The 57,671-nt window shown below is 64.8% G+C and carries 46 protein-coding genes, 1 tRNA gene, 2 pseudogenes and 1 riboswitch (2 of these 50 only partly in view); of the genes and pseudogenes, 31 read left to right on the top strand and 18 right to left on the bottom strand.

Annotated elements, in window-relative coordinates; translation table 11 throughout:
- On the bottom strand, positions 1–534 hold the start of the coding sequence (locus tag JN280_RS01000) for a sugar ABC transporter ATP-binding protein (RefSeq protein WP_202309692.1). The gene continues 972 nt to the left of window position 1, outside the view; only the first 534 of its 1,506 coding nucleotides appear in the window; its start codon is at positions 532–534; its stop codon lies beyond the left edge, outside the window.
- 184 nt (positions 535–718) lie between these two features.
- Between JN280_RS01000 and mtnK the strand changes: the two genes are divergently transcribed.
- From mtnK to JN280_RS00985, 3 genes are all read left to right on the top strand, one after another.
- Positions 719–1,990 (top strand): S-methyl-5-thioribose kinase, encoded by a 1,272-nt coding sequence (gene mtnK / locus JN280_RS00995; RefSeq protein WP_202309691.1) that lies wholly within the window; start codon positions 719–721, stop codon positions 1,988–1,990.
- Complete coding sequence (gene mtnA, locus JN280_RS00990) at positions 1,987–3,087, top strand: S-methyl-5-thioribose-1-phosphate isomerase (protein WP_202309690.1); 1,101 nt, start codon at positions 1,987–1,989, stop codon at positions 3,085–3,087. The genes mtnK and mtnA overlap by 4 nt, the downstream gene beginning before the upstream one ends.
- A gap of 439 nt (positions 3,088–3,526) precedes the next feature.
- Complete coding sequence (locus JN280_RS00985; RefSeq protein ID WP_202309689.1) at positions 3,527–4,462, top strand: 2-dehydro-3-deoxygalactonokinase; 936 nt, start codon at positions 3,527–3,529, stop codon at positions 4,460–4,462.
- A gap of 152 nt (positions 4,463–4,614) precedes the next feature.
- Here JN280_RS00985 and JN280_RS00980 read toward each other — a convergent pair whose 3' ends face one another.
- Positions 4,615–8,229, bottom strand: a complete 3,615-nt coding sequence (locus JN280_RS00980; RefSeq protein WP_244742764.1) for a DEAD/DEAH box helicase — start codon at positions 8,227–8,229, stop codon at positions 4,615–4,617.
- Positions 8,222–9,187, bottom strand: a complete 966-nt coding sequence (locus tag JN280_RS00975; protein WP_202309687.1) for an aminotransferase — start codon at positions 9,185–9,187, stop codon at positions 8,222–8,224. The genes JN280_RS00980 and JN280_RS00975 overlap by 8 nt, the downstream gene beginning before the upstream one ends.
- Positions 9,188–9,799: 612 nt before the next feature.
- Here JN280_RS00975 and JN280_RS00970 point away from each other — a divergent pair.
- Positions 9,800–10,450 carry a glutathione S-transferase family protein gene (locus JN280_RS00970; protein WP_202309686.1) on the top strand — a complete coding sequence of 217 codons (651 nt, stop codon included), beginning with the start codon at positions 9,800–9,802 and terminating at the stop codon, positions 10,448–10,450.
- A gap of 763 nt (positions 10,451–11,213) precedes the next feature.
- Here JN280_RS00970 and JN280_RS00965 read toward each other — a convergent pair.
- Entirely contained in the window at positions 11,214–11,753 is a 540-nt protein-coding gene (locus tag JN280_RS00965; RefSeq protein WP_202309685.1) for a hypothetical protein, read from the bottom strand.
- Between the two features lie 484 nt (positions 11,754–12,237).
- Positions 12,238–12,705: a MarR family winged helix-turn-helix transcriptional regulator gene (locus JN280_RS00960; RefSeq protein ID WP_202309684.1), complete on the bottom strand. Its 468-nt coding sequence runs from the start codon at positions 12,703–12,705 to the stop codon at positions 12,238–12,240.
- Positions 12,706–12,813: 108 nt separating this feature from the next.
- On the opposite strand from JN280_RS00960, the gene JN280_RS00955 reads away from it, so the two are divergent.
- The 3 genes from JN280_RS00955 (at position 12,814) to JN280_RS00945 (ending at position 15,147) form a co-directional block, all read left to right on the top strand.
- Complete coding sequence (locus JN280_RS00955; protein WP_202309683.1) at positions 12,814–13,209, top strand: VOC family protein; 396 nt, start codon at positions 12,814–12,816, stop codon at positions 13,207–13,209.
- Between the two features lie 58 nt (positions 13,210–13,267).
- A complete protein-coding gene (locus tag JN280_RS00950; protein WP_202309682.1) occupies positions 13,268–13,714 on the top strand; it encodes a VOC family protein in 447 nt (148 codons plus the stop codon).
- 620 nt (positions 13,715–14,334) lie between these two features.
- Positions 14,335–15,147, top strand: a complete 813-nt coding sequence (locus JN280_RS00945; protein ID WP_202309681.1) for a protein-L-isoaspartate(D-aspartate) O-methyltransferase — start codon at positions 14,335–14,337, stop codon at positions 15,145–15,147.
- Positions 15,148–15,395: 248 nt separating this feature from the next.
- On the opposite strand, the gene JN280_RS00940 is transcribed toward JN280_RS00945, so the two are convergent.
- From JN280_RS00940 to JN280_RS00920, 5 genes are all read right to left on the bottom strand, one after another.
- Positions 15,396–16,073 (bottom strand): RraA family protein, encoded by a 678-nt coding sequence (locus tag JN280_RS00940; RefSeq protein WP_202309680.1) that lies wholly within the window; start codon positions 16,071–16,073, stop codon positions 15,396–15,398.
- Between the two features lie 227 nt (positions 16,074–16,300).
- On the bottom strand, positions 16,301–17,119 hold the full coding sequence (locus tag JN280_RS00935) for an SDR family oxidoreductase (protein WP_202309679.1): 819 nt from the start codon (positions 17,117–17,119) through the stop codon (positions 16,301–16,303).
- A 34-nt stretch (positions 17,120–17,153) separates the two neighbouring features.
- A complete protein-coding gene (locus JN280_RS00930; RefSeq protein WP_202309678.1) occupies positions 17,154–18,674 on the bottom strand; it encodes a tripartite tricarboxylate transporter permease in 1,521 nt (506 codons plus the stop codon).
- A 3-nt stretch (positions 18,675–18,677) separates the two neighbouring features.
- Positions 18,678–19,145: a tripartite tricarboxylate transporter TctB family protein gene (locus JN280_RS00925; RefSeq protein ID WP_202309677.1), complete on the bottom strand. Its 468-nt coding sequence runs from the start codon at positions 19,143–19,145 to the stop codon at positions 18,678–18,680.
- Positions 19,146–19,163: 18 nt separating this feature from the next.
- Positions 19,164–20,141 (bottom strand): tripartite tricarboxylate transporter substrate binding protein, encoded by a 978-nt coding sequence (locus tag JN280_RS00920; RefSeq protein ID WP_202309676.1) that lies wholly within the window; start codon positions 20,139–20,141, stop codon positions 19,164–19,166.
- 186 nt (positions 20,142–20,327) lie between these two features.
- Here JN280_RS00920 and JN280_RS00915 point away from each other — a divergent pair, with 186 nt between their 5' ends.
- From JN280_RS00915 to JN280_RS00865, 11 genes are all read left to right on the top strand, one after another.
- Positions 20,328–21,116 (top strand): FadR/GntR family transcriptional regulator, encoded by a 789-nt coding sequence (locus JN280_RS00915; protein WP_202309675.1) that lies wholly within the window; start codon positions 20,328–20,330, stop codon positions 21,114–21,116.
- A gap of 237 nt (positions 21,117–21,353) precedes the next feature.
- A riboswitch (cobalamin riboswitch) is annotated at positions 21,354–21,564 on the top strand.
- 193 nt (positions 21,565–21,757) lie between these two features.
- Positions 21,758–23,701 (top strand): TonB-dependent receptor plug domain-containing protein, encoded by a 1,944-nt coding sequence (locus tag JN280_RS00910; RefSeq protein WP_202309674.1) that lies wholly within the window; start codon positions 21,758–21,760, stop codon positions 23,699–23,701.
- 23 nt (positions 23,702–23,724) lie between these two features.
- A complete protein-coding gene (locus JN280_RS00905) occupies positions 23,725–24,579 on the top strand; it encodes an ABC transporter substrate-binding protein (RefSeq protein ID WP_202309673.1) in 855 nt (284 codons plus the stop codon).
- The gene (locus JN280_RS00900) at positions 24,576–25,577 is read left to right on the top strand and encodes a FecCD family ABC transporter permease (RefSeq protein WP_202309672.1); all 1,002 of its coding nucleotides are present in this window, start codon (positions 24,576–24,578) and stop codon (positions 25,575–25,577) included. Before JN280_RS00905 ends, JN280_RS00900 begins: the two co-directional genes overlap by 4 nt.
- Entirely contained in the window at positions 25,574–26,371 is a 798-nt protein-coding gene (locus JN280_RS00895) for an ABC transporter ATP-binding protein (RefSeq protein ID WP_202309671.1), read from the top strand. The genes JN280_RS00900 and JN280_RS00895 overlap by 4 nt, the downstream gene beginning before the upstream one ends.
- Positions 26,368–27,402: a DUF6925 family protein gene (locus JN280_RS00890; RefSeq protein ID WP_202309670.1), complete on the top strand. Its 1,035-nt coding sequence runs from the start codon at positions 26,368–26,370 to the stop codon at positions 27,400–27,402. The genes JN280_RS00895 and JN280_RS00890 overlap by 4 nt, the downstream gene beginning before the upstream one ends.
- Positions 27,403–27,790: 388 nt before the next feature.
- Positions 27,791–28,921 carry a calcium-binding protein gene (locus JN280_RS39905; RefSeq protein ID WP_202309669.1) on the top strand — a complete coding sequence of 377 codons (1,131 nt, stop codon included), beginning with the start codon at positions 27,791–27,793 and terminating at the stop codon, positions 28,919–28,921.
- A gap of 129 nt (positions 28,922–29,050) precedes the next feature.
- Positions 29,051–34,150: a cadherin domain-containing protein gene (locus JN280_RS00880; RefSeq protein WP_202309668.1), complete on the top strand. Its 5,100-nt coding sequence runs from the start codon at positions 29,051–29,053 to the stop codon at positions 34,148–34,150.
- A gap of 60 nt (positions 34,151–34,210) precedes the next feature.
- The gene (locus JN280_RS00875) at positions 34,211–36,355 is read left to right on the top strand and encodes a TonB-dependent hemoglobin/transferrin/lactoferrin family receptor (protein WP_202309667.1); all 2,145 of its coding nucleotides are present in this window, start codon (positions 34,211–34,213) and stop codon (positions 36,353–36,355) included.
- Positions 36,356–36,385: 30 nt separating this feature from the next.
- Entirely contained in the window at positions 36,386–38,809 is a 2,424-nt protein-coding gene (locus JN280_RS00870; RefSeq protein ID WP_202309666.1) for a calcium-binding protein, read from the top strand.
- A 248-nt stretch (positions 38,810–39,057) separates the two neighbouring features.
- Positions 39,058–39,147: transfer RNA gene (locus tag JN280_RS00865), tRNA-Ser, on the top strand.
- 89 nt (positions 39,148–39,236) lie between these two features.
- On the opposite strand, the gene JN280_RS00860 is transcribed toward JN280_RS00865, so the two are convergent.
- Positions 39,237–40,166, bottom strand: coding sequence for a LysR family transcriptional regulator (locus JN280_RS00860; protein ID WP_202309665.1), 930 nt, complete (start codon positions 40,164–40,166; stop codon positions 39,237–39,239).
- A gap of 106 nt (positions 40,167–40,272) precedes the next feature.
- On the opposite strand from JN280_RS00860, the gene JN280_RS00855 reads away from it, so the two are divergent.
- Positions 40,273–41,025, top strand: coding sequence for a 3-oxoacyl-ACP reductase family protein (locus JN280_RS00855; protein ID WP_244742760.1), 753 nt, complete (start codon positions 40,273–40,275; stop codon positions 41,023–41,025).
- A 34-nt stretch (positions 41,026–41,059) separates the two neighbouring features.
- Positions 41,060–41,662, top strand: a complete 603-nt coding sequence (locus tag JN280_RS00850) for an NADPH-dependent F420 reductase (protein ID WP_202309663.1) — start codon at positions 41,060–41,062, stop codon at positions 41,660–41,662.
- Positions 41,663–41,823: 161 nt separating this feature from the next.
- Here JN280_RS00850 and JN280_RS00845 read toward each other — a convergent pair whose 3' ends face one another.
- Complete coding sequence (locus tag JN280_RS00845) at positions 41,824–43,017, bottom strand: MFS transporter (RefSeq protein ID WP_202309662.1); 1,194 nt, start codon at positions 43,015–43,017, stop codon at positions 41,824–41,826.
- Between the two features lie 90 nt (positions 43,018–43,107).
- On the opposite strand from JN280_RS00845, the gene JN280_RS00840 reads away from it, so the two are divergent.
- From JN280_RS00840 to JN280_RS39900, 8 genes and pseudogenes are all read left to right on the top strand, one after another.
- Positions 43,108–43,725, top strand: a complete 618-nt coding sequence (locus JN280_RS00840) for a TetR/AcrR family transcriptional regulator (protein ID WP_202309661.1) — start codon at positions 43,108–43,110, stop codon at positions 43,723–43,725.
- 444 nt (positions 43,726–44,169) lie between these two features.
- Entirely contained in the window at positions 44,170–44,988 is an 819-nt protein-coding gene (locus tag JN280_RS00835) for a transporter substrate-binding domain-containing protein (RefSeq protein ID WP_202309660.1), read from the top strand.
- 57 nt (positions 44,989–45,045) lie between these two features.
- On the top strand, positions 45,046–45,693 hold the full coding sequence (locus tag JN280_RS00830) for an amino acid ABC transporter permease (RefSeq protein ID WP_202309659.1): 648 nt from the start codon (positions 45,046–45,048) through the stop codon (positions 45,691–45,693).
- Positions 45,693–46,355: an amino acid ABC transporter permease gene (locus JN280_RS00825; protein WP_202309658.1), complete on the top strand. Its 663-nt coding sequence runs from the start codon at positions 45,693–45,695 to the stop codon at positions 46,353–46,355. Before JN280_RS00830 ends, JN280_RS00825 begins: the two co-directional genes overlap by 1 nt.
- Position 46,356: 1 nt before the next feature.
- Positions 46,357–47,130, top strand: coding sequence for an amino acid ABC transporter ATP-binding protein (locus JN280_RS00820; RefSeq protein ID WP_202309657.1), 774 nt, complete (start codon positions 46,357–46,359; stop codon positions 47,128–47,130).
- Positions 47,131–47,608: 478 nt separating this feature from the next.
- Positions 47,609–48,817, top strand: a complete 1,209-nt coding sequence (locus tag JN280_RS00815) for a TIGR03862 family flavoprotein (protein WP_202314427.1) — start codon at positions 47,609–47,611, stop codon at positions 48,815–48,817.
- A gap of 215 nt (positions 48,818–49,032) precedes the next feature.
- Positions 49,033–49,272 (top strand): annotated as a pseudogene (locus JN280_RS39195) (efflux RND transporter permease subunit); the annotation flags it as partial.
- A gap of 1 nt (position 49,273) precedes the next feature.
- Positions 49,274–49,453, top strand: a pseudogene (locus tag JN280_RS39900) (efflux RND transporter permease subunit); the annotation flags it as partial.
- 508 nt (positions 49,454–49,961) lie between these two features.
- Here the strand turns inward: JN280_RS39900 and bktB are convergent.
- Genes bktB through JN280_RS00780 form a run of 6 tightly spaced genes read right to left on the bottom strand, consistent with a single transcriptional unit; the run spans position 49,962 to position 55,477 of the window.
- Positions 49,962–51,143 carry a beta-ketothiolase BktB gene (gene bktB, locus JN280_RS00805; RefSeq protein WP_202309655.1) on the bottom strand — a complete coding sequence of 394 codons (1,182 nt, stop codon included), beginning with the start codon at positions 51,141–51,143 and terminating at the stop codon, positions 49,962–49,964.
- Positions 51,144–51,179: 36 nt separating this feature from the next.
- Entirely contained in the window at positions 51,180–51,848 is a 669-nt protein-coding gene (locus JN280_RS00800; RefSeq protein ID WP_202309654.1) for a transglutaminase domain-containing protein, read from the bottom strand.
- Positions 51,845–52,315 carry a PaaI family thioesterase gene (locus JN280_RS00795; RefSeq protein WP_202309653.1) on the bottom strand — a complete coding sequence of 157 codons (471 nt, stop codon included), beginning with the start codon at positions 52,313–52,315 and terminating at the stop codon, positions 51,845–51,847. The genes JN280_RS00800 and JN280_RS00795 overlap by 4 nt, the downstream gene beginning before the upstream one ends.
- The gene (locus tag JN280_RS00790) at positions 52,312–53,874 is read right to left on the bottom strand and encodes a class I adenylate-forming enzyme family protein (protein ID WP_202309652.1); all 1,563 of its coding nucleotides are present in this window, start codon (positions 53,872–53,874) and stop codon (positions 52,312–52,314) included. Before JN280_RS00790 ends, JN280_RS00795 begins: the two co-directional genes overlap by 4 nt.
- Entirely contained in the window at positions 53,874–54,635 is a 762-nt protein-coding gene (locus tag JN280_RS00785; protein WP_202309651.1) for a TetR/AcrR family transcriptional regulator, read from the bottom strand. Before JN280_RS00785 ends, JN280_RS00790 begins: the two co-directional genes overlap by 1 nt.
- A complete protein-coding gene (locus JN280_RS00780) occupies positions 54,632–55,477 on the bottom strand; it encodes an enoyl-CoA hydratase/isomerase family protein (protein WP_202309650.1) in 846 nt (281 codons plus the stop codon). The genes JN280_RS00785 and JN280_RS00780 overlap by 4 nt, the downstream gene beginning before the upstream one ends.
- A gap of 311 nt (positions 55,478–55,788) precedes the next feature.
- On the opposite strand from JN280_RS00780, the gene JN280_RS00775 reads away from it, so the two are divergent.
- The 3 genes in view from JN280_RS00775 to JN280_RS00765 are tightly spaced (each overlapping or abutting the next) and all read left to right on the top strand, a layout consistent with a single transcriptional unit that may run on beyond the window.
- Positions 55,789–56,577, top strand: coding sequence for an ABC transporter ATP-binding protein (locus JN280_RS00775; protein ID WP_244742757.1), 789 nt, complete (start codon positions 55,789–55,791; stop codon positions 56,575–56,577).
- Positions 56,574–57,347, top strand: coding sequence for an ABC transporter ATP-binding protein (locus JN280_RS00770; protein ID WP_202309648.1), 774 nt, complete (start codon positions 56,574–56,576; stop codon positions 57,345–57,347). Before JN280_RS00775 ends, JN280_RS00770 begins: the two co-directional genes overlap by 4 nt.
- Positions 57,344–57,671: the 5' end (the start) of an AMP-dependent synthetase/ligase gene (locus JN280_RS00765; RefSeq protein ID WP_202309647.1), read on the top strand. 1,514 nt of this gene lie beyond the right edge of the window; 328 of the gene's 1,842 nt are visible here — the first part of the coding sequence; its start codon is at positions 57,344–57,346; the stop codon falls past the right edge of the window. Before JN280_RS00770 ends, JN280_RS00765 begins: the two co-directional genes overlap by 4 nt.

The following is a 57,671-nucleotide window of genomic DNA, read 5'->3' as shown; positions in this document are numbered from 1 at the left end:
GGAGAGCGACGACGTCGGCTCGTCGAGGATCAGCACTTTCGGCTCATGCGCCATCGCGCGGGCGATCGCCACCATCTGGCGGTCGGCGAGCGAAAGGTCGGGGATGGCGGCGTCGAGATCGATGTCGAGCCCCATGCGTTCCGCCACCGCGCGGGCTTCGCGGCGCACCTTGCGCGGGTTGAAGAACAGCGAAGCGCCGGCGCAGCTCAGCCTGTCGAGCGTGAGATTGGTGGCGACGTCGAGGGCTGCGACCACGCCGTCATTGATGTTCTGGTGGACCGTGACGACGCCTGCGCGGATCGCCTCGGCCGGGGTGGCCGGCGCGAAATCGCGGCCATCGAGCGTCATCGAGCCGGCGTTGCGGGAATAGACGCCGCTGACGATCTTGACGAGGGTCGACTTGCCGGCGCCGTTGGCGCCCATGAGCACGGTGACTTCGCCCGCGCGAAGCTCGAGGCCGACGCCCCCGAGGACCTGGTTCGGACCAAAGGATTTCCTCAGCCCCGCTACGCGGAACACACCATCCCCCACCATTCGATCCTCCCTTGATCTCAAGGCTAGGAGGCGTTTCGGCAATTGTCAACACGATTGACAATTGCCAGACCCGTCTCTAGCCTCACTTCACAATCGCCGCTTGGCATGGTGTCGTGATACCGAACCGCCCGGGGTTTCCCGAACGGAACACCAAAGCGATCAAGCGCGTATCGGGAGGCCACAGATGATGGAAGCTGCTTCGTTCGAAGCATTGACGGTAGAGAGCCTGCCTCTCCGCCTGGGGAGCATCGAGGCGCTGGCCCTGCGCATCGGCAGGGACATCTCCTCCTGGAGGGTGCGCGAGGTCGGCGACGGCAACCTCAATCTCGTCTTCATCGTCGAAGGCAGCAACGGGGCGGCGGTCGTCAAGCAGGCGCTGCCTTATGTCAGGCTGGTCGGCGACAGCTGGCCGCTGCCCCTCAAGCGCTCCTTCTTCGAATATCATGCGCTGATCCGCCAGGAGGCGCGGGCGCCGGGCAGCGTGCCCGAGATCTTCCATTTCGACGAGGGCCAGGCGCTGATCGTCATGGAATATCTGACGCCGCACATCATCCTCAGGAAGGCGCTGATCGCCGGCCGCGAACTGCCCCGCATCGCCGAGGATCTCGGGCTGTTCACGGCGCGCACGCTGTTTCGCGGCTCCGACTTCCACATGGCGACACGCGAGCGCAAGGCCGACCTGGCGCTCTTCGCCGACAATGTCGAGCTCTGCGGCATCACCGAGGACCTGGTCTTCACCGATCCCTATTTCGAGGCGCCGCTGAACCGCCATACCTCGCCGCAGCTCGACGGCCTCGTGGCCGAGTTGCGCGCCGACCGCGACCTGAAGGTCGAAGCGCAGCGCCTGAAGCATCTTTTCGCCGCCAAGGCCGAGACGCTTCTGCATGGCGATCTCCACACCGGTTCGATCATGGTGACGGACGAGGAGACGCGGGTCATCGACCCGGAATTCGCCTTCTATGGGCCGATCGCCTTCGACGTCGGCATGCTGCTCGCCAATTTCTGGATGTCGTTCTTTTCCCAGCGCGGCCACGAGCAGGAGGAATCGCGCCATTCGATGCGCGACTATCTGCTGCGCACGGCAGCCGAGACCTGGAGCGTCTTCCGCACCGAGTTCTCGCGGCTCTGGCGAACCGAACGCACCGGCATGCTCTATCACAGGAGCCTGTTCGAGGATCGCGGCGACGCGCTCGGCGCCGAGCAGGCGCTCGACCAGTTGCTGCACGACATCTGGCGGGACCTGCTCGGTTTTGCCGGCGTCGAGGTGCACCGGCGCATTCTCGGCCTGGCGCACAATGCCGATTTCGAGACGATCGAGGATGTCGACCTGCGTGCGTCCTGCGAGGCGGCAGCGCTGAAATTCGGCCGTCATCTGGTGGTAAACTCCCGTCGAATCCACAGCATCGACGAGGTCAACGCCCTGGCCGCCCTGATCGAGAAGGAGAGCCGTCCGTGAAAGTCGCAGACCGTCACTACCGCACCATCTGGCCAGCAGCGGACGGCCGTTCCGTCGAGATCATCGACCAGCGCTGGCTGCCCCATGATTTCCGCATCGAGCGGCTCGACACGGTCGACGAGGTTGCGGTCGCCATCCGCGACATGTGGGTGCGCGGCGCGCCGCTGATCGGCGTGACGGCCGCCTACGGCATCGCCATCCGGATGCGCGACGACCCCTCGGACGCCGCGCTCGACGCTGCCTGGGAGACGCTGCACGCCACGCGCCCGACCGCGATCAATTTGCGCTGGGCGCTGAACGAGATGCGCAACATGCTGCGCCCCATTGCGCCCGCCGAGCGCGCCGCGGTCGCCTTCAAGCGCGCCGCCGAGATCGCCGACGAGGACATCGAGCTCAATCGCGGCATCGGCCGCAACGGCCTCGAAATCATCCGCGCCATCGCTGCGAAGAAGAAGCCGGGCGAGCCGGTCAACATCCTCACCCACTGCAATGCCGGCTGGCTGGCGACGGTCGACTACGGCACCGCGACGGCGCCGATCTACCTCGCCGTCGAGGCGGGCATTCCCGTTCACGTCTATGTCGACGAGACGCGGCCGCGCAACCAGGGCGCCCAGCTCACCGCCTGGGAGATGGCCGGCCACGGCGTGCCGCACACGCTGATCGTCGACAATGCCGGCGGGCATCTGATGCAGCACGGCCAGGTCGACATGGTGATCGTCGGCACCGACCGCACCACGGCCCATGGCGACGTCTGCAACAAGATCGGCACCTATTTGAAGGCGCTCGCCGCGCAGGACAACAACGTGCCCTTCTATGTCGCCCTGCCGTCGCCGACCATCGACTGGACGGTGGCCGACGGGGTGAGGGAGATCCCGATCGAGGAACGCTCGTCCGACGAAGTCTCCTATGTCTGGGGCAAGACCGCGTCGGGCGAGATCGCGCGGGTGCGCATCTCTCCGGAGGCATCGCCCGCCGGCAATCCGGCCTTCGACGTGACGCCGGCGCGCCTCATCACCGGCCTCATCACCGAGCGCGGCGTCGCCGAGGCTTCGGCCGAAGGCCTGCGCGCCCTGTTCCCGGAGCGCAAGGCCGCCTGACCGCCCTTCGAGGTTCGCCTTCGCTCGCGCCTCAGGATGAGGAGGGTTGGCGCCGGGCATTCACACGAATTCGGGCTGGGCCCTCTGGATGCGGGCAACTGGCGCCGAGCCTCCTCATCCTGAGGTGCGAGCGCAGCGAGCCTCGAAGGACGCACCAAAGGTCCAAGCCAGCCCGTCATCCCTCTGTGCAGAGACTAGCTCGGATTCGTCTGGCGCCAGCCTCCCTCATCCTGAGGTGCTCGCGAAGCGAGCCTCGAAGGACGCACCAAAGGTCCAAGCCAGCCCGTCATCCCTCTGTGCAGAGACTAGCTCGGATTCGTCTGGCGCCAGCCTCCCTCATCCTGAGGTGCTCGCGAAGCGAGCCTCGAAGGACTCGCAAGGTCACCATCTCCGTGCAAGAAGATGGCCTCGGAGACCACCAGCGCGGCAGGAGCGACGGATGAACGGCAGGACGGAGTGGATCGCGGTCGACTGGGGCACGTCGAATCTGCGTGTCTGGGGCATCGACGCCGCCGGCGCCGTGACCTTCGCCAATTCGTCCGACAAGGGCATGGGCAAGCTCGAGCGCGCCGCGTTTCCAGCGGCCCTCACGGAAGTGCTCGCCGGCCATGTCGAACCCGGGGCCGATCCCTATGACGTATTGATCTCAGGCATGGCCGGCGCGCGCCAGGGTTGGATCGAAGCGCCCTATATCGAGGCGCCGGCCGATCTCGATGCCCTGCTTGCGAGCGCCGTGCGGCCCGAAATGCCAGACCCGCATCTCACCCCGCGCATCCTGCCCGGCGTCTGCCAGCGACGCGAGGGGGCCGAGGACGTCATGCGCGGCGAGGAGACCCAGCTGCTCGGACTTTCGGCGCTGCTGGAAGGGTTTTCCGGCACCGTCGTCATGCCGGGTACGCATTCCAAATGGGTCGAGCTCGACGGCAGGACAGTGCGCCGCTTCGCCACCGCCATGACCGGCGAGCTGTTCGAGGTGCTGAAGACCCATTCGGTCCTGCGCCACTCCGTCGGCGGCGATCCCGCCGATCCCGAGCGTAACGAGGGTTTCGATGCCGGCCTCGACACCGGCCTCGACCGGCCCGAGAAGCTCGTCTCGGACCTCTTCCGCGTCCGGTCGGGTTCGCTTCTGTCGGGCAGGAGCCAGCCATGGGGCGCGGGTTACCTCTCTGGCCTGCTCATCGGCGCCGAGATCGGCGGGCAGAGGGAACTGGCATCGGGCGGCGGGGAGATTCCACTGATCGGCAGCGCCGCGCTGTCGGCCCTCTATGCGCGCGGCTTTAGGCGGATCGGGGTGGCCACGCGAGTGATCGACGCCACCGACGCGACCCTGGCCGGGCTGAAGGCGGCGCGGAGTCTATCCGCCATTCAGGGATGATGGATTCATGTCATTTGCATGGACGGCGGGCTGCACAAGTCCCTGACCTTGTTGCAACCATATCGAAGGTCGCGAATGGGGCCGTGAGCTGACCGGCAGCTTTCGGTTGGGCTGGCGACCATAGCTGCCATTCGCATCGATGGAACAGTGACTTAGAAGATCCGCACCACTGAGACCTCACCGTTCTCGATTAGAAGATCGTAGTCGTTAGGCTGCCGAAATCCGGTCGGGAAGTCCTCGGGAATCGCCGAGACCGCGAGGCGAAATCCTGAAGCGTCAAGCCAGCGGATACGTCTTTGGGAACGCACAGGAATGACGGCATACTGTCCGGCCCTGCCGTCCGTTCCGGTGAGGTCCGCAGCGATCGGCATGCGTCTTGGGGCAGCAGCTTCGTGGGCCCTCAGCGTTCTCGACCATGCTAGGAGATTGCTCGGGTCGATCTGATCTTCGCTGCTCCAATCTTCTATCTCATCGTCCAGCCATGCGAGATATTGCTCGCTCATGCCTTCGGCTTCAGGGCGGGATTTCGCGATGCCGAGAGAAAGCGCAAAGGCCACAAACGGATCGAGCGTACCCCAGCGCAACAGCTCTTTTGCCCAGAAGGCAAACCATGGAAGCCCCGTGGTATCCTTCCAGGTGTCGATTGTTGGGGTATCGAGCGGATCAGTGGTGCCTTGTGACCATGCCCTCGCGACGACTGCACCTATGGCGACGCCCAGTCGAAACTCGAAATTGTCGGAGGTGAATATCTGCCAAGCGCGAAGGTCTCGCGGCGCTGGCCCGGCTGCCCCCGGTACCCCCATCCACCAGCTCAGCACTCCACGCCAGTTGGCGTATAGGGTGCGGCCCATCTCGGTGTCGCGAATGGAAAACCCGTACCCGCCGTCGTCGGCAACGGCTTCTCCGAGCGCGACGAAGACCGCAAGGCGCGCATCGGGCTGCATCGTGCCGTAGCCTTCGGTTTCCTGCAGGCGCTCAAGAATAGTTTGTGCGACCGGCTCGAAGCGTCTGCCTACATGAGGCGCGTACCCGTAATCGTAGAGCCGCTTTCGCTCGCCGGCATCAGGGTAGATCATCTCGACCATCCCCCGCCCGCGCTTAATGAAGGCTTGCTCCATCCAGTCTTCTGTCGCTTGCGCAACTTGCGTGAAAGTGCGCCGCCACAGTTGCGCAAGCATCGCCTCGGCATTGGCGGGCGTTGTCGCTATTGCGCTGATGGCAGCAGTCTCCTCTATGGCCGCTAGGATCATAGTGTCGAGTTCATCGAGCCGGTCGGCCAGGCGAGCCGCTGGTGTCGCGTGCGCTTGTCCCGCTTCGGCGGACACTGCCTCAGGCGCGGTCACCTCCAGCCACTGCAGAAAGTCGTCGTCGTCGCGGATGCCCGGCAGGCGCATCGCCTGCCGTTTGATGGCGCGAAGCAAGACGGAGAGCGGGCTCGTTGCGTTTCCATCGCCTACGGCGTCCGCCCTTAGCCTTCTTAGAAGGCCGTCGTATTCATCACGCCGATCCCTCGCCTGCCTTCGCTGCGTGGCAAGCTGCCCGCCAGCTGTCGTAGACGGCGCGACGGGCAGGGCGACCAGTGTAAGACCCTCCATCCCCTTGGCGGCACCCGGCCTGCCGGCGCGGCCGGAGAGATTGCGGAACTCTGCCGCCGACATCGGATATTCTTCAGGGGTTTGCGTCGCTACGTTAAAAATCGTGCGCTTTAGAAGGGGCAAGAAGATCATGTCGAAGGGAAGATTGACTCCTTCAGTGAGGGTCGCTGTCGCCACCGTGATCGGACAGACGGACCGATCGATCAGCGCAACCATCAACCGCCGGAGGCGCTGCGGCATCTGGCCGTGGTTGGTCGCGATCCCGCGATCGAGGAGACGAAGCTCGTGGGAATTCTCGCCGCAATAGTCGATACAGACAGTGCGCGCTTCCGCAAACAACGCTGCGTCCTCGCCCTCGGCTGGTGGCTCGAAGGCGGGGATGTCTTCCCAGCCCGCGAGGTCGAACGCCTCGGCGTACCAGCCCATGGTTTGTTCGGGACGCTGGGAGATCGAGATGAGAATGCGGCGGTCGTCGCCTACTAGATGCAGCGCCGTCCAGAGGATGCTGTTCTGCGTGAAATGATTGAGGCTGTTGCGGATGCCCGAATGCGGTTCAGGCATCGGATCGATCTTGAGCGGGATGTAAACGTCCCCGCGACCTCGCACGCCGAGCGGATGGTCGTTAACTCGGTGCAGTTCGATGCGGGGCGATCCTTTGCTTACCTCGAGTACCCCGATCGCTTGCCTGGTGCTGCGATAGTTCGAACCGACCGGCTGGGCGTCAGGGTTGGATTCTACCCACCGGGCGACTGGCGGCGCCGCGCCCCCGGCAACGGCCGTTAGCGCGATGCGAACGATGTCCGGCTTCCGCAGCAGCAGGCGCGAGATGAAGCTTTCGAGGCGGATTGCCCGGTTCATGTGATCGGCGAGCGAATTGCGCTCGCGCTCATTGTCTTCGAGCACGACTTGGTGGGCCTCGTCGACGATGAGCAGCTTGAGGCGAGCCAACAGCATCGGCCCCAGATAGCGCATGAGGGCATCTGCCTTCTCGACCGTCGCGATAAGAACGGTTGGCGAGTCAGAGGTCAGCCAAGCATCGGTTATGCCCCAGTCGGAACCGCCATAAAGCCCCGTAACCACGAAGTCGCGGCTAAGCTCGCCTGTAAGTTTCGCTTCGACTTCGCCTGCAAGGGCGCGCGACGGAACGATGTAGAGAGCCAACGGGGCAAGACCGTCCTGGGCCTCCCTAAGGATCAAGAGCTCTTTCAGGATGGCGAGATTGGCGACAAGCGTTTTGCCCGATCCCGTCGGCGTACAGAGGGCGAACGAAGAATTATTGAGGAGCCGCTCGATACCCTGCTTTTGCGATTGCCACAGAATGCCGCGGCCGCGCGCATACTGCCTTCTGGCAAACTGGTTAACGTGCCGCAGTCTTTCCGGATTTAGCAGGCCGAGCTGCCGTAGCGGTTCATAGATCGTCGAATTGCCGAAGCGCTCGCAGGCCGAGCGCAGGAAGAAGGCAAGAAGCGCGACGTCATCGGGCGAGGTTCGAACAAGAAGGCGCTCGACATCGCGGAAGCGTTCTAGCGCAACGGAAAATCTGGCCGTATCGCCGCGCCTCAAGGTCTGCGCAGCAAGGCCAATGCAGCGAACAAGCTCGATGGTGCCAAACCACGTGACGCTGTCCTCGGTGCCTTCACCGAAGAACCTTTGTTCGACACCTCGTCGTGTCAGGTCGAGGTTGTCCGCCCAAAAGCCTGCCGCCCGGCGAAGCACGGCATCAAAATCGGCTTTCAGGAAATCGGCAAAGAGCCGCGATCCCCTGTCGCTAGGCACGACCTGGCGCAGCAACCCCGAGGCCATCGCCGGGAGGCCACCGAGCTGATAGCATCCGGCCGCGAACAAGGCGGTAGGGATTTCTTCGCCGACTTTGTCTTGCGCCCTTGAGAGCCATTCCAGAAGCTCTCCGGCCCTCCGAAATGCGAGAGTCGCCTCCTCGGGACTTCCCTCGCCCACTGTGGAGAGCACCCTGCCGGCGCGTATTAGGAAGCGCGCCTGGTGGAGGATCGTATCGGAGTCACTATCGCTCCACTGGATGGTTTCGACATCCCAGTCCGTTTGTAGGCACCGCACGAAGGACCGCGCCTGCAAGGCGCTTAGCGTCCTCTCTTGCGCAAGGTCGTTTTGGATGGCGCGGGCAAGGTTGAGACGTTCCTGATCGAACTCAGGCAAGGGCGTACTCCTTTGCCCAGAGGCCCGCATAGATCGCGTCGATCAAATCGTCGCCATCCGCGATGAGCAGTTCAACGATCTGTAGATCGCGGCCCGCCTTGTATTCCTCCGGCACGTTCTCCCAAGGGATGAGCGAATGAGCGGGTTTACGTGTGGCTGGAGAGCCGCCCACCAGGAGGATCAGGTCGGTGCGTTCCACTGGATCGGGATTCCGCCGCGCGAGGATGCGGTCGAGCGAAGCAATAACCTTTGCGAACTTGTCCGGCTCGCATTCTTCGAGAATCGCGTGCAGCTGCTCCAGCCCAAGCGGTACAGGAAGCGCGCGATTGACTTCGTACCAAACGCCCTTGCCACTGTGGATTCGCTTCGTGCTGTCGTCCGGATCGGCGATTTTCTCACCGAGCATCACGGTGTCCACGACAGATGGCGTCCAGCTACCGCGCCACTTCGCCTCGCCTGCGATGAAGCGGGTGACCTTGCCTTCTTCATCGACCACGATCGCAATGAAGTCGTCGCCTTTGCGTCCAAGCACCTCACGTGTGCGGGTCGGATCACGGCTCAGCGTGTAGATGTATTGTCCGGCATCCTCATGATTGCGGAAGAGGAAGACGGGAATCAGGTACTCATGTCTGCCAACGAAATCATAGCTCTCCGACATCATGCCCGACATCACCTCACCAAAGAGGCCTTTTCGAGCTTTCAGTGGTAGCGAGCCGGGATAATGGGCGTCACACCCTGCATCGCCTTCGTCCGGATGGAGGCTGATGCGGGCAAGTTGATGGAAACAGCGTCTCGCGTCGAGGTGGGCGGACTCAAAATAGGGAATGAGGTCTTTCGGAATATTGGCGTCGGTTTCTTGTTTCTCCTCAAGGAGCAAGTGGCCATAGTTCCCAACTTCGCTCGGGTATGCCTCTAGCCAAGCTTTTAGTGCCTTCTTTGGAGGGCGTGCGGTATGCATTGGTTCTTTTTCAAATGACGCTGATCGCAGCTCTAGCCAAAAAGTCAAAATTGCGCCACCGGATCATTGCTCCGTTCCGTACAAAGAGCTGGATAATTGCGGCACGGGCGTCTCTCATCGAAGGTGCCAAATGTACCACAGCGGCGTCCGCTTTCTGGGGAACGTCAACACCAATACGAACGTCCAACATGCGGCGCAAAGCCGACCTTTCTGATCGGCGGGCGAACTCTGCTTTGGGTCATGTACGGCGCGTTGAAGCGTCGTTCCCATATCAGAATCAGAGATCGGTTGCTCGGACGTTGCGAGGGCGTCATCGATTTCGATCCCGGCCAGCGAACGATACGCAAGCTGGGTGTGACTCGCTGGAGTCGAACAGATAGGATGCCGCGCCGTTCTTGAGGGCTTCGCCGACCAAGAGACTTCTTTAGCCCGCGACGGCCACACGCAGAAGGTCCGGCCCACGAAATCCCATCGCCAAAGAAATCAAGCTAAGGTGTCGGGAACCATACCGGTCGTCCGTCCTCTGATGCAAAGCGCAAGAACCGGATACCGCACCATGAGAACAATTGTCGCCCAAGCCACTCCCGACAGCATCTCACCCGGAGCCTTCCAATGATCCCCACCATCACAGCCTTCGAACGCTCGCCCGACCGCGGCCAGGGACAGGCGCGTGACATGCGTGTTCGCTGGGCGCTCGAAGAGGTGGGCCAGCCTTACGACGTCCGTCTTGTTTCGTTCAGCGAGATGAAGGAACCCGCGCATCGTGCGCTTCAACCGTTCGGGCAGATCCCGACCTATGAAGAAGGCGATCTCGCTCTGTTCGACTCTGGTGCGATCGTGCTTCACATCGCGGAGTGCCATCGTGGCCTGCTGCCGGACGATGCGAATGCCCGGGCGCGCGCGATCACATGGATGTTTGCCGCGGTCAGTACACTGGAGCCGCCGATCGTCGATCGGGAAATCGCAAGGTACCTGGAGCGAGACGAGACCTGGTACGAGCAGCGCCTGGCTAAGGTCGAGGGTCGCATCCGCGACCGGCTCGGCGAACTTTCCGCGCGCCTTGGCGATGCCGACTGGCTCGACGGTGCGTTCAACGCCGGTGACCTTCTGATGGTGATGGTGCTGCGCAGGTTGAACGGATCGGGAATGCTCGACGAATATCCGAACCTTTCCGCCTATGTCACCCGCGGCGAAGCGCGGCCGGCCTTCAGGCGTGCTTTCGATGCTCAACTGGCGGTCTTCACCGCCGCATCGACCGGCTGACGCGGAAGCTCCAGGTTGTTCGACGGACCCTTGCCGATCCAGAAAGGCGGCGGCACATGGGCTTCGACGAAGCCCTGATGGTCGAAGGCGTCCGGCCTCCCTGGTCATGGCGTGGATGTTGTTGCCGTCCACGGCACTCGACAGTGGTCGCGGCCGCATGGCGAGATGAGAATATCGAAGGTCGAGAATTTTCGAGATCGCCACATCACGGCGCCTTCGACCACTCCGTCGTCTGCGATGACCGGTAGCGCATGATGTGCCGGCTGGCCGGAAGCAGCCTATACCGCCGCCCCATCCTCGTCATTCTCGGGCCCGGAGGCGAGCGCAGCGAGCAGCAGGCGACCCGGGAATCCGTTCCGTGAGATCGCGGACGACTGCTTCGGTGCGGAATATGTGCGGGTCTGGGCGGTGGATCGGGGATCCCTCTTCCTCGACCGCCGGCGGTCTCCGGAGCTGTCACGGCATGGATCCACGGGTCGTCGCGCTCTCCGCTTCGCTGCGTGCGCTCGCCCGTGGATGACGAAGGGGGAGATGTCGCCGCTGATCACCCGCCACTGCTCTGTCGTGCTCTGTGGTTGCCGTCGTCGAGCGCGATGAAGGTTCTGGCGCATGTCTTTGTCCCGAAACCGGTTCCCGCCTTCGGGAGACATGCTCTAAGCAGATTCCGGAAAAGTGTCCCACGGTTTTCCGACAAGAATCTGCGACAAAACAAAGGCCTAAGCAGACCATTCGACCATTCGTTGGCTCGCCAAGGAATGTCTGCTTAGCGGTCCAAGGCGCGCTGCCATCCGAGGTAGGGGTCAGCGGTCTGGCGTCTGTACGGTGCTGGTGAGTATCTGTCGCGGTAGCCCGAGTATCTGCCGCCGTTCAGGTACCTGTCTTCGTAGAAGTAGTCACCATAGTAGCTGCTGTTGGCGATGGCGCTTCCGATCAAAGCTCCGAGCAACAGCGCTCCTCCGGCGACCCAGGCGTCATCGTCATAATAGCCGCCGTAGCCGTTGTACCAGCCGTAATAACCACCCCCGCGAAAGCCGCTCCCGTGCCAGTTCCGACCACGCCAATTGCCTCCATGCCGCCAGCCGCCTCCTCGGTAACCGTTCCCGCGCCACCTCATTCCATCGCGGACCTGGATGACTTCCAGCGGGTGGGCAGTCGGGTGGGCAGTCTGGGGCCTTGGCAAGAGATTTGGCGCGCCGGTCGCTGGAACCACGCTCGCAACGGCAAAGATGGCTGCCACGCCCGCGGCGTTCAGCCAGGAGACCAGGTTTTTCATGATCGAGTCCTCGCTGATGAGCAGGCTCACTGCTGATCCAGCAGGAACGGCCTTCATTGGCGATGGTACATCTTAACAGAAAGCCGAAAGATTTCCAAACTTCCGGATGAGGCCGATCGCTGATCTTCCTTTTGCACCGAGATGAGTCCAGGTCACATCTCGCTATCAAGATCGCCCTCCGCCGACAGATCAAACGGCGGTGCGGAAACGCTGTCTCAGCGCGCGGTTTGTCAGTCGCGCACGCCGACAAGCGGAGCGGCGGCACCGATTTTGCCGGTGCCGCCGCGCTATCTGTTTCTGTCGCCATCGAATCCGAATTCGACGCCAACCCTGGGTCCGGTGCCTCGGCGGCATCGGCAGCTTCAGGTCCTTGTCGATTGCGACCTCGTAGCGGGCACAGGTGGCGATGTCAGCCGAGACGCGCTCCGGCCTGCCCGGCGGCAGCAGCACGGCGACGGCCCTTGAAGGTCGCAGCCGAAAGCCGGAACGGCGTCTCCGTGTCGGGCTTCCGGCCCTACCCAGCACCATCCTGACTGTCGGATCCCGAAAGAAGGTTCAGTTCGGAGCGCAGATGATCGGGGTCAGACAGCGTCGTTTCGATCGCCGCATGAAGATGCCGCCAGATCGGCACCGCTTCGGCCAGAACCGCCCGGCCGGCCGGCGTCAGCCGCAGCAGCCGGGTGCGCCTGTCCGTCGGATCGGTTGTCGTCTCGACGAGGCGGCGGCGCTCCAGCGGCTTGAGATTGGCGGTCAGGGTCGTCCTGTCCATCGCCAGCAGCGCCGCCACGCTGCCGAGGTTCGGCGGCTCCGGCCGATTGAGCGACATGAGGAGGGAGAACTGCCCGCTGGTGATGCCGGCGGGTTTCAGCGCGACATCGAAACGGCGCGCAAGCGCACGCGCCGCCCGCTGCGCGTGCAGGCACAGGCAGGTGTCGCGCACCAGAAGCGTGGTTTCGAAGGCAGCTTTGTCAGGAGCGTGCATCTGATGAGGTTGACATCCATAACGCATTTACGTTGATATCAACATATGTGAGGAAGCGTCAATCGGCGACCGCTTTCCCAAGGAATCCGAAGCGAAGGGGAAGCGGCGATGTCCACGATGCAACCGTTCCTCATGTTCCAGGGCGGCCATGCCGAAGAGGCGATGAACCTTTATGTCTCGCTGTTCGACGACGGCGAGATTCTCGATGTCACGCGCTGGCGGAAGGGTGAGCAGGGCGCGGAGGGCAGCATCAAGCTGGCCCGCTTCAGGGCCGCAGGGCAGAGCGTGCTGGCGAGCGACAGCCCGGTAACACACGCATTCGACTTCACGCCGTCCTGGTCCTTCTTCGTCGACTGCGCATTGGACGAGGAGCAGGAGCGGCTCTTCGCCGAATTGTCGGATGGCGGCGAGGTGCTGATGCCGCTGGACGGTTACGGCTTCAGCCAGCGCTTCGGCTGGGTCGCCGACCGTTTCGGCGTGTCCTGGCAGCTCAATCTCGCCTGACGCGCCCCCAAAACCCCGATCAGAGCCCCGAAAACCCCGATCAGATAAGGAGACGACCATGAAAATCGTGACCAGCCTCAGCTTCCAGGGCCAGTGCCGCGAAGCGTTCGAGTTCTACGCCAAGGTTCTGGGCGGAAAGATCACTGCCGCCATGCCCTACGCCGACGCGCCTCCGGACATGCCGATCACCGACGAGAAATACAAGAGCTGGCTGATGCATTGCTGGCTGGAGGTCGGCGACCAGGCGCTGATGGGCGCCGACATGGATGTCGGTTGGGCACCCAGCATCGACAAACCCAAGAACGGCTTCGACGTCACCCTGCACACCGACGACAAGGCTGAGGGACAGCGCTGGTTCGACCAGCTGTCCGAAGGGGGCAAAGCGGTCATGCCGTTCGGCGAGACCTTCTGGTCGCCCGGCTTCGGCTCCCTGGTCGACAGGTTCGGCGTCCCATGGATGATCAATGTCGTACCCGCGGCCGATTGGAAGCCGTCGCAGGGCTGATCCTGTGGCCGGGAAACACCGGTCGAAGAACACAACCGGATGTCGGCGCCGGCGGAGTTGATGCGTCCTTTGGGCGTCAACGCACTGTACACGACAGTGGTCGGGGCGGCATGACGTGCTGAAAAACATCGAAGGTCAGGAATCTTCGAACTCACCACATCATGGCGCCCTCGGCCATCCGACGGCTGGTATTTGATGTCCCGAGGATACGTTGGCCGGAAACAGCGCCGCCCTATCATTCTCGGGCCCGAGCCTACGCGAAGCGTGGGCGCCCGAGAATCCATGCCGTGAAATCGCGGACGACTGCTTCGGTGCAGAGCGGGCTTGGGCGGGTGGATCGGGGCCTCTTCCTCGACCGTCTGCGGCCTTCGGATCGGTCACGGCATGGATCCACGGATCGGTGCGCCCTCCGCTTCGCTGCGTGCGCTCGTCCGTGGATGACGAAGCGGATATGTTGCCGCTGATAACCCGCGATCGCCGCGTCGTGTACTGTGTCGCCACCGACGCGCTGTAGGTTCTTGATTTAGCGCATGCCTCTTTCCCGAAACCGCTGCACACCTTCGGGAGACATGCTTTGAACGACGCCGGGGGCGGTGCGCGGAACGCCCCCGCAGAATGCCATGAACCATTTCTATCGCCGGGTGATCGGCGCGGCCTGCCGGGCTGCGCGCGGACGACGATCGCGCTATAATAGGTCTAGATCATTCGAGCGGATCGGACCCGTCGTGACCGACTTCGCACAAGCCCGCGAGACCATGGTCGAGCGCCAGATCGCCGGGCGCGGCATCCGTGACGCCAATGTGCTCAGCGCCATGCGGACGGTGCCGCGCGAGGAGTTCGTGCCGGAGAAGCTGCACCGCTACGCCTATGACGACGGGCCGCTTCCGATCGGCGAGGGCCAGACCATCTCGCAGCCCTATGTCGTCGCTCTGATGATCGAGGCGGCCGCGCTCCGTCCAGGCGAGCGTGCGCTCGAGATCGGCACGGGGTCGGGTTATGCGGCGGCGCTGATGGGGCAGATCGCGTCCGATGTCTTCACCGTGGAACGGCACGGCGTGCTCGCCGACAGGGCTCGCTCGTGCCTGGCGCGGCTCGGCTACGCCAATGTCCATGTGCATACGGGCGACGGCACGCTCGGCCTGCCCGGCGAGGCGCCGTTCGACGTGATCATCGCCTCGGCCGGGGGGCCCGATGTGCCCGCTGCGTGGAAGGAACAACTTGCCGCCGGGGGCCGCATCGTCATGCCGGTAGGCCGTCATGGCTACCAGGATCTCGTCAAGCTGGTGCGCGGTAGCGATGGCGGCTTTACCAAAGAACTGCTGGGCGGCGTCCGCTTCGTGCCTCTGATCGGGGCGCAAGGCTGGCCGGACAAGGCCGGCTGGGTTCGCGATCTTTTGACCTGGGGTGGTGACGATCCCAACGGTGCCGGATGACCTCCGCCGGGCCGACACGACGGCCGGATACCGACTGATTTGCCGCCCCTTTGCGAAACAAACGGTCGGCATCAAGACACTGCGTTCCCATGCCAACGGCACTGGAGGTTGACTCATCCAGGGCAGGGATGCTCACGCATCGACCTGAGCTCAATCGCCGGCGCAACCCCTTGTGGCCGGCTTCCGCGCCAACGGGTGCGGGCGACGCGGTCGCGCGCTGCAACGGTCGATATCGTCGACCGCCGGTATCATGCCGGGCCTGAACTGCCCGCAGGCCAGACGCTTTGCAGTTTCTCGCCCGCGAGGATCCTTTCCCTGCAACGGGCTTCGCCGGCGCCGTTCTGATCCGCCGCGTCGGCTATGGTTGCGACCATCTCGCGCGGGATCACCACCACGCCGCTTATGTCGGCGAAGATGACGTCGCCGGGGCGAACCCGAATCCCGTCGATGTCGAGATCGACATGGGCCTGCGCAGGCTCCATGCGGCCTGATACGCCGACCGGGCTCGCGCCGCGGGCAAACAGGGGGTAGCCCAGGCGGCGCACCTCGGCCAGATCCCGGACCGTGCCATGCACGACGGTTGCCGCAGCGCCGGCGACCTTGGCGCCGGTGGACATCAATTCACCCGTGCCCGAGCCTTCGGCACAGGAGGCGTCGACCATCAATATGCCGCCCTCGACCACCGAATCGATCGCGCCGTGATAGACGTCCTGAGGCTGGCCGATGCGCGTGGAGGGCTCGTAGAGCACCGTGACCGCGGGGCCGCACACGATCTGCCCGGGCGTCAGGGTGCCGAAAAGCGAGATGCCCTTGAGATGTCCATAGACGCCATGCTTGTCCATGACGTCGTGGATGTCGCCCGAATACCAATTGGCCAGGCGCCGGATGGATGCCCAGTCGGTCGAGGCGTAGTCGTAGGTGGTCATTTGCGAAGGTCTCCGGAGAAGGTGGCGTAGGTTTGCCCGACCGTGGTCGGGCTATGTGCGGCAAAGGTGGACGGTGGCGCCGGGTTCTGCCGCCAGCGCCGTTCTTGAGCGGCGCGCGCGGAGCCGGGCTCCCGCGCTGTCGAACCGCTCGGCCCGCGCGTTGCCCGTTCCCGCATCGATGCCAAATGAAATGCCTCATGTACCGACGTCGCGCCCGCGTTCGGGCCCTACCAGGCGGTGAACCCGCCATCGACCACGACGTTGGAGCCGGTCATGTAGGACGAGGCATCGGAGGCAAGGAACCGGATCACGCCGTTGTATTCGTCGATTTCCGCCTGGCGCCCCAGGGGCACGCGCTCGAGGAAGGCGTCGATGAACTCCTTGTCGAAGGTAGCGGTCTTCACACCGCCGAAGGAAACGAGATTGACGCGCACTTTCCTGGGGGCCCAATAGGTCGCAAGATAGCGCGTCAGATTGATCAGGCCGGACTTCGACGCCGCATAGGAGACCGCCTTCACGAAGGGTACGCCGTCACGCTTTTCCCGATAGGCATAGAGTGCCTGATTGGGGGAGACCATGCCGTAGATCGAACCGACATTGATGATCGAGCCACGCTGTTCCGCCGCCATGCGGCTTCCCACCACCTGGCTGGTGAGCATGACCCCGGTGAGGTTGGTTTCGATGATCTCGTCCCAGTATTTCTGCGGATATGCCTCGAAGGGCGCGTTCTGTTCGGCCGAGCCGTCCGGCTTGGAATCGATGCCGGCATTGTTGACGAGAATGTGCGGGACGCCCCAGTCGGCGACCAGTTTCCCGGTCGTGGCTTCAAGCGCCGATTTGTCGGTGACGCTTGCTTCGTAGACGCGGATGTTGTCCTCCAGGCCGGGAAACTTCGCGGCCAGTTGTTCCTGTCCGAACGGCCGGCGGCTGAAGATGGCGACTCTGGCGCCGGCTTCGGCCAGGGACGTGGCAAACTGTGTGCCCAATTGTCCGAGGCCGCCGGTCACTACCGCCACGCGGCCTTCCACGGAAAACGTATCGCGCATTTTTGTTGGTCTCCTTGAATGCGTAGGATTCTGATCAGGCTGCCCGCGCGTCCGCCGCGCGCTTGCGCGTGCGCCGCAGGATGCCCCTGAGCAGCGGCATGAGGACGATGCCGCACACGACGACCCCCAGCACGGCGGCAAGGGGGCGGCCGAAGAAGCCAAGGAGGCTGCCGTCGGCGATCTGCATCGACATGATGAAGTTGCGTTCCAGGATTGGCCCGAGCACGAGCCCGAGAATGACGGGCGCGATGGGAAACCGGTTCGATTCCATGAGATAGGCCACAAGGCCCGCGGCCAGCATTGTGCCGACATCGAACGCGGTGTTGTTGATTGCAAACGAGCCGACGACACAAAAGACAAGGATCGAAGGCACGACCAGTCCGCGCGGGACGGAAAGCACGTAATGGGCTCCCTTGATGGCAAAATAGCCGATCGGGACAAGGAGGAGATTGGCCACCGCGAAAGTCAGGATGACGGCCGCGAGCATTGTCGGGTTGTCGACGAAAAGCTGCGGGCCCGGGTTCAGCCCCTTCATGAACAGCACCCCGATGGCGATGGCCGTGACTGCATCCCCCGGGATGCCGAACACGAGTGCGGGAACCCAGGCGCTTGAAAGCCCGGCATTGTTGGACGAGCTGGCCTCGATCAGCCCCTCTTCATGGCCGGTCCCGAACTTCTCCGGTGTCTTCGAGAAGCGCTTGCTCATGCCGTATGCGATCCAGGCGGCCAGATCTCCTCCCACGCCCGGAAGCGCGCCGATCGAGGCACCAAGGGCCGAGCCGCGGAAGAAGCTCAAAGGGTAGGACTTGAACGCCCGCCAGACGCCGGCGAATGGATTGCTCCAGAACGTCTGCCGCTCCGGCACGGGCGGGACCTTCCCGGCGGCCGACAGGCCGCGCAGCAGCTCGGCAAAGGCGAACATGCCGATCATGGTGGGGATGAAGCTGACGCCGCCATAGAGCTCGATGACCCCGAAGGTGAAGCGCGGCTGCCCGGACGTCACATCGAGCCCCACGGTGCTGATCAACAGGCCCAGGCACAGGGAAAAGAGCCCTCGCGCCGGCGAATCCGTGCTTACGAGAGCGGATGTAAGCAGGCCCAGAAGGGCGAGCCAGAAGAACTCGAAGCTTGAAAAGCTCAATGCGGCACGGGCAAGAAGCGGGGCGCTGACCAGAAGCACGATTGCGCCAAACAGACCGCCCGCGGCCGAAAAGACGATGCCGATCCCCATGGCCAGTTGCGCCTTGCCCTTCAGGTTGAGCGCGTAGGCCTCCTCGACATAGGCGGCCGAAGCGGGCGTACCCGGGATGCGCAGCAGGACGCCCGGAAGGTCTCCGGCCGTAATGGCCATCGCGGTGGTGGCCACGATCGCGGCGATGGCCGACACCGGATCCATGTAAAAAGTGAGCGGAATGAGCAGCGCGGTCGCCATGGTGGCGCTCAGCCCGGGAATGGCCCCGACAAACAGACCATAGACGGCCGACAGCAGGATGATGCCGAGCACATGCGGCTGCAAGACGATCGCCAGCCCGTCGAGGAGGATATCGCTGCTCATCCGCTACCCCAGAAATGTCACCGGACCGGCCGGAAGCGGCACATGGAAGAGATGCTTGAAGAGAAGGTAGCACCCGACCACCAGGACCAGCGCGACAGGCACTGCGGCAAGCGGCCGGGCTCCCATGAGCAGCATGAGCGGCAAGGCATAGAGCAATCCGAACAGGGGAAATCCGAGCCATGGCAGAAAGGCGATGCCAAGCATCACGCCGCCGATCGCCCATGCCGCGCACAGCAGGCCCCTGCGCTGCCCCTTCCACACCGAAACGTCCATCAGGGGGCCGCCGGCAGATCGCAGACCGCCAAGGAGTATCGCGATCCCGCATCCCGCCATCACGATGCCGACAAGGGTCGGCATGAGCGAGGGCCCGAATGACGCGCCGGGCACCGCCGGTATCTGCCGCGCGCCCCAGATCACGCATAGGGCAAGGAGCGTCAGGCCTATGCCGACAATCCTGTCGTCGATCCGCATGACGCTTCCCCGGCCGGTCTACTGCTTCGCCAGGCCGACCGCCTGCATGGCCTTGACCAGCGCGTCGCGCGAGCGCTTCACCGTGTCGGTGAAGGTACCGGTATCCTGATACGCCACCGAGAAACCGCGCGACTGCATCATGGCGATGAAGTCCTCGTCCCGGGTGATCTCGGCCAGGGCATCCGACATCTTGCCCACGACCTCGTCGGGCAAGCCGGCCGGGCCGGCCATGCCGCGGAAAGGCAGCGGCGACCATTCGACCCCGAGCGCCTCCCTGGCGGTCGGAAGCTCGGGATGGAGGGAACTGCGTTCGTCGGCGAGGACGACCAGCGTCCTGGCCTCGCCGGCATCGACGAGCGACCGGGCCTCCGCCGGCGAGGTCGACACTATGTCGATCGCGTCGGCGGCGAGCTGCTGCATCGCCGGCGCCGAACCGTCGGAAGCGACCCAGGGGCTTGCTTCCGGATCGATGCCCATCGTGTTCAGCAGGCCCGCCCAGGCGAGGTGGGAAAGCCCGCCGCGATTGGCGCCGGATGCCTTGAGATCGCCCGGATTGGCCTTGACCGCCTCGATGAGATCCCGGGGCGTTTCGTAAGGAGCGTCGGCGCGCACGTTCAAAGCGATGGGATCGGCGTTGTAGCGCCCCAGAAGCGTGAATTGCTCGGGCGCGGCGCCGGGCAGGCCCTGCGCTTCGAACATCGTGGTCTCGATTGTGATCACGCCGAGCGTATAGCCGTCGGGAGCCGAATTGGCGATGGTGATGTGGCCCACGAGACCGCCGCCGCCAGTGCGGTTGACGACGTTGAAGGGCTGGCCGAAGCGCTCTTCGAGCTCCTGGGCCAGAGCGCGGGCCGTCGCGTCGGTGCCCCCGCCTGCGGACCAGGGAACGATTATCGTGACCGGGCGCTCGGGCCAATCGGCCAGCGCGGGAGCGGTGAAGGCCACCGCCCCGCCCATGAAGACGGTGGCCGCCAGGGCGGCTGTGAAAAATCTCATGTCTGCATCCTCCCAACATAAAGAGCCGGCGTTGCGCCGCAAATGCGCATTGGCGTGGCCAGCGGATGGCATCTCATGTCATAAGTCATATGTCAAGACTTGACGAGCTTACTTGACACCACTTATGACACCAGTAGCTTCGCGAGGCCCGCCGCGACGGAACGGGCACGGCAGGAAGGCCGGGAGATGACTGCGTCGACAGGGACGGCACGACACAGGGACAAGCTCCATTCGACGGTTGCCGCGGCCGTCGAGGGGCGCATTCTGGCGGGTGAACTATCGGTCGGCGAGAAGTTGCCTTCCGAGAGCGATCTGGCGCGGGAATTCGGCGTTTCGACCCGCTCGGTCCGCGAGGCGATGCAGATACTCGAGACGAAGGGCCTTGTGCGGCGACGGCATGGCGAGCGCACCACTGTGGCTCGCGACGACGTGGGCGAGTTTCTCGGGACGCTGGCCGCGACCGTGCGCCAATTGCTGTCGACGAACGCGCGTCATCTTACCGAACTGATGGTCGTGCGCCGCATGATCGAGATAAACGTTCTCGAACTGCTCATGTCCGGCGGGCCGACAGAACTCGACGATGTCGAAAAGGCCTTGGCCGATATGCGGGAGGCGGGCAGGAACAAGGACTTCTCCGGCTTTACCGCCGCGGACGCGGCCTTTCACAGGGCGCTGGTGCGGGCCGCCGGCAACACGATCCTCACCGTCTTCTATGACAATCTCTATGGGCTCGTGACCGAAGTCATTCGCGTGACGAGCAGCGTTCCGACCAAATCCTACGAGGCGGCCTACGCCGAGCATGCCGAAATATATGACAGGATAAGAGCGTGCGACATCGAGCACGCGAAGTCGCTGATGCGCGCGCATATCGACAACAGCGCGGAGTATTTGCGGCTTGCGATAGAACGCTCCGAACAGAAGAACGGTGCGCGCAGCCTGGCGGCAAACGAACGCCACCCCCTCTCCTCGAGCTAATAGCAGCCTCCCTCGGGATTGAGAAGCGGGCGGCGCGTTCCCGGTAGCGCAATGCGCAACGGACTTGCCTTCGCCGTACACTTGGCAGTTGCCTCTCCTCCACGCCAGCGTGGGGGATATCGTGTCCGCGCTTGCGCACTATATCGGGCTGAAAAGCACACTCCGGCAAGCCGGAGCGGCCTCTTCCCCGGTGGAAAGAATGCCAACCGGAGGTTGACGCCGGCCGGGCCCGTCGATAGCTTGCCGGCCGGAACTGGTTCCGCCCGCAAGGCGGATGAAAAGGGAACACGGTGAGGCCGGCACGCTTGGCCGAATCCGCGACTGCCCCCGCAACTGTAACCGTTGAGCCATCTTCCACTAGGCCACTGGCCGCGTCCGCGCGGCCGGGAAGGCGGAAGACCGGCGAGGACACGGAAGTCAGGAGACCTGCCTTTTCCGGTCACCCATGCCTGGACACGGGGTGTGTTCCGGCGCGGTCGTCCGTGGCGGTGACATTTGAGAAAGTGTTGCCGCATGCCGGAGACGGCCGGGGATGAAGATGCACGTGCCTGCCATTGAGACCATCGCCGATTCTCGCCTGCGGTTCATCGCAAACCACGGGGCGGCTCCACTCGCCCTGCCAGATGATTTCGGGGGCGGAAATGAGAAGGACCATGATCGCGGCGGGCACGCTGGTGCTGGCGCTCGCAGGCAATGCCGAGGGGCAGGAGGCCGCGGCCGAGACGGATGAGGTCGGCCAGCTCGACGAGATCCTCGTCACGGACGGGCTGACGCCGATCGAACAGGAGAAGTCGGGCAGGGCTTTCACGGTCATCACCGGCAAGCAGCTCGAGCAGAACCAGATCCGCTATGTCGCCGACGCGCTGCGTCTGGTGCCGGGCTTTTCCATCTCGCGCAGCGGGTCCTTCGGCGGCTTCACCCAGGTGCGCGTGCGCGGCGCCGAGGCCAACCAGCTGCTGGTCATGGTCGACGGCGTCGACGTCGGCGAGACGTCGAGCGGCGAGTTCGACTTCGGCAGCCTGGTCGCCGACGACATCGACCGCATCGAGATACTGCGCGGTCCCCAGAGTACGTTCTGGGGCGCCAACGCGCTGGCGGGCGTGGTCAACATCATCACGAAGCGCGGCGAGCGCAACGACTTCCAGGGCAGCGCACGCAGCGAGGTCGGCACGGACGGCACCTGGCTGGGCGGGGTGTCGCTGAGCGGCGGCGGCGAGAATTTCGACGCCGCCTTCGCCGGGGTCTTCCGCAACACCGGCGGCTTCAACATTTCCGACTACGGCACGGAGAAGGACGGCGACCGCAACGCCACGCTGAACGGCCGCTTCGCGGCCGACGTGTCGCCGGCGCTCACCGTCGACGGCACGCTGCGCTATGTCGATCGCAAGAGCGACGTCGACCCGCAGGACTACAGCTGGGGCAGCCCGACCTATGGCGAGGTGGTCGACGGTCCGGACAGCACCGCGACGCAGGAATTCTTCGGCTCGCTCGGCGCGACCCATGTGTCCTTCGATGGCGCCCTCACCCAGAAGATGCGCTTTGCCGGAAGCGACGCTCATCGCGAGGATTTTTCCGGCGGCCTGACCACCTGGAACGACGGCAACCGCTACAACGGGACCTACCAGGCCTCCTATTCCTTCGACACATCAGCGATGCTCGACGCCAAGCATCAGCTGACCGGCGGCTATGAATGGCAGCAGGAGACGTTTACGCCCAGCCATCTCAGCGAGACCTTCGAGCGCAACACCAACTCCTTCGTCGGCGAGTATCGCGGCGAGTTCCTCGATCGCTTCTATGTCAACGCCGGCGTCCGGTACGACATCAACGACCGCTTCGGAGATGCGACGACCTACAGCCTGAGCGGCGCCTGGCGGATCACGCCGGCAACCCGGCTGCACAGCTCCGTCGGCACCGGCGTGACCAGTCCGACCTTCTTCGAGCAGTTCGGCTATGTGCCCGACAATTTCGTCGGCAACCCTGATCTCGTTCCGGAGGAGAGCCTGGGCTGGGATGTCGGCATCGAGCAGGGCTTCTTCGGCGGGGCGCTGGTCACCGACGTGACCTATTTCAACCAGGACCTCAGCAACGAGATCGCGCTGGTCTATGGCGGGCCGCCGACCTACCCGTCGACCCCGATCAATCGCAGCGGGAAGAGCAAGCGGGAGGGCGTGGAAGTGGCGGCCACCGTCAATCTCTTCGACGGTTTCACGGCGGCGGCGACCTATACCTACACATCGTCCAGCGAGCAGACCGACGCGGGCGGACCGCGCCTGAAAGAGGTGCGCCGCCCTGAACACTCCGCTTCGCTTACGGCGGCCTATGTGTTCCACGAGAAGCGCGCCCGTGTGTTCGGCGAACTGGTGTACAACGGGACGATGGAGGATTTCGACTTCCGCGGTCCCTTGCCCGCGCGGATCGCGATGCCGGCCTACACGGTGGTCAATTTCGGCGGCAGCTTCAGGTTCAACGATCATTTCGAGGCCTACGGGCGCGTCGATAATCTGTTCGACGAGGATTACGAGGAGGTGTTCGGCTACAACACGCAGGGACGCACCGCCTTCTTCGGACTGAGAGGGACATTCTAGCGTTCGCCGGGAGTTGCAGCAGGATGAGACATCTCGAACTCATGGTAAGGGTGGCGGCATGCGCCGCCGCCTTCTTCGCCGTTTCGCCTGCCGTGGCGGGTGAGGGGCCGAAACGCGTCGTGTCGATGAATGTCTGTACCGACCAGTTGGCGATGCTCGTCGCCGGCGAGGGGCAACTCCTGTCGGTGTCCTATCTGGCGAGCGATCCCTCGACGTCGGTGCTGGCCGAAGAAGCGGGACGCTACAGGGTGAACCACGGCCTCGCCGAAGAGATCTTCCTGTTGCATCCGGACCTGGTGATCGCCGGGACCTACACGACAAGGACCACGGTCGAGCTCCTGCGCCGCCTCGGGATCCGGGTGGAGGAGTTCGCGCCGGAAAGTTCGATCGATGATATCAGAGCGAGCCTGACGCGCATGGGTGACCTGCTCGGCCGGCCAGGGCGCGCAGCCGGACTGGTCGCCGAGCTCGACCGCGGCCTTGCCGCGCTTGCGGCCGATCGCCCGCCGGAACGGAGCGTCGCGCTCTACTACGCCAACAGCTACACGTCCGGCGCGGGGACGCTGGTCGATGCGGTCGTGGACGCGGCCGGCCTCGTCAACATCGCCGACAGGCTGGGCATCGTCGGAACCGTCGAACTGCCGCTCGAACTGCTCGTTCTGGCCGCCCCCGATATGGTTGTCGGCGACGAGGGGCGCTATGCGAAACCCGCGCTCGCCCAGGAGATCTTCATGCATCCCGCCTTCAAGGCGCTGCTTTCGAAGGCCCGCCCCGTCGTCGTGCCGAGTGCCTATACGATCTGCGGCGCGCCCTTCACGCTGGAGGCTGCCCGTATCCTCCAAGGTGCAGCGCGGGAGCCGGCGGGGGCGCTGCGATGAGCGACGTCTTCCGCTACAGGCTGGTGCTCGTGGTGTTGGCCGCGACCACGGCGGTGCTCTTCCTGCTGTCGCTGACCGTCGGGCCGGCGGCGATCGGCTTTCGCGACAGCATCGCGGCGCTGTTCTCGGACCAGCGCGACGCCATTGCGTTGATCATGCGCGAGATCCGGCTGCCGCGCGCCCTGCTGGGCCTGACGATCGGCGCGACGCTCGGCCTTTGCGGCGCGGCCCTTCAGGGGTATCTGCGCAATCCGCTTGCCGAGCCCGCCCTCATCGGGGTCAGCGCCTCGGCCTCGCTCGGGGCCGTTCTCGCGATCTACACGGGGTTCAGCGCGCTCTTCCCGCTCGGTCTGCCGCTCGCCGCCCTGGCCGGCGCGGTCGCCGCGGTTATCGTCGTGCAGGCGCTCGCCGGCGGCCGGGGCGGCGCCTTGACCATCATCCTCGCCGGGGTGGCCGTGTCGAGCTTTGCCGGCGCAATGACGTCGCTCGCGCTCAACCTCTCGTCCAATCCCTATGCCGCGCTGGAGATCGTGTTCTGGATGCTGGGCTCGCTCGCCGACCGCTCGATGACCCATGTGTGGCTGGCCGCTCCCTTCATGCTGGCCAGCTGGATCATGCTCGGGCTTCTCGGACGCGCCCTCGACCTGCTCACGCTGGGCGGCGACGCCGCGCAGACGATGGGCGTCGACATGCGCCGCGTTCAACTCATGGCCGTGCTGGGCACGGCCGCATCGGTGGGAGCCGCGACCGCCGTGGCCGGCGCCATCGGCTTCGTCGGGCTGGTCGTGCCCCATATCCTGCGGCCGCTGGTCGGCGCGCGGCCGTCGCGCCTGCTGGCCGCCAGCGCGCTCGGCGGCGCCTCGATGCTGCTTGCCGCCGACATCCTCGTGCGCGTGATCGCACCTGGCAGGGATCTGAAGCTCGGCGTTGTGACGGCGATCGTCGGTGCGCCGTTCTTCCTGTGGCTGGTCTGGCGCACGCGGAGGAAGCTGGCATGACGCTGCTCGCTGTTTCGCGACTCGGCGCCGCGCTTGGCGGAAAGCCCGTTCTCCGGGACGTCTCCTTCGCCATCGGCGCCGGCGAGTTCGTCGGGCTGATCGGGCCCAACGGTGCGGGAAAATCCACGCTGCTTCGTTCGATCCTGGGGCTCGTCGATGCCGAGGGCGAGGTGAAGCTGACCGGGCAGGACGTGCGGGCGCTGCGCGCGGCGGAACGCGCCCGCCGCGTCGCCTATCTTCCGCAGGAACGCGAGGTGGCTTGGGCAGTGCCGGCCGAGGTGGTGGTTTCGCTCGGCCGTGCGCCGCACCGTCCGGCCTTTGCCGGTTTCACGCCGGCTGACCGGGCGGCGGTCGAGCAGGCGATGCGGCGCATGGAGGTCGATCGGTTGCGCGGACGCCCGGCCACGGAACTGTCGGGCGGCGAGAAGGCGCGGGTGCTGATCGCGCGCGCGCTCGCGCAGGAAGCGCCGCTGCTTCTGGCCGACGAGCCGACAGCAGGTCTCGATCCGTCGCACCAGATCGCGCTGATGCGGATTTTCGCGTCGCTGGCGGGCGAGGGGCGGAGCGTCGTCGCCTCTATGCATGATCTCAGCCTCGCCGCACGCTGGTGCTCGCGGCTCGTCCTGCTCGACCGGGGCGCGATCGTCGCCGACGGCCGGCCGGAAGAGGTGCTGACGGTTGACCGGCTGCGGAAAGTCTATGGGGTGGAAGCTCATTTCGGCGAAGCGGCCGGAAAGATGATCGTCCTGCCGCTCGATGCCGCGGAAGAGAACGGCGCAGGAGATGATCGATGAGCGAACTGGAACACCTTGCCCGGCAGCACCTCGCGGATTGGCGAACAGGCTGGAGCATGGGCAGCGTGGGGGCGATCGCCGAATTCCACCAGGACGAGGGAGAGACCGCGGTCATCGACGACGGCTTCTCTTTCGCCCGCGCCACGAGGCGTGGTGGTATCCGCCTCGACCGCAAGCGGATCGGCAGCATAATTCCTGTCGCCTATGAGACGCTCAGCCCGAAAAGGCATCGCTGGAGCCATGCGGTGGCGCTCTGCCTGCCCGAGCAGGACGCACGTCGCGATGCCCGTTCGGTCCTCACCGAGATCGGCCCGGACGACAACGCCATCCGCGGCATTGATCGCACCGGCATCCTGTTCGACATGGGTCTTTCGCTGCCGCAATGCGATTTCTGCATTCGTACCAGTGAGCCGAAGCTGCTCGCAGTGCTGCGCGCCGGCTTGGGACGGTCGCTGTTCGAACACGACAATCCCGTCATGGGCGCCATCCTGGCGGCGCATCCGCATCGGGTAGCGCTCACCAATATCGGCAGGGTCGAGGTCTATCAGAAGATCGGCGGGCCGGACACGGGCGGCGTCTCTCCGCCCGGGCCGCACACCCATGTCCTGCCGAAGCTCCTGCGCGGCGGCCGCACCCATTCCGCCAACACCCCCATCCCCGAGTTACTGATGCCGCTCGGCGCCATGCATCCGGGCAATCCGGCAATCGGGCCGCTGGGCGAAGACCTGCCCTTCGACGTCGGACGGCATAGGGCTTTCCAGGGACTGCTCGCCTCCTTCGGCCGGCCTGACATCGTCGAGGCCAAGCAACGCGTGCTGCGTGGGATCGAGGACGGCCTCGCCCCCCGGGACTTCGTCATGCCGGGCGATCGGTTTGCCCGGTCGGCGGTCCGGCTTGCGCTGCGCCAGCAGGCGCGGCTCGCCGAAGAGGCCGGCGATGCTGCGCTTGCGCGCCTGGTGGATGCCTGGCGACGCCAATTCGATCCCGACACGCGGTCGGACGACGAAGACGACGATGCGCCCGGCCATTGATCGCTCGAGCGGAGTAAGCCGACCAATCATCCGTAATAGCTCGATTCTAATTCTTGACTCCAAATATCACCTTTAATATCAGCAGTTCAGCCAACCGCTGCTCGGAACTCCCGCACCGGTCCAGCCAGAGATACGGCCGTCCCACGCCAATGCGCGTGGCTATGCACGGGGATAAGGGCATGCGGGCGGGTGTTGGTAATTACTTGACACATTTAATCAAGTTATCTAGCGTGAGTTGTGGGGCGGATTAAACCGGTTGCGCCGTTGAGGCGCTCAGGGGCAGCTTCCCTCACGACATAGCCAGCCATTTTGCAAGCGATCTCGACCCGGCAGCGCCCGCGCTATCGGAGCGCGCAGCGTTTTGCCTTGCATCTGGAGAAATTGGAAAATGGCCGTCACCATCACGGTCGGCACTACCGCCGGCCTCAACTATGACGAGTATCTCGGGACTTCGACCGCATCATTCCTCTATGGACATGCGGCCGACCCGGCCTATGGCGAATTCTACGGCACCGGCCACACAATCTTCGGCGGCCCGCAGCATCTGGTCTCCGGCTCGGCCGTCGACGGTACGGTGACGCCGACCGAGAAGGCGGTCCTCGCCACCGGCGACTTCGACTATACCTTTTCTACCCACACGCTCGACGGGACGCTGAACAAGGTCGAGTTCGGCTATGGCCCCAAGGTCAACCCGGCCGGCCTGCTCGGGGCCGACAGCTATGTCACGCTCGACACGGCGACGGAACTCACCATAGACGGGCTGAACCTGACGACGTCGGGCAGCGGCGCCGATACGGTGCATTCGATCCTCTACGGCTTCCTCAGCGATACGGCCGCACCGCTGACCGGCTATCTCGCGACGCTGACATCGGGTGTCGAGTTCCTTGGCAATGCCGGCGCCGACACCTTCACCGGCTATGGCTACAACGACGTCATCTCAGGCGGAGGCGGCGCCGACACGCTGAACGGCGCGGGCGGCGACGACACGATCGACGGCGGCCTGGGCAATGACGCCATCGACGGCGGCACCGGCGCCGACACGGTGACCTATGCCGGTGCGGGCAGTGCGGTCACGATCAATCTCGGTGCCGGAACCTCGAGCGGCGGCCTCGGTGCCGACACGCTGGCCAATATCGAGAATGCCATCGGGTCCGCCTCCAACGATACGCTGTTCGGCGGCGCGGCGACGAACCGCCTCACGGGCGGAGCGGGCAACGACAGCTTCAATTTTGCCTCCGGCACCAATGCCTCGGCCGACACGATCGCCGATTTCAACGGAATCTCGCTGGCCGGCGGCGATGTCGACGTGATCAACCTGCGCGCCGTCGCCGGCCTCACCGCCTGGGGCGGTACGACGGCGGGCGCCAACAGCGTCTGGTACGCCACGGGTTCGACCGACACGGTCGTCTATGGCGACACAAGCGGCGACGGTGTCGCCGATTTCTCATTCACGCTCGCCGGCTATGTCGGCGGGCTGAGCGGTGCGACCTCCGGCAGCGCCTTCGACATTCTCGTCTGACCTTCGAGGGAAGGCCGGCTCGCCCCGGCCTTTCCTTTCCATATGGGTTCGTCCCGGGGCGGGCGGACCAGGTTTCAATCGACGGCTTCCGCATGGGCGCGGGAGCCAAGTTCCAAGGGGTGGCTCGTTATGGCTCCAATCACGATCGCGGAAAACACACAGCCCGGCACTCTGGTGACGACCATTGCGGCGCCGATCCATCCCGACGACGGCTCGGTGGGTGTGCTGGGAATGATCAACGGGGTCGATTCCAGCACCTATTTCGATTTCCAGTTCGAGGCGGACGGCTCCATCTCCGTCTATTCGACCGCAACGGCCTTCGATTTCGAGAACCCGCCCACTGTCGACCATTTTTATCTCCAGGTCTTCGTCTATGCGGACGGCAGCACCTATGACGTGCCCGTCACGCTGACCGTGACCGACGATGCTGCGCCTGCCGGGCTCGCCCTGACCGGAAACACGGTGGCCGAGGATGCCGCGCCCGGCACGGTGGTCGGGACGCTGTCGGCGACCGACGCGGAAGGGCAGCCCCTCACCTACACGCTGACCGACGATGCCGGCGGCAAGTTCGAGGTCGTCGTCAACGAATTGCGCGTCAAGGCCGGGCTCGATCACGAACTCGCAGCCGAGCACGCAGTGACCGTCCAGGTCTCGGACGGCGAGAACCAGGTTTCCCAGACATTCACGATAGGAGTTACGGACGTGGCCGAGCCGCTTGGCACAATCACAATCGACGCTTCCGGCGCGGACGGAATGGACCTCGAGGCCTTTCTGCGCGGCGGCTTCGTCGCCGGCGAGACGGGCGGTGGGTTTCCTTCCTTCGACAACAGCGGCAACTTTTCCGGTGAGGAGATGTTCATCGGTTACGGCACCGACGCCGCGTCGAAATATGTCCTGGCGCACGGCCAGCTTGCCTACGGCTTCGGCACGCATACGATCCACGGAACGATCGACACGCTGGAGTACGGGACGCGCGGCACCGGCAGCTTCGATGCCGACGGCTATTTCGTCGGCGGCGCCGCGCAGCTCAGGATCACAGGGCTCGACTTCAAGAACGCCCTGCCGGCAAATGCGACCGAAGAGGCGGAGATCGAGGCCAACGGTCTCGTGCATCTGTTCGGCATCGCTCACATGTATGGCGACGCCACCGGCACGCCGAATGAGCAGCGGGTCCTCGACGCGCTCGCCAAGATCGCCGATGCGCTTGACCTCTATGCCCAGAATTTCATCGGCTCGACGGGAGCCGATCTCTATGTCGGCACCCAGTTCGGCGATACGATCAGAGGCCAGGCCGGCAACGACATCCTGTCCGGAGGCGGCGGCGTCGATACCGCGATCTTCGGCGGGAACTTCGCCGACTACACAATCACCAAGAACGCCGACGGGACGATCACGATCGTCGACAATGTGACTGGCGATGGCGACGACGGGACCGACCGGCTGCTCGGCATCGAGAAGCTGCAGTTCGCCGACGGCGTTCAGGATGCGCCGGCAAACGAAGCGCCGACCAACTTTGCGTTTTCGACGTCGCCGCAGCCGGAGGACACGCCGGTCGACACCGTCGTCGGCACATTCTCCGCGACCGATCCTGAAGGCGGCGCGTTGACCTATGCGCTCGTGACCGACGCCGGCGGCCTGTTCGAGCTCGTCGGCAATGAACTGCGTCTGAAGAGCGGGCTGGACTATGAAACAAATGCGTCGCCCGAGGTGACGGTGAAGGTGACCGACCTCGCCGGAAACGAGGTCAGCCAGACCTTCACGGTGACGGTCACCGATTTGGACGAGGCTCCTGTGAATCTGGAGCTGTCCTCGACCTCGGTTCTGGAAAGCGCGGCGATCGGCACCGTGGTGGGCACCTTCTCGGCCACCGATCCCGAAGGCGGGGCGATCACCTATGTCCTGACGGCCGATGCCGGCGACAAGTTCGAAATCGTCGGCAACGAACTGCGGCTGAAGGCCGGAGTGAACTTCGAGGCCGCGACGTCGCATGCCGTCACCGTCACGGCGACCGACGCGAATGACAATGTGACGACGCGCAGCTTCACGATCAACGTGGGGAATGTCGACGAGGCACCGACTGCGCCGACCTTGTCCGCAACGGCTGTCGCCGAGAATTCGGCCGCCGGCACCGTGGTCGGAACGCTCGCTTCGACCGATCCCGAAGGAGGCGCCGTCTCCTATGTGCTGACGAACGATGCCGACGGCCTGTTCGTGGTGGACGGCAACCAGATCAAGCTGGCGAAGCCGCTCGGCGACTACGAGACCGCGGCCAGCAAGACCTACGATATCACCGTCGAGGCGAAAGATGCCGCCGGCAACACCACGGCCAGGACGTTCACGATCCGGCACGCGGACGCGTTCGACGCCCCGGAAGGAACGCTCACCATCGATGCCAGCGGCCTCGGCTCGACCGGCGTCAATTTCAGCTCATTCATCACGAACTACTTCGCCGGCCTCGCCGGCCCGAGCTACAACTTCTACGGCGGAACGCCCGACGCCAACCCCTATGGGCCGGGCAACGTCTATGTGAACGGCGATCAGATCGCGTTCAGATACAAGCGGGGAGGCGTCGATACGGCGGACCGTGTGGTGCTCGGCGGCGAAGGCCTCGCCTATGACTATATCCACCACGGCGCCCAGTACGGCCATGGCATTTCCGGCTCGCTCGACACGCTGACGTTCGGCCAGTGGGTCGACGGCGTGACGACGGGGACCGAGGGAACCGGCAGCGCCGGTCTGCTCCAGGGCCTACTCGAGCAGGTCAGGATCAGCGGCTTCGATCTCGACGCCGTCCGGGGCACGGGCAGCAACGCGTCCCTCAATCTCGTCCATGCGCTCTACAACGCCGTGCAGAGCCGCAACGCCGCAGCCATCTACGACGTTCTTTCCAATTACGCTCAGAACTTCACCGGCACTACCGGGAACGACGTCTTCTTCGGCTCCGGATTCGGCGACACGATCGACGGCAATGGCGGCATGGACGTGCTGGTCGGCGGCGACGGAAACGACGTCTATATCGTCGACGGCAGCACGGACGTCGTTGTCGAAAACTTCGGCGAAGGGATCGACACGATCAGGTCAACCGCGAGCTACAGGCTCTCGGCCCATGTCGAGAATCTCCAGCTTCTGGGATCGGCGGATCTCGACGGCACCGGCAACGAACTCGCCAACACGATCATAGGCAATTCGGGCAACAACAAGCTCGATGGCGGGGCGGGAGCGGACAGCCTCAGCGGCGCCGCGGGCGACGACATCTATGTCGTCGACAATGCCGGCGACAGGGTCACGGAGGCGGCCGGCGCCGGCACGGACAGTGTCGAGGCTTCCGTCAGCTTCGCCCTGTCTGCGAATGTCGAGAATCTGACGCTCACCGGTTCGGCGATTATCAACGGCACGGGCAACACGCTCAACAACGTCATCGCCGGCAACGGCGCGAACAATGTGCTGAACGGCGGCGGCGGAGCGGACCGCCTGGTCGGCGGCGCCGGCAACGACACCTATGTCACCGACGGCGGCGACACGATCGTCGAGACCGCCAATGCCGGCACCGACATGGTGCAGTCGTCGGTCAACTACATCCTGGGCTCCAATCTCGAGAATCTGACGCTGACGGGCTCTGCGGTTTGGGGTACGGGCAACACGCTCAACAATGTCATCACCGGCAACGGCGCGAACAATGTGCTGAACGGCGGCGGCGGAGCGGATCGCCTGGTCGGCGGCGCCGGCAACGACACCTATATCACCGACGGCGGCGACACGATCGTCGAGGCGGCCGGCGCCGGCACCGACACGGTGCGGTCGTCGGTCAACTACACGCTGGGCGCCAATCTGGAAAACCTGACGCTGACGGGCTCCGCGGTTTGGGGCACGGGCAACACGCTCAACAACGTCATCACCGGCAACGGCGCGAACAATGTGCTGAACGGCGGCGGCGGAGCGGATCGCCTGGTCGGCGGCGCCGGCAACGACACCTATCTCACCGACGGCAGCGATGTGATCGTCGAGGCGGCCGGTGCCGGCACCGACACGGTGCAGTCGGCGGCGAACCATACGCTGGCGGCCAATCTGGAGAACCTGACGCTCACCGGCGCGGCGCTGGTCGGAACGGGCAACGCGCTCAACAACGTCATCACGGGTAATGCGCTTGCCAACGCGCTGAATGGCGGCGGCGGCGTGGATCGCCTCGTCGGCGGGGCTGGCAACGACACCTATGTCACCGACGGCGGCGACACGATCGTCGAGGCGGCCAATGCCGGCACCGACACGGTGCGGTCGTCGGTCAACTACACGCTGGGCGCCAATCTGGAAAACCTGACGCTGACGGGCTCTGCGGTTTGGGGCACGGGCAACACGCTCAACAATGTGATCGCAGGCAATGCGCTCGCCAACACGCTGAATGGCGGGGCAGGGGCGGATCGTCTGGTCGGCGGAGCGGGCAACGACACCTACTATGTCGACAATGCCGGCGATGTCGTTGTCGAGGCTGCCGGTCAAGGCACCGATCGGGTGTTCTCGTCGGTGAATCACTCGCTCGCCGCCAATGTAGAGAACCTGACGCTCACCGGATCGGCGCTGGTCGGCGTGGGCAATGGGCTCGGCAATGTCATCACAGGCAATGCGCTGGCCAACACGTTGAACGGTGGCGCGGGGGCGGATCGCCTGGTTGGCGGCGCCGGCAACGACACCTATCATGTCGACAACGCCAGGGACGTCGTCGTCGAGGTTGCAGGCCAGGGCACCGACCGCGTGATCTCGTCGGTGAGCCACACGCTTGCCGCTCATGTCGAGAACCTGACCCTGTCTGGCTCGGCCGTGTCGGGCACGGGCAACACGCTCAACAACGTCATCGTGGGCACAACCGGCAACAATGTGCTCGCCGGCGGCTGGGGCAACGACACGCTGACCGGCGGTACGGGCTCCGACACCTTCCTGTTCAATACTTCGCTCAACCGGACGAGCAATGTCGACCGCATCACCGACTTCAACGTCGCGGCCGACACGATCCGGCTGGACAATGCGGCGTTCAAGGGACTGGCAGAGGGCTGGCTGGCGGCTGGTGCCTTCCATACCGGCGCGGCGGCGGCCGATGCGCAGGACCGCATCATCTACAACAAGGCGACGGGCGCGATCTCCTTCGATGCCGACGGCTCCGGTTCCGGCGCCGCCATCCACTTCGCCACGGTCTCCGCGGGCCTCGCGCTGACCAATGCGGACTTCTTCGTCATCTGACCGCAAGCATCAGGCAACCGGGGCGGCAGTGCCGCTCCGGCAACCCAAAGGGCAAATGGAATGAGAGTTATGGACAAGGGCCGCGGGTCGCGCCGCCCCATTCTGTTCGGATGGCTGGCGCCGGGGCTCGACGAGGCCGAAGGCAGTCTGGCGCGTCGACGCGCATCCGCGAGCGTTTTGGCGCTGGCCGCTGCAATCGTCGGAGCCGGTCCGGCGCGCGCCCAGCAGGCGGAAGATCAACCGACACAGGCCGCGACCGCCGGTACCGAGGCCCAGCAGGGCGAGGATGCCGGCGTCACCATGCTCGGCCCGCTCGTCGTGACGGCGACGCGCACGGCGCGCGACGTTTACGAAAGCCTCTCCGCGTCGAGCGGATTGTCTCGGGAGCGCCTGGAACTCGAGGTCCAGGGCGGATCGGTCTCTGATATCATGCGCCTGATCCCCGGTGTCACCACGCAGACCGAGGCGGACGACCCCGGTACCGCGATCAACATACGCGGCATGCAGGATTTCGGCCGCGTCAACGTGCTCATCGACGGAGCCCGTCAGAACTTCCAGAAAAACGGCCACGGGGCCAACGGCACCTTCTATCTCGATACCGAGATGCTGAAGGCGGTCGACGTCACGCGCGGGCCGGTGTCTTCGGTCTATGGCAGCGGCGCGATCGGCGGTGTCGTGAGCTTCACCACCATCGACGCCGACGACGTGCTCGACGAGGGCGAGACCATAGGTGCGCGGCTGAAAACGGGCGCCCAATATAACGGTCTCGGCGGTCTCCTGCATGGCGAGGCCGCCGCGCGCTTCACAGACGCGTTCGACCTGGCCGGTGCCGCCACGTGGCAGAAGTTCGACGACTACAGTTCCGGCGACGGGACAAAGGTCCAATCGGGGCAGGATTTGCTGTCGGGCCTGCTCAAGGCGCGGATCCGTCCCGACGAAGCGCAGGAGATCACGCTCTCCGGCATGCGTTACCACAACGATTTCGACAACGTCTCAGGCCCCACGCGCAGCACCACGGCAATCGCCGACACTCTCACCGCCGGTTACCGCTACACGCCCGACAACCCCTGGTGGGACTTCAGCGCCAAGGTCTATTACACCGGCACCACCTTCGATCAGGTCAATGCAACAGGAACCGACATAGGCGCCGAGAAGTCCTACGCGGTCGTGACCCCCGGCTTCGACGTCTTCAACACCTCGCGCCTCGACACCGGTCCTGTCAGCCATGAACTGACCTATGGCGGCGACCTCTTCCGCGACAAGGTCAATACCGAGGACCCACTGAGCACGAGCGACGACCTGACGCCTTCGGGCCGGAGGCTGGCCTATGGCGCTTTCGTGCAGGATCGGGTGACCTATGACGGCTGGCTCGAGGTGATCGGGGCGGTGCGCTACGACGCCTACAGCCTGTCGAACGAGACGATCTCCAATGGCGGCAACCGCATTTCGCCGAAGCTGACGGTCGGTCTCACGCCTTGGAACCCGGTGACCTTCTACGCCACCTATGCCGAAGGTTATCGCGCGCCGGCAATCACCGAGACGCTGATCGAAGGTTTCCATCCGGCGCCGGTGAACGGCCGTTTCTTCCCCAATCCCAACCTTCGCCCCGAGATTTCCCGGTCGATCGAGGCTGGCGTCAATCTCAGGCTCGACGACGTCTTCATGGGCGGCGACCGGCTGCGGATGAAGGCCGGCGTGTTCCGAAACAATGTCGAGGATTACATCGACCAGGTCTTCATCATGTTCCCGATCCCCGGCGGTTACCAGTATCAGAACGTCGCCGAGGCCCGGATCGAGGGTTTCGAGATCGAGGGCAGCTACGACACCGGCGACTACTTCGCCGAACTGTCCGGACAGGTGATGAACGGCGTCAACCTGGCCACGGGCGGTCAGCTCCAGAAGGTGCCGCCCAATCGCGTGGTCACCACGCTTGGCTTCCGCGCCTTCGAACAGGCGCTGACAGCGGGCGCGCGCCTGACCGTCGTGGGCGCCAAGAGCGACGCCGGCTCTACCGGCTTCGTCGGCGAGGCCTATCAACTCGTCGACCTCTTCGCCCGCTGGAAGATCAACGAGCAGGCGAGCGCCGACCTCGCGCTGAACAACATCTTCAACCGCCAATACACGCAATATCTCGATGCCGACCCCAGCCCGGGCTTCAACGCCAAGCTGTCGCTGACGGTGAAGTTCGGCAGCGACCAGCTCTGAACTGGCCCGGAATACGAAAGGAGAAAGACGATGACGCTCACGATTACGCTGAACACGACCTCCGATTCGCCGTCCGGCGTCAATTTCGATACCTATTTCGCGAGCTACTTCGCTACGCTTGTGCCTACCGGCTGGCCTTACATCCTCGGCGGAGCGAGCACTTTCGAGGGCAGCCAGATCGTCCTTCTGGACAAGGTCGCGACGAATCCGGCCGATACAAAGGCGATCGTCGTCGACGGCAGCGACATCAAATATTACTTCAACGGCCATACGCTGAGCGGAACGCTGACCACCGTCCGCCTCTCGACGCTCGGAGGCTCCTACAACTCCGACGGCTCGTTCGATCTCGACGCCAGCGGGCGCATCACCGGCGTGTCGACCGCGATCGAAATCAGCGGCCTCTCCATCTCCAACGCCTATGGCGTGCGCGGTCCGATGCATGACACGGTCAACGGCCTGATGGGTGGCGGACATGACGGCGGCCGGTCTGATCCGACCTTGCTCAAGGATTACATCTGGGCGGAGGCCCACAATGTCGTGGGGTCGGCCGGCAACGACGTCTATAACGGCACGCGCTTCAACGACACAGTTCGCGGCAATGCCGGCAATGACGTCCTCGGCGGCGGCCTCGGCAACGACCTGATCGAGGGCGGCGTCGGCAACGACACGCTGAACGGCGGTGCCGGCAACGATCGTCTGGTCGGAGGGCTGGGCAACGACATCTACTATGTCGACAGTACCGGGGACGTCGTGGTGGAGGTTGCTGGCCAGGGCGCGGATCTTGTGATCTCGTCGGTGAGCTACACGCTGGGCTCCAATCTGGAGAACCTGACCCTGAGCGGTTCGGCGCTGGCCGGCGTGGGCAACACGCTCAACAACGTCATCACGGGTAATGCGCTGGCCAACACGCTGAATGGCGGCACAGGGGCGGATCGCCTGGTTGGTGGCGCCGGCAACGATACCTATGTCACCGACGGCGGCGACACGATCGTCGAGTCGGCCAATGCCGGCACCGACACCGTGCGGTCTTCGGTCAACTACACGCTGGGCGCCAATCTGGAGAACCTGACCCTCATCGGCTCGGCGCTGGTGGGCGTGGGCAACACACTCAACAACGTGATCACGGGCAATGCGCTGGCCAACACGCTGAACGGCGGCACGGGGGCCGATCGCCTGGTCGGCGGTGCCGGCAACGACACCTATGGCACCGATGGCGGCGACACGATCGTCGAGGCGGCCAATGCCGGCACCGACACGGTGCGGTCTTCGGTCAACTACACGCTGGGCGCCAATCTGGAGAACCTGACCCTCATCGGCTCGGCGCTGGTGGGCGTGGGCAACACGCTCAACAACGTGATCACGGGCAATGCGCTGGCCAACACGCTGAACGGCGGCACGGGGGCGGATCGCCTGGTCGGCGGTGCGGGCAATGACACCTATGTCACCGATGGCGGCGACACGATCGTCGAGTCGGCCAGTGCCGGCACCGACACGGTGCGGTCTTCGGTCAACTACACGCTGGGCGCCAATCTGGAGAACCTGACCCTCATCGGCTCGGCGCTGGTGGGCGTGGGCAACACGCTCAACAACGTGATCACGGGCAATGCGCTGGCCAACACGCTGAATGGCGGCACAGGGGCGGATCGCCTGGTCGGCGGTGCGGGCAATGACACCTATGTCACCGACGGCGGCGACACGATCGTCGAGTCGGCCAGTGCCGGCACCGACACGGTTCGGTCTTCGGTCAACTACTCGCTGGGCGCCAATCTGGAGAACCTGACCCTTACCGGTTCGGCGCTGGTCGGCGTGGGCAACACGCTGAACAACGTGATCACGGGCAATGCGCTCGCCAACACGCTGAACGGCGGCACGGGGGCGGATCGCCTGGTCGGCGGTGCCGGCAATGACACCTATTATGTCGACAACGCCAGGGATGTCGTCGTCGAGGTTGCGGGCCAGGGCACCGACCGCGTGATCTCGTCGGTGAACCATACGCTGGCCACCTATGTCGAAAACCTGACGCTCACCGGCTCCGCGGTTTGGGGCACGGGCAACACGCTCAACAATGTCGTCGTCGGCACTGCGGGCAACAATGTGCTGTCCGGTGGCTGGGGCAACGACACGCTGACCGGCGGCGCCGGCTCCGACACCTTCCTGTTCAACACTTCGCTCAACCGGACGACCAATGTCGACCGCATCACCGACTTCAACGTCGCGGCCGACACGATCCGGCTGGACAATGCGGCGTTCAAGGGACTGGCCGAGGGCTGGCTGGCGGCTGGTGCCTTCCATACCGGCGCGGCGGCGGCCCACGCGCAGGATCGCATCATCTACAACAAGGCGACGGGCGCGATCTCCTTCGATGCCGACGGCTCCGGTTCCGGCGCCGCCATCCACTTCGCCACGGTCTCCGCAGGCCTCGCGCTGACCAGCGGCGACTTCTTCGTGATCTGACCGCAAGACAACAGAACCGGTCGGCGCGCGGGGGCGATCGAGCCGTGGGAGCGCGTCGGGCGGGGCGCGTCCGGTATCCCGCGCCATCGGTTCCGACCGAGCGATGGGCCGGTGCCGCCGTGTCCCCACGGTACCGGGAATGGTTCTGCGGCGGCTTTGCCAAAAGATGCACGGGATGGCTTGGCAATTCGCCAACTATCGACTAGATCAGCCCCGCGCCGCTTCGCTTGTCAGCCGGCGGCGCATGCGGAGAGGTGGCCGAGTGGTTGAAGGCGCACGCCTGGAACGCGTGTATACGGGAAACCGTATCAAGGGTTCGAATCCCTTTCTCTCCGCCAGCCCCGCCGATAGCGTCCCTGGCGCAATGTCCCGCAAGATGGCCAGGCAAGACGCCGCCGTTTGCCCCCGATCAGTGGCCTGGCGTCTGTCATCCGAGGCTGCCGGCGAACCGCTCGGCCAGCCGGTCTCGTTTGAACACCTCCGCCACGAGATCGACGAACGCCCTCGTCTTGGCCGGCAGCAGGGTGCGTGAGGCGTAGTAGAGGGAAATTGCGCCCGCATCGGCATACCACTGCGGGAGAAGGCGGATGAGGCTGCCGTTCTCTAACTCCTGAAGGACATCGGGCACCGCGAGCATCGTCACGCCGAGACCGAGCCTTGCGGCCTTACGCATCGCGGCCGGGTCGTTGACGACGACGGTTTCGGGCAGCATCGCCATCATCTGCGTTCTCGCCGCGTCACGCATGGACCAATGACGGATCCGGCCGGTTCTGAGGGACCGCATGACGATGCCGTCGAACTGCGAGAGCCCTGCCGGATCCGTCGGCGGTGTGCGTTCCGCCATATAGGCCGGTGAAGCGACGGCGATGATATGCGCTGGCGCCAGAGTGCGGGCCACAATGCCTGGCGCCAGATCGAAGCCTCCGCCGATCGCCGCGTCATAACCCTCGGCGACGAGATCGACCGGCCGGTTCTCGAAATGCCATTCCGGCCGGATGAGCGGGTATCTGCTGAGCAGTTCCGGCAACAGAGGCAGGATATGGGTGACGCCGAAGGTGGGACTGAGGCTGACCTTCAGTACGCCCATCGGCTCCGAGGCTCCGGACGAGGCGTCGGCGATCGCCTCCTGCAAGGCTTCGAGGCTGTCGCCGATCGACTGGAGGAACCGTTCGCCCGCTTCGGTCAGGACGAGCTTGCGGGTGGAGCGCTGGAACAGCCGCACCCCCAGATTCCGCTCCAGCATGGCCACGTTCCGGCTGACTGCGGCTGGCGTCAGCGACATGCGCCGAGCGGCGCCCGAGAAGCTGGAGGCCTCGGCGCTTCTGACGAAACTTTCGAGATTGGCAAGCGTCTCCATGTTACCTTCAATGATCACTTGAAATTAGCTCAAGCCATTACCCGCTAATCGCATGGAAATAAACAGGCCATCTTCTCTCCGTCGAAACCCGAACGGAGTGAAGTCCATGACCCAGCATGCCCGTCCCCTGGCCGGCAAGGCCGCCCTCGTCACCGGTGGTTCGCGCTCGATCGGCGCGGCCATAGCAAAAAAACTTGCTGCGGATGGCGCGGCGGTCGCCATCACCTACAGCGCGTCGCCCGACAAGGCTCGCCAGGTCGTCGCCGACATCGAGGCGGCGGGCGGCAAGGCCTTCGCCATCGAGGCCGATGCCGGCAATCCCGATGCGGTCCGGGCCTCTGTGGCGAAGACTGTCTCGGCGTTCGGCGGCCTCGACATTCTCGTCAACAATGCCGGCCTCGGACTCGGCGGCTCGATCGAGGATGTCACCTTCGAGGCCTATGAGCGGATGATAGCCGTCAATGTCACGGGCGTGTTCGTTGCGACCCAGGAAGCGGTTCGCCATATGAAGCCGGGAGGGCGCATCATTCAGATCGGCTCGTCGATGACGCGCTATGCCGCCTTTCCGACCGCCTCCCTCTACACCTTGACCAAGGGGGCGATCACCGGCTTCAACCGCAGCCTCGTGCGCGATCTTGGCCCGAAGGGCATCACCGTCAACACGGTTCATCCCGGCCCGACCGATACCGACATGAACCCGGCGGACGGTCCGGTCGCCAAGATGGTCGGCCCGGGCATGGCGATCGGCCGCTACGGCCAGCCCGCCGAGATAGCCAGCGTCGTCGCCTTCCTGGCAAGTCCTGACGCGGCCTTCGTCACCGGCGCGGACATCGTCGCCGACGGTGGCCTCACCGCCTGATCACCCGAACCCGAACACGAAAAGGACGAACCCCATGAACAGCATCGGGATCATCGGCGCGGGCAATATCGGTCGCGCCTTCGCAACGGCTCTCGCCAACAACAACATCCGGGCCACGCTTGCCAACAGCCGTGGCCCGGAAAGCCTGAAGGATGTCGTCGCGGCCATCGGCCCGACCATCGAAGCCGGCACCCGCGAGGATGCGGCCTCGAAGGACATCGTCCTCGTCGCCGTGAACTGGTCGAAACTGCCGGCCGCGCTCGCCGGCCTGCCGGACTTCGAGGGCCGCGTCGTCATCGACGCCAACAATCCCGTCGAAGCCCCGCTGTTCAAGCCCGCCGAACTGAACGGCCGGCTTTCCAGCGAGGTCTTCGCCAGCCTCGTCCCGGGTGCGCGGGTGGTGAAAGCCTTCAACCACCTGCAACCGCATTTGCTTTCGGGCGATCCCCGCGCCGAAGGCGGCAGGCGTGTCCTGTTCTATTCCGGCGACGAAGCCGGAGCGAAGGCGGAAGTCGGCGCGCTGATCGACAGGCTCGGCTTCTTCGGCATCGACCTCGGGTCGATCTCGATCGGTGGGCGTCTCGTCCAGTTCCCCGGCGGACCGCTCCCGGCGCTCAACCTCGTGAAGTTCGGCTGATCGAACATCGCCTTCGCATGAACGCAGTCTCTTCCAACCGGTGGCCGCGACCCTGAAGGGCATGGCCACCGAAAGCGAACCGCCACCATGTTCACGGCTGTTCTCCATGCTCGGCGCCATCGCGATCTCGTCGACCTGAGCCGACCCGTCTCGCTCCCCGGCTAGCTCTCGGCGTCGCCGAGCCGCGGAAAACGGAGCGGAATGATCGCGAATTTGAGGAGGAGAAGCAGCATCAGGCCTGCGAGGATCCAGAACGGCAACGCCTTGTCCCATTCGTAGAGGGCCGTGCTGACGGCCGGCCCGATAACGAAGCCGATGCCCTGAGAGGCCGAGACCAGCCCCGCTGCCACGCCCTGGCTGTCGTGGCCGGCGGCCAGCGACGCTCCTGCCATGACGCCGGGCAGGAGAAAACCGGCGCCAAGACCAAGAAGCGTATAGGCGAGACAGTAGGACAGGGCGTCGGCCATCGACAGCAGGAGAAGCAATCCGGCGATCCAGAGACCCGCCCCGGCAAGGACGAGAATGCGCGGCGAGAACCGCAGAAATCCGACCTGCAGCAATTGCACGACAAACATCGCAGCGCCGACAAGGGTCAGCGCCAGGGAAAGCATCCTGGCGGCGGCGCCGGTATCCAGGCCGAGCCTGTCCTGAAAATAGAAGCCGGCGCTGATCTGGGTCGTTGCAACAGCAACCCAGAGCAGAATGCCGGCGAAAAGCCAGGGCTGCAGCGCGGCGGAAAACACGCTGACATTATGCGCCGGGGCCCGCGGTTTTGCCGGTTCCGTCTTCAGGAGGAAGGCGGCGACCATGGCACCGAGGACGCAAAGCGCAGTCGCGGCAAACAGCGGCAAGATGATGCCGTGGGTCACCAGAAGGCCACTGACGGCCGGGCCGACGATAAGCCCCAGGCCGGTTGCCGCGCCGATGATCGCCATGCCGCTCGAACGTTCCCGGGCGGTCGTGATGTCGGCCATCAACGCCTGAGCGCCCGCCGGAACGGCGGACAGGAATGTGCCGACAAAGGCGCGGGAGGCAGTCAGGGCGATGAATAGGGCGGTCACCGTCAGACTTCCGCTCAAGCCGGTCTGCACGGCAACGGTGAAAAGCGCGAAGCCGACGAAAATGCCCGCAAAGCCGGAAACGATGGCTGCCTTGCGCCCGTAGCGATCGCTGACGGTGCCCCACAAAGGTGCTGTGATCACCATGGCCAGCGAACCGATCGACAGCATCAGACCGCCTTGGCTGACGGAAAGATGCAACTCGCGGATCAGCGGCGCGAGAATGGGCAGCATCAACGTTGTTGCCAGGACGGACAGCGCAATGCTGACCGCGAGAATGAGCTTTGTGCGGTTCATGGAGGTCTCTCTTGTCGCGAGGCTTGAATATGTGACGAATCTTTCACATTTTGTATTCGCATTCGAACTGCAGCCCGGCGAGTCCTCCAAATGGATGTAAATCCACGCAAAATTCCCCGGCAGGCGCGCGCATGCGCCACCGTCGAGGCGATCATCGTCGCAACCGCTCAGCTTTTGACGGAGCAGGGATTCGAAACCCTCACCACCGCACGAGCCGCCGGGCGCGCAGGGGTGAGCGTCGGTTCACTCTACCAGTACTTTCCCAACAAGCAGGCGCTTGCGGCCGCGGTTGTCGATCACTACGGCGAGAAATTCGCCACGACCTTTGTCCGGGCGATCGAGGAGGGTTCACGCGGGACGCTGAGGGAAAGCGTGGACGCGATGATCCATGCGGGGCTTGTCTCGCATCCGCACGGGCCCGAACTCCACAGAACGCTGATCGAGGTTGCCAGGCGGGTGGCGCGCGACGAAAAGAACGCTGAGATCAGCAGCAGGATCGCCAGGACGATCGAGAAGATACTGGCGGGGCATCGTGAGGAGATAGCACCGGATCTCGACCTCGCGGATGCGGCGGCGCTCGTCGAAACCGTTCTCGAAACGGTCGCTCACCGCGCTGTTGAAGGACATCCCGTCACCATCGCCGGAGACATGGCCGGCCAATGCCGCAGGCTGATCCTGGCGTATCTGACAAGTCCGGCACGCGGTTGAGACGTTGCCGTGCCCGGAAAGCAGGTGTCGATTCGCCGGTTGCCGCAGGCAAATTCCGTTGGCTTGTGCTTCTTGTCCAGCAACTCGTGACAAAGCGGGTGCCCACCGGCGGTCGATGAACGCAGCGTGCCGCCTGGCGGCGCGCCGGCCGCTCATTCGGCCTGAACGCATCGATCAGCGCCTGACCAGTCGGGACACCGACCATTTCCAAGCTCTGCCACAGCGCCCGCACACGCGGCACGTTCAACCCGGCGAACGCCGTCCGATGCCTGGAGAGCAACAACCGGAACAGAGGACCCTCACCAGCGGCCATTTCCAGCAGCCGCGCTTCGATCGACATCACAATCCGGTTGACGAAAGCGGCCTTGCGCATGCCTTCTAGGCGGTACCCACGAACAGGGCCGCGACACCGGCGTCACCGGATAGTCCACAGGGAGCAATGACATGACAGCACACAAGACCATCAAAGCCGCTCTGCTCGGCCTGGCCGCGCTCAGCCTCGCCGGCACGGCGCAGGCCGACCAGCTCGCGGACGTCAAGGCCGCCGGCAAGATCGTCACCGCGACCGATATGCACTACGCGCCCTTCGATATGCTCAAGGACGGCGTCTATGAGGGCATGACCAAGGATCTGTTCGATCAGGTCGCCAAGGAAATCGGCGCCGAGCCGGTCTATCAGGACATTCCCTGGACAGCCGAACTGCCGGGCCTCGAGGTCAAGAAGTTCGACATCGTGATTGCGCCGGTGACGATAACGCCCGAGCGGCTGGAACGGTATACCTTTACCCTGCCGATCGCCGACGCGACCGTCTCGCTCGTGAAGGCCGCCTCCAACAACGACCTGACCAAGCCCGAGGACATCAAGGGCAAGACCGTGGGCGTGCAGCAGGGCACTGCCCAGTTCAAGCAGCTCGAAGCCTATGGCGAGAAGCTCGGCGGCGTCACCGTTAAGGAATACGGCACCACGGATGAAGCCTATGCCGATCTGGCCGCGGGTCGCCTCGACGCGGTTGCCGGTTCGCTGCCCAACCTGACCTATCTCGTCAAGAACCGCCCGGAGACGTTTGCCCTCTTCACGCCGGCACAGTTCGGCGAACAGAAATATTTCGCCTGGGTGCTGCGCAAGGAGGCCGACAGCGAGAGCTTCGCCAAGGCCATCAACGACGCAATGCTGAAGATGACCGACGACGGACGCATCCAGGCCATCCAGGAGAAGTGGCTGGGCAGATACACCGAATTGCCGCGCGAAGTGCCGATGAAATAAGCGGATTGCGGGCGGGGTCCTGTCCGCCCGCGCCCCTTCCGGCAAGGCGAGGCGCGTATGTTCTCCATCCCGGTTTTCCTCGAGAGCTTCGTGCCGCTTTTGTGGGCGGCGCGCTTTACCTTGCTGATCTCCGTGCTGGGGATCGGGCTGGGTCTGGTGATCGGCACGCTGATCTGCGCCGCGCGGCTGTCGCCCTATCCCGCGCTTCGCCGCTTTGCCGCGCTATGGGTCAGCTTCCTGCGCGGCGTGCCGCTTCTGGTGCAGCTGCTGGTCTTCTACTACACCTTGCCGGTGGTCGGTCTGGACGTGCCGCCGATGTTCGCGGCCGTGGTGACCGTGGGGGTCTGCGCCAGCGCCTATATTTCGGAGATCTGGCGCGGTGCGATCACGGCACTGCCGAAAGGACAGGCCGAGGCCGCCGCGGCCATCGGCATGAGCCCCTTCGACGTCTGGACCAGGGTGATCCTTCCGCAAGCCGTCGCGCTGTCACTGCCTGCCCTGATCAACGAATTGATCTTGCTCGTGAAGGCCTCGTCGCTGGTTTCGGTCGTCGGCATCCTGGAAATCACCCGCGCCAGCCAGGCTCAGGCGGCGACCACGTTCCGTCCGCTCGAGGTCTATATCGCCGCCGCCTGTATCTATCTTCTCATCAATCTGTGCCTGGCCGCGCTCGGTCGGTATCTCGAGCACAGGACGGCCGTGTGATGGATTGGAGCATCCTGCAGCATTACGGCCCATCGCTCCTGCGAGGCTTCGCCTTCACCATCCTGTGCTGGGCGCTCGGCACCGTCTTCGGCATGGCGCTCGGTTTGCTCATCGCGCTCGCCCAGCGCTATGCGCCCCGCTGGGCGGGGTGGGCCATTCAGGTCTATATCGAGGTGATCCGCGGCACGCCGTTCCTCGTCCAGCTTTTCGTGCTCTATTATGGCGGGCCGCTCATAGGCCTGCGCCTCGACGCGCTGCCGGCGGGCCTGCTAGGATTGACCGTCTATGGCAGCCCCTATTTCGCAGAGATCTTCCGCTCCGGCTTCCGCGCCGTTCCGACAGGGCAGATCGAGGCCGCGCGCGCCATCGGCATGACCGAGATCGATATCGTGCGCCGCATCATCCTGCCTCTCGGCCTGGTGTCCGCCCTGCCGGCGCTGGTGAACTTCTCCATCATCCTCACGAAGGAAACCGTGATCCTGTCGATCATTACCGTTCCGGAGCTGCTCTATCAGGTGCAGCGCATGTCCACCGAGACGTTTCGCTACGTCGAGGCCAACCTGGTTCTGGCGCTGTTCTTCTGGGGCCTGGTCGAATTCATATCGCGCATCGGCCGCCGGCTCGAAGCGCGCATCACCAGTCACCTGGTTGAAAGGACCTGAGATGCCGGCTGCGTCATCCGTCGAGATCCGCAAGGTCAACAAATACTTCGGGCCCTTTCATGCGTTGAAGAACATCGACCTGACGATCCCGCCCGGCAAGGTCACGTGCCTGATCGGACCTTCGGGGTCCGGCAAGTCCACGCTTCTGCGCTGCATCAACTTCCTCGAGGAATACGATTCCGGTGAAGTCCGCATCGACGGCCAGCTGATCGGCTATGAGGTTCCGGGCAGGAAGATGTCGGGGCGCAAGTTGCGCGAGATGCGCCGTTCCATCGGCATGGTGTTCCAGCAGTTCAACCTCTGGCCCCATATGACCGCCATGGAAAACGTGGCCGAGGGCCTGATCCGCGTGCGGGGCATGTCGAAATCCGAGGCCGGTCGACGCGCCGCCGAGGCGCTTGCCAAGGTAGGGCTGGCCGACAAGATGGCCAATCACCCTTCCCGCCTTTCGGGAGGCCAGCAGCAGCGCGTGGCGATCGCTCGCGCGGTCGCCATGGAGCCGAAGCTGATGCTGTTCGACGAACCGACCTCGGCGCTCGACCCCGAACTGGTGGGTGAGGTGCTCAACGTGATGAAGGCGCTCGCAGGCGAAGGGATGACCATGGCGGTGGTGACCCATGAGATGGGCTTCGCCGCCCATGTGGCTGACCAGGTCGTCTTCATGGAAGAGGGAGAGGTGGTAGGGGTCGACAGCCCGAGCCGCATCCTGCACCATCCTCAGGACGCACGTATCCGGTCGTTCCTGCGCACCTATCGCGAGCGGAACAGCTTCTGACGTCTGCCGATCGGCGGCGGCTCGGCAAGGTTGAGGCTGCATCGTTCAGAAATGTCCGCTGGGATGCGATGTGAAAGGAAAAGGATGCCGCCCAGGGGAAGTGGACAGAGGGCAGGGGGGCGTGATCCTCAGAGCCCCAGGGCTCTCCCGACGCGAAAGACTTCGGCGACAATTGACGCGGTGGTGTTCCCGCCGTTCTTTCCGAAGTCCCAAAGCCCGAAAACTGTCAGCCCGACGATCGCGATGACATAGCGCATGGGACAATTTAGCGCTGATGAATATTAACACTTTCTAAAACAATGACGAGCGCCGCGAATCGGCGGGCCGCGCTGGGCCCCGGCCGTCGGGCCTCGAATTGCCGGCGCCACCAGAAAAGGTTGCTCTTGCGAAAGGCATCCGGGACGACCATGGCCCGTTCTCCGGCTGACCATGCCTTGCTATCAGGGGGGTGGAATCACTGGTGCCAGGTGTCGAAACGTTGAGAAGAGACCGGATCGCGATCATCGGGGGCGGGCCTGCCGGTCTGGCGGCAGCCGAAACGCTGTCGGCCGCAGGACATGGCGTGACGGTCTACGAGGCCATGCCGACGCTCGGGCGGAAGTTCCTGCTCGCCGGCAAGTCGGGCCTCAACATCACCCATTCCGAGGACTATCCTTCCTTCGTCTCGCGCTTCGGCGATGCCGCCGGCCGGCTCCGTTCTGCGCTCGATGCCTTCACGCCCGAAGACGTGAAGGCCTGGGCCGAAGGTCTCGGCATCGAGACTTTCGTCGGCTCTTCGGGCCGTGTCTTCCCGACCGTGATGAAGGCGTCACCCCTCCTGCGCGCCTGGCGCGGCCGGCTCGAAGACCAAGGCGTCTCGATCCTGACGCGGCACCGCTGGATCGGCTTCGCCGGGGATGGGCTGGTCTTCCGGACGCCGGAAGGAGAGACGGTCGTCGATTGCGATGCCGCCCTGCTGGCGCTCGGCGGCGCGAGCTGGCCGCGCCTCGGCTCGGACGCGGCCTGGACGGGCTGGCTGCGCGAGAAGGGTGTGACAGTCCGCGATTTCCGGCCGGCCAATTGCGGCTTCGACGTCGCCTGGAGCCCGGCATTCGTGGAGCGCTTCGCGGGAAGCCCGATAAAGTCGGTCGTCGCCTCGTCAGATGCCGGCAGCGTTCCGGGCGAATTCGTCGTGACCGGCGCGGGTATAGAGGGCAGCCTGGTCTATGCGCATGCCGCGGCCCTGCGCGATCGGCTCGAGCGCGAAGGAACCGCGGTACTCACCCTCGACCTTGCTCCGGGCAGGACTTCGGAGCGGCTGGCCCGTGACCTCGGCCGGCAGGACATCAAGGCGAGCTTCTCCACCCGCCTGCGCAAGGGTGCGGGCATCGGCGGCGTCAAGGCGGCGCTGCTCAGGCAACTCGTTCCCGAGGATGACCGCAAGGACGCCGCGCGCCTGGCCCGCCGCATCAAGACGCTCGCCCTCCCGCTGGTCGCCCCGCGTCCCATTGCCGAGGTCATCTCCTCGGCAGGTGGCGTCGCCTGGGAGGGCGTCGACGACGCCTATATGCTGAAGGCGCTGCCCGGCATTTTTGTCGCCGGAGAGATGCTCGACTGGGAAGCGCCGACCGGCGGCTATCTGCTCACCGCCTGCCTCGCGACGGGGAGAGCCGCCGCCCGCGGGATCGAGGCGTGGCTGCGACGCTGAGCCCGCGACCGCGGCGCCGACGCCCGAGCACCACAAAAATAGCAATGGATCAGCAGCGCCTTTTTGCGCGGGGTCGTGTCGGACACCGTTGAGACAGCGACGGAGCCCCGCGGCGCAAGGTTGGCTTTCCTGGCCGAAAGCCGAGCGGCCCCGGATGGGCCGCGCGGAACATGACGGGCTTCGGCGGCGCGCCGGACTGAACAAGGACGTCTTTCATGCCGCATTTCTTCATTGACCGGCCCGTCTTCGCCTGGGTCGTGGCGATCTTCATCGTGCTTGCGGGGGTGATCGCGCTGCCCCTGCTGCCGGTCGCGCAATATCCCAATGTCGCGCCGCCGCAGGTGTCGATCAGCACCAACGACACCGGTGCGTCGCCCGAAGAGATCTATCAGAGCGTGACGCGGCCGATCGAGGACGAACTGAACGGCGCGCCTGGCCTCATTTATTTCGAATCGAGGTGCCAGTGCCGCCAGCCAGAATGCCATCGGCACCGGCGTGCCGGGCGGCATGATCTCGGCGACGGTGCTGGCGGTGTTCTTCGTGCCGGTGTTCTACGTCTTCGTGATGGATCCGCTGGGTCGGCGAAGGAAGGGCGAGAAGCTCAAGGACGAGGCAGTGCCTGCGCCGGCGGAGTAGGGGGCGGCGGACTGATTTCAGCCGCGCGGGGTCGAGCGAGGCTACCCCTCATCCGACCTCGCTTCGCGAGGCCACCTTCTCCCACAAGGGGAGAAGGCGGGAGCCTGGCCAGGCCGGCTCTGCAAATCTTCAACGTCTGCGATTGGCCGAGACGCTGCTGCAAGCCGTTCCCTTCCCCTCTTGTGGGCTAGCGTGGGCACACATCTTTGAAGGTTGGCTGAGTGGTCGCGGCCGTCCGTCTTCTCCCCGTCCTTCACGGGGAGAAGATGCCACCCTCCGCAGCTGCTGCGGAGGACGGGCAGGCAGATGAGGGGCGGCGCAGACGTCGCAAAAAAGAGCCCCTCACCCTTACCCTCTCCCCGTGAAGAACGGGGAGAGGGGGGCGTCCGCGTCGCGCCCCCCTCTCGACAGGCCAACCAAACCACTTGTGTGCCCACGCTAGCCCCTTGTGGGAGAAGGTGGCCTGCCCGAGAGGGCGAGGTCGGATGAGGGGTAGCTCCAGCTATCCTCAGCAGCGCTCGATGGCGAGCGCGATGCCTTGGCCGCCGCCGATGCACATGGTGACGAGGCCGTAGCGGCCGCCGGTGCGCTTCAGACGGGACAGGGCCTTCACGACAAGGATGACGCCTGTTGCGCCGACGGGGTGGCCAAGCGCGATGGCGCCGCCGTCGGGATTGACCTTCTGCGGGTCGAGGCCGAGTTCGCGCGACACGGCGAGCGCCTGGGCGGCGAAGGCCTCGTTCGATTCGATCACGTCGAAGTCGTCGGTCTTGAGCCCGGTGCGGGCGAGCAGCGCCCGCACCGCCGGCACGGGGCCGATGCCCATGACGCCGGGTTCGACGCCGGCATGGGCGTAGCCGACGATGCGCGCCAGCGGAGTGAGGGAGGCCTTCGTCGCACGCGCTTCCGAGGTCAGCACAATGGCCGCGGCGCCGTCATTGATGCCCGACGAATTGCCGGCGGTTACCGAGCCGTCCTTGCGGAACACAGGCTTCAGCCCGGCAAGGCTCTCTGCCGTCGTGTCCGGCTTGGGATGCTCGTCGGTGTCGAACTGGATGGTCTTGCGGCCGGCCGTCACTTCGAGCGGCAGGATCTGGTCGGCGAAATGGCCGGAGGCTGCAGCCGCAGCCGTGCGGCGCTGGCTCTCCGCGGCGAAGGCGTCCTGGTCCTCGCGGGAGATCGACCAGCGTGCGGCGACGTTCTCTGCCGTGATGCCCATGATGCCGTTGCCGAAGGGGTCGGTGAGCACGCCGGTCAGCCCATCCGCCATGACCGCGTCGCCCATCTTCTGGCCGAACCGGCCGCTCTGCAGATAATGGGGGGCGCGGCTCATCACCTCGGCGCCGCCGGCCAGCGCGATCTCTGCGTCTCCCAGCATGATGTTCTGGGCGGCCGAAACGATCGCCTGCACACCGCTGCCGCACAGCCGGTTGAGCGTCATCGCCGGCACCTCCTGCGGGATGCCGGCTTCGATCGACGCGACACGGGCGAGATAGGCGTCGCGCGGCCCCGTCGGGATCACATTGCCATAGACGACATGGCCGACATCGGCCTTGTCGATCCCCGCACGCTTCATCGCTTCGGTCGCGACTGCCGCTCCGAGCTTCGCCGGTTCCTGACCGGCCAGGGCGCCGCCGAATGTTCCGATCGCCGTCCTCGCGCCCGCGAGGATCACCACGCTTTCCGTCATGTCTTCTCCTTGGATCCGTTGGATGTCCGCGCCCTCTCAGGCGCTTTGCTGATTGTCCTGTTGCCGCGCCGCCCTTTCGCGCTCCAGCGTCTCAAGCATGACCGGGTAATGCGCGCGCATCTCGGCGGCGAAGGTCTCGAACGGCAGGTCGTCATATTCGCCGAGAAAATCGACATATTCCATATGCTTGCGGCCGGCCTCGTCGAAAGGGTGGAGGATGGAATCCTCGCTGCCGTCGAAGTCGAGCGGCTTGACCTTGTGGCGGGTGCAGAGCGCGATGTCGAAGGCCGGCGTCGCCTTGACCCATTTGCCGTCGATGAGAAGCGACGTGTAGGCGTGCCAGAGGAACAGGTCCGTATCCATCATGGCGCTGATGCGCGGCGAGGTCAGATGGTTGCGGACATTGGCGAAGCCGATCCGGGCCGGGATGCCCGCGGCGCGCGCCGCGGCTGCCAGCACGATCGCCTTCGGCACGCAGAAGGCCGACGGCGCCTTCAGGCAGTTCGACGCCACGAACTGTGCCGGATCGAGCCCGAAGGTCGTCATGTCGTAGCGGACGCCGTCGCGGACCGCATAATAAAGCCGGATCGCGCGGTCCCGGTCGGAACCTCCGCCAGCGTGCTCACGCGCGAAAGCGATGACATCGGGAGAGCCCGAATCGATGAACCTGGTCGGCGCGAGTGTTGCGTCCTGCTTGTCCATCATCCTCCATTCCCATCCTGCGCGGTTCGATCCCCTCGGGCGGCACCCGCTCTTTTCCATATGCCGGAACATGTGGCAATCACGCGTTCACCCGCCTTGCAGGTTCCACGCATGAAAACCAGCGACCGGCCGCCATTCACGATCTCGGGCTCGATCTCGACCAGGTCGCCCATCTTGGCGCCGTTCACGAACTGGCATTCGAAGCCGACGGTGAACAACCTGTCAGCGGGCTTCAAGCCATGCGCATGGAGGCCAAGGGCCTCGTCGCAGAAGGCCATGATCATGCCGCCATGGGCCCGATCGGTGGTGTTGTCGTGCTTGTCCTCGACGATGAAGGCGTATCGCTGGCGTCCATTGACCGTGATCGTCCAGATCGGGCCGATCAAAGTCGTGAAACGGCTCGGGCGGATGCGCGACCAGCCCTGGCCGACGAGCCGGGCGTCGTCATGTGCTACCGGCTGATCCATCATCGCGCCTTTGATCCGGCTGGCTGCTCGGCCTTGAGGCGTTGCTCCATCTCATGGCGCAGGATCTTGCCGGTCGTGCTGCGCGGAAAATCGTCGAAGCCGATGAAATGCACCTCCTTCGGACGCTTGTAGCCGGCGAGCGAGGAGCGGCAGAGCGTCTCGATCTCCGCAGTCGAGAGCGTTTCGTCCTTGCGTGCGACGAAGGCGACGGGAACTTCGCCCCATCTGTCGTCGTGCTTGCGCACCACGATGGCGTCGCTGACCCTGGGATCGGCGAGCAGCACCCTTTCGATCTCGGCCGGATAGATGTTCTCGCCGCCGGATTTGATCATGTACTTCGCACGGTCGACGAAATCGTAGCTGCCGTCCGGGTTGCGCCGGAAGAGGTCGCCCATGCGGAACCAGCCGTCGCGGAAGTCGCGAGCATTGGTCTCCTCGGCATTCCAGTAGCCGCTGAACACGGTCGGCCCGCGCACCGCCGCCTCTCCGGGTTCGCCGTCGGCGACGTCGTCGCCGTCAGGGTCGACCAGCCTGAGGTCGCACAGCGAGCTCTTGCGCTTGGACAGGCTGGCGGGAAGGGTGCCGGGAGGAATCAGGACGGAGGATGCCGGCGGCAGACCGGTTTCGGTGGATCCGAAACTGTTGAGATAGGGCGCATTCGTGAGGCCCGAGAGCTCGGCGATGAGTTTCTTGGGTACCAGATCCGCCATGGCGCCGATGGCGCGTATGCCCCTTGCCTTGCGCCCGGACGATTTCAGCAGCTCGACCACAGGCTCGATCGATCCCGGCATCAACAACATCCAGCCGAGCAGGCTGCGTTCCATGATCGAAACGATCGCCTCGGCGTCGAAGCCGTCGACCACGAAGACGGTGGCGCCCGACATCAGCGCTCCGAGCACCTGGTCGGTCGAACCCATGTGGAACATCGGCGCCCAGGCGACGAAGCCGTCCTCTTCGGTCGCCCGCATGTCCATGCGCAGCACGGTCATGCGGGCGATCTCGGCACGGTGGCTGATCAGCGCGCCTTTGGGCAGGCCCGTCGTACCGCTGGTGTATAGGATGACCAGCCCGTCCTCGGGATCGACCTGCGGCAGGATCGGCAGGGGTGCCGTCCCGGCGATCAGCGCCTCATGATCGCGCTCGATGAGCAGCGCTGGTCGGCCGTGCAGGTCGAGTCTGTCGAGCAGCGCCCGATAACGCTGCGACACGATGACGATGACAGGCGACACCAGATCGATGCAATGCTGGATTTCACCAGGCGCGAGACGCCAGTTCTGGCAGGCGACGATCGCGCCAAGGCAGGCGGCGGCGAGTTCGAATTCGACATATTCGTGCCGGTTCTCCGAGAGCAGCGCGATGCGGTCGCCATGGGAGACGCCGCGTTCGCGCAACGCCGCCGAAAGCCTCAGCACGCGCTCCTGAAGCTCGCCGTAGCTGCGCCTCAATATTCCCTGCTCGATCGCTATCGCTTCCGGATCGCGGCGGGCCTGAGCGGCAAACAGGCCGTAGACGGTCAGTTGTCCCGCCCGCGTTGTGTCTGTTCCTGGACCCGACGATGTCATCAGGCGGTTCCTCCCTGTCGTGCCGGCTTGGCGCTGCGGGCGCCGCGAGGCGATGCCCGCGGCGGTTGGAGAGCTTCGAACCCTTCGAGCCGTTCGGCGACGCGTTCCAGCCGGTCGGCCAGCTCGGGCGCGACGATAGCCGGGCCGGCCGTCTTTTGCAGCCCCGCAAGCACGAGGTCGACGATGGCGTCGGCGGTGCGGTTCGTGTCGAAATCCCCTTCGCCGCGAAGATAAGCCCAGGTGCGGTGCTCGACGCAGCCATAGATCATGTCGCGCACCAGGCGCAGCGGAATATCGGGGCGCAACTCGCCGGAAGCGATGCCCTCGCGCACGATGTCGAGCGTTCGCCGCGTATATTTGCGATTGAGGTCGTAGACGCCAGTGGAGCTGTAGTCGGGGCCGACGCGCAGGTACTGGAACATCAGGTGACAGAGCGCGGGGTCCTCATGGACCGTCGCCAGGTGTCGCCAGATCATGAAACGCAGGCGGTTGCGCGTGCCGCTGATGCCGGAAAGCTGCTGGTCGTAATCGGAGAGCATGGTCTCGTACCAGTCCTCGATCACCTTCACGAGAAGATCGCGCTTGTTCTCGAAATAGCGATAGATGCTGCCTTCGACGACTTGGGCGCGTTCTGCGATCTCCGAGATCAGGGCTTCCTCATAGCCCTTCTCCTTGAACACGTCGCGCGCCGCCTTCATGATGTCGGCGACACGCCTCTCGCGCGACAGGCGCGAGACGGGACGGCGGGCGGCCGGGCTCATCTGTTGCCGCTTCCCTGCCGGCCGATACCATGTTCGGCGAAGCGCGGCGGCCGCCGCTCCCGGAAGGCCCGCATGCCTTCCCGCCAATCGGCACCGCTCGCGGCGGCTGCGACGGCGTCGAGCGCGATCTCGTCCGCTTCGTCCGCACTTGATGTTTCACAGCGGTTGATGGCCCGCTTCGATTCGGCGATCGAGATCGGGCTGCACAGAAGCAGTCGCCGCGCCAGCGCCAGGGCGGCGTCGTCGAGCGCTTCCTGTGAATGCACGGAATGGACAAGCCCGGCGGAAAGAGCCTCCTCGGCCGACCATTGGTCAGCGAGCAGGATGATCTCGAGGGCCTTTGCCCGTCCGACCACCGCCGACAGCATCTGCACGCCGCCGGCCCCCGGTACGGCGCCGAGCCGCGCTTCGGTAAGGCCGATGCGGGCATTGGACGCGATCAGCCGGAAATCGCAGGAAAGTGCCATCTCGCAGCCGCCGCCCAAGGCGAAGCCGTTGATCGCGGCGATGGTGACGAAAGGCATGTCGCGCAGCTTGCGGAAGGTGCGGATGATCTGCCTGACGTAGCGCTCGCGGATGGCGAGCGGATTGTTGGCGAGATCCGATGACGGATCGGTGAAATAGCTGACCTCGGCGCCGCAGCAGAAGGCCTTGCCGCTGCCGGTCACGATGGCGACCCGCGCTCCTTCAGTGTGCGCCTTGTCGAGCGCTTCGTCGAGCCCGCGCAACATGGCGAAGGCCAACGTATTGAATTCCGTTCCGCGATCGAGCGTGAGCCGCGCGACCTGAGGCGTGGGCCAGTCGAGCGATACCGGCGCGCCTGAGAATTCCGATTTTTCCACGAAGCGATCCTCCACTGGCGTCAGCGCCGGCTACGCCATTTTTCCCGTTGACAAAAAACCTTCCGTGACTGTTAATGAAGATAATTCATCATTCTCCGTCACGACGCAAGCCTCTTTGGATGCGATGGCTGGGCGGGAAGAACGAAGCGACGATCGGGAGGAAAATCGTTGGAAATTGCGGTCTGTGGGCCGAAACGAAGCTTCGGGTCGATGACGGTCTGCGTCGCGAAGTCGAGCGCCCATGAGTCGGAGCAGCCCACGTCGATGACGTTGATAAGTTGCGTTCATCAATCGATGTCGGAAGTGTCGCCGTGCTGTCTCTGAAGAACGTCCAGGTTCTCTACGACAGGGCGATCGAGGCGGTGCGGGACGTATCGCTCGATGTCCCAGCAGGCGCCATGGTCGCGCTGCTCGGCTCGAACGGCGCCGGCAAATCGACCATCCTGAAAGCCATTTCCGGCGTGCTCTACCAGGAGGACGGCGAGATCGTCAGCGGCGCCATCAATCTGGAGGGCGACGTGATCTCGGGACAGTCGCCGCGCGCCATCGTGCGGCGCGGCCTGCTCCAGGTCCCCGAGGGCAGGGCGTTGTTCGGCACGCTCACCGTGGAAGAAAACCTGCTGATGGGCGGCTTTACCCGTTCACGCGCCGAAAGCCACGAAGGGCTCGACCGGGTCTATGCGCTGTTCCCGCGCGTGAAGGAGCGCAGGTCGCAGATCGCGGGCTACCTCTCCGGCGGCGAGCAGCAGATGGTCGCCATCGGCCGCGCGCTGATGGGGCGGCCGAGAATGCTCATGCTCGACGAGCCGTCGCTCGGCCTTGCGCCGCAGATCGTGGACGGCATCTTCGACGCCATCATCGCGCTCAACCGCGACGACGGGCTGACCGTGCTGCTGGTCGAGCAGAACGCGCAGCTCGCGCTGCAGGTCGCGTCCTACGGATACATCATCGAGAACGGCCGCATCGTGCTCGACGGGGCCGCCGAGAAGCTGCGCGCCAATGACGACGTCCAGGAATTCTATCTCGGCTTCTCCGGCGGCGAGCGCAAGAGCATGCGCGACGTCAAGCACTACAAGCGTCGCAAGAGGTGGCTGTCGTGAGCGTGCTTCTCGAACTCGACCACGTCAGCAAAAGGTTCGGCGGGCTGACTGCCGTGAACGAGGTCAGCCTCAGTGTTGAGCGAGGGCAGATCTACAGCCTGATCGGGCCGAACGGCGCGGGAAAGACGACGGTCTTCAACCTGATCAGCGCCGTGTTCCGCCCCTCCTCGGGCCGCATCCTGTTCGAAGGCCAGGATCTCACCAGGCTGCCGACCTATGCGCTCGCGGGACTCGGCATTGCGCGCACCTTCCAGAACCTCGCCGTGTTCAAGCACGAGACGGTGGTGAACAACCTGCTGGTCGGAATGCATACCCATCTCAAGGCCGACCCGCTCTCGGCAGCCATCTTCTGGGGGCGGGCGCGCCGCGAGGAGATCCGGGCACGCGAGCGCGTCGAAGAGATCATCGACTTCCTCGAGATCGAGGATATCCGCGACCATGTCGTCGGCACGCTGTCCTACGGCCAGCAGAAGCGCGTCGAGCTCGGCCGCGCTTTGGCCGTCTCGCCGAAGCTGCTGCTCCTCGACGAGATGGTGTCGGGCATGAACCAGGAGGAACGCGAGGACATCGCTCGCTTCATCCTCGATCTGAAGGAGGAACTCGGCATGACGGTGTTCATGGTCGAGCACGACATGGGCATCGTCATGGACATTTCCGACCATGTCTGCGTCGTCAATCACGGCCGCAAGATCGCAGAGGGCAGGCCGGCGGAAGTGGCCGCCAATCCGGCCGTCGTCGACGCCTATCTCGGAACGAGGCGGGCGGCATGACGACGGAGAACCTGTCCGCGATGACGATGCCGCAGGTGCTCAAACATCGGGCCGAAGCCCAGGGGAGCGCGCTGGCGCTGAGGGTCAAGGAGCGCGGCCTGTGGCTGCGCACCGATTGGAAGGGCTATTTCGACAAGGCCCGCCGTCTGGCGATCGGGCTCTATGCTCTGGGCTTCCGTCCGGGCGACCGGCTTGCGGTGGCAAGCGACGACAGCCCGGAATGGCTCTATGCCGATCTTGCCGCGCAGATGGCCGGTGGCGCCTGCCTGGGCATCTATCCGACCAATCCCTGGCCCGAGCTGCAATATATCGTGCGCCATTCGC

Source organism: Mesorhizobium sp. L-8-10 (assembly GCF_016756635.1).
In the GTDB taxonomy this organism is placed as follows: Bacteria; Pseudomonadota; Alphaproteobacteria; order Rhizobiales; family Rhizobiaceae.
This window is presented reverse-complemented; position numbering and strand designations above follow the sequence as displayed.

Coding starts and splice junctions, on each gene's coding strand:
- mtnK (WP_202309691.1), top strand. CDS start 719: ATGATGGAAGCTGCTTCGTTCGAAGCATTGACGGTAGAGAGCCTGCCT.
- JN280_RS00985 (WP_202309689.1), top strand. CDS start 3,527: ATGAACGGCAGGACGGAGTGGATCGCGGTCGACTGGGGCACGTCGAAT.
- JN280_RS00975 (WP_202309687.1), bottom strand. CDS start 9,187: ATGCATACCGCACGCCCTCCAAAGAAGGCACTAAAAGCTTGGCTAGAG.
- JN280_RS00970 (WP_202309686.1), top strand. CDS start 9,800: ATGATCCCCACCATCACAGCCTTCGAACGCTCGCCCGACCGCGGCCAG.
- JN280_RS00960 (WP_202309684.1), bottom strand. CDS start 12,705: ATGCACGCTCCTGACAAAGCTGCCTTCGAAACCACGCTTCTGGTGCGC.
- JN280_RS00955 (WP_202309683.1), top strand. CDS start 12,814: ATGTCCACGATGCAACCGTTCCTCATGTTCCAGGGCGGCCATGCCGAA.
- JN280_RS00950 (WP_202309682.1), top strand. CDS start 13,268: ATGAAAATCGTGACCAGCCTCAGCTTCCAGGGCCAGTGCCGCGAAGCG.
- JN280_RS00945 (WP_202309681.1), top strand. CDS start 14,335: ATGAACCATTTCTATCGCCGGGTGATCGGCGCGGCCTGCCGGGCTGCG.
- JN280_RS00940 (WP_202309680.1), bottom strand. CDS start 16,073: ATGACCACCTACGACTACGCCTCGACCGACTGGGCATCCATCCGGCGC.
- JN280_RS00935 (WP_202309679.1), bottom strand. CDS start 17,119: ATGCGCGATACGTTTTCCGTGGAAGGCCGCGTGGCGGTAGTGACCGGC.
- JN280_RS00930 (WP_202309678.1), bottom strand. CDS start 18,674: ATGAGCAGCGATATCCTCCTCGACGGGCTGGCGATCGTCTTGCAGCCG.
- JN280_RS00925 (WP_202309677.1), bottom strand. CDS start 19,145: ATGCGGATCGACGACAGGATTGTCGGCATAGGCCTGACGCTCCTTGCC.
- JN280_RS00920 (WP_202309676.1), bottom strand. CDS start 20,141: ATGAGATTTTTCACAGCCGCCCTGGCGGCCACCGTCTTCATGGGCGGG.
- JN280_RS00915 (WP_202309675.1), top strand. CDS start 20,328: ATGACTGCGTCGACAGGGACGGCACGACACAGGGACAAGCTCCATTCG.
- JN280_RS00910 (WP_202309674.1), top strand. CDS start 21,758: ATGAGAAGGACCATGATCGCGGCGGGCACGCTGGTGCTGGCGCTCGCA.
- JN280_RS00905 (WP_202309673.1), top strand. CDS start 23,725: ATGAGACATCTCGAACTCATGGTAAGGGTGGCGGCATGCGCCGCCGCC.
- JN280_RS00900 (WP_202309672.1), top strand. CDS start 24,576: ATGAGCGACGTCTTCCGCTACAGGCTGGTGCTCGTGGTGTTGGCCGCG.
- JN280_RS00895 (WP_202309671.1), top strand. CDS start 25,574: ATGACGCTGCTCGCTGTTTCGCGACTCGGCGCCGCGCTTGGCGGAAAG.
- JN280_RS00890 (WP_202309670.1), top strand. CDS start 26,368: ATGAGCGAACTGGAACACCTTGCCCGGCAGCACCTCGCGGATTGGCGA.
- JN280_RS39905 (WP_202309669.1), top strand. CDS start 27,791: ATGGCCGTCACCATCACGGTCGGCACTACCGCCGGCCTCAACTATGAC.
- JN280_RS00880 (WP_202309668.1), top strand. CDS start 29,051: ATGGCTCCAATCACGATCGCGGAAAACACACAGCCCGGCACTCTGGTG.
- JN280_RS00875 (WP_202309667.1), top strand. CDS start 34,211: ATGAGAGTTATGGACAAGGGCCGCGGGTCGCGCCGCCCCATTCTGTTC.
- JN280_RS00870 (WP_202309666.1), top strand. CDS start 36,386: ATGACGCTCACGATTACGCTGAACACGACCTCCGATTCGCCGTCCGGC.
- JN280_RS00860 (WP_202309665.1), bottom strand. CDS start 40,166: ATGGAGACGCTTGCCAATCTCGAAAGTTTCGTCAGAAGCGCCGAGGCC.
- JN280_RS00855 (WP_244742760.1), top strand. CDS start 40,273: ATGACCCAGCATGCCCGTCCCCTGGCCGGCAAGGCCGCCCTCGTCACC.
- JN280_RS00850 (WP_202309663.1), top strand. CDS start 41,060: ATGAACAGCATCGGGATCATCGGCGCGGGCAATATCGGTCGCGCCTTC.
- JN280_RS00845 (WP_202309662.1), bottom strand. CDS start 43,017: ATGAACCGCACAAAGCTCATTCTCGCGGTCAGCATTGCGCTGTCCGTC.
- JN280_RS00840 (WP_202309661.1), top strand. CDS start 43,108: ATGGATGTAAATCCACGCAAAATTCCCCGGCAGGCGCGCGCATGCGCC.
- JN280_RS00835 (WP_202309660.1), top strand. CDS start 44,170: ATGACAGCACACAAGACCATCAAAGCCGCTCTGCTCGGCCTGGCCGCG.
- JN280_RS00830 (WP_202309659.1), top strand. CDS start 45,046: ATGTTCTCCATCCCGGTTTTCCTCGAGAGCTTCGTGCCGCTTTTGTGG.
- JN280_RS00825 (WP_202309658.1), top strand. CDS start 45,693: ATGGATTGGAGCATCCTGCAGCATTACGGCCCATCGCTCCTGCGAGGC.
- JN280_RS00820 (WP_202309657.1), top strand. CDS start 46,357: ATGCCGGCTGCGTCATCCGTCGAGATCCGCAAGGTCAACAAATACTTC.
- bktB (WP_202309655.1), bottom strand. CDS start 51,143: ATGACGGAAAGCGTGGTGATCCTCGCGGGCGCGAGGACGGCGATCGGA.
- JN280_RS00800 (WP_202309654.1), bottom strand. CDS start 51,848: ATGATGGACAAGCAGGACGCAACACTCGCGCCGACCAGGTTCATCGAT.
- JN280_RS00795 (WP_202309653.1), bottom strand. CDS start 52,315: ATGATGGATCAGCCGGTAGCACATGACGACGCCCGGCTCGTCGGCCAG.
- JN280_RS00790 (WP_202309652.1), bottom strand. CDS start 53,874: ATGACATCGTCGGGTCCAGGAACAGACACAACGCGGGCGGGACAACTG.
- JN280_RS00785 (WP_202309651.1), bottom strand. CDS start 54,635: ATGAGCCCGGCCGCCCGCCGTCCCGTCTCGCGCCTGTCGCGCGAGAGG.